This window comes from Collinsella sp. AM34-10, assembly GCF_003469185.1.
GTDB lineage: Bacteria > Actinomycetota > Coriobacteriia > Coriobacteriales > Coriobacteriaceae > Collinsella.
Window position 1 is genome coordinate 233,601 of record NZ_QSIL01000003.1, and the last position, 53,958, is coordinate 287,558.

A 53,958-nucleotide genomic window follows, 5' to 3' on the forward strand; every position below is an offset into this window, starting at 1 on the left:
CCCGTGCTCAAACATTCTCGCTGCGCTGCGAAACTGCGCGCGGGACGATATAGGCGGGCGCCCCGGGGACTACGTTGACGCTGCTTGTCTCGCCCGGGTGCCGTCGGGCCAGGGAGGGACGTCTTCGCTGATAGGTGCTTTGTTGAGAGAGCTGCTTTTATGCGGCTCTTTCTTTGTTTTTGGGTATATTTGTTCTTGTTGAATTGTTATTGCGGATGGGCTGGGTACTTGGCTTTCCGCTGTTATTTGTAGCCGTCTCGGCTTTGGTTGAGGGGAGACGTCCTTTATGCGTATTGTGTTTATGGGTACGCCTGATTTTGCTGTGCCTTCGCTGACTTCGCTTGTTGAGGCTGGGAATGAGATTGCGCTTGTCATTACTCGTCCCGATGCTGTTCGTGGGCGTGGTAAGAAGCTTGAGCCTTCTCCTGTTAAGGCCAAGGCGCTTGAGCTGGGGTTGCCGGTTGTTGAGGCCAATCGTATGACGCCCGAGGTTGTCGAGTCGCTTCAGGCTGCGCAGGCTGATATATTCTGCGTGGCTGCCTATGGCTGCATTTTGCCCGATGAGGTGCTGCATATGGCGCCGCTTGGTATTGTGAATGTTCATGCTTCGCTGCTGCCGCGTTGGCGTGGCGCCGCTCCCATTCAGCGTGCGATTCTTGCTGGTGATGAGGTTGCCGGCGTTTCCATTATGCGTATTGGGCATGGCGTGGATACCGGCGCTTATTGTGCGCAGGCCTCGACATCTGTCGCCGGCAAGCATGCCGAGGCACTGACGATGGAGCTTGGCGAGCTGGGCGGTAAGCTGCTGGCCGATACGCTGCCCTCGCTTGCCGATGACACAGCGGTGTGGACCGAGCAGGATGAGTCGCTCGTCACGCATGCTGCCAAGATTTCCAAGCAGGAGATGCGTCTGGATCCGCAGATGGCGGCGCTCGATTGTGTGCGTCACGTGCTGGCTTCGTCCGACACTGCACCCGCTCGCTGCGTGATTGCTGGCAAGTCGGTTCGCGTGCTCGATGCTGCGCCAAGCGATGCGTCGCTTGGCGAGGGCGCTGTTGCCGTTAAGAGCAAGCGTGTTTACCTGGGCCTGTCGGATGGCTCGGTTGAACTGCTCGAGGTTAAGCCTGACGGCAAGCGTGCTATGGCTGCTTCTGCCTGGGCTGCCGGCCTGCAGGGTGCCGATCTGACGTGGGGTGTTTTGTCATGAGCAAGCTTTCCCCCGCGCGTAAGCTCGCGCTCGATGTGCTGATGGAGGCCGACCGTCGCGGCATGTATGCGCGCGACGTGTTGTCTTCTCGTGCTTCTGCCAAGGCCATTGACCAGCGCGATTCTGCCTTTGCCGCTCGTTTGGCACTTGGTGTTGCAGCCACCCAGGGCATTTTGGACGAGCTGCTCGACCAGTTTCTCGATAAACCCAAAAAGGTCGCGCCGCGTGTTCGCATGGCGCTTCGCATCTCGGCCTTTGAGATGCTCTACCTGCATACGCCTGGCCGCGTTGCGGTGAGTCAGGGCGTTGAGCTGGTGCGCAGCGGAGCTAAGTCTGCCGCCGGTTTGGCCAATGCCGTGCTGCATAAGGTCGCTGACAACGTCGAGGACTTTGCCACTGCGGCGGATGCCGATGAGTCCGAGCGCCGATTGGTTCGTCTGTCGCGCCTGTTGGGTCTGCCGCGTTGGCTGTGCGCTCGTATTATGGCTTCGTTTGACACACCGGAGGGCGCGCTTAGCTTTGCCGGTAATCTGGCCCCCGCTCCGCTGGCCCTGCATGAGAACGCCTTTGCGACCAAGCCCGATCCGTATATCTCGCAGCTTGTTGCGCCTGTGTTCCCGGGTTGCCATGCGCCGGTCGATGCACAGGCTACGGTTGCGTCGGGTGTGTTTGAACGCGCGTCGGCCGTGGTCTCGGACCTTAACGCTCAGCTCATCGCTACTGCGGCTACTCGTCCCGGGCGCTGCCTAGAGATTGGCGCCGGTCGTGGTACCAAGACGTATGTGATGATGTGCCAGGCTAAGCGTGCCGGCTACGACCGTCAGCACACTGCACTCGATTTGCACGATCGCAAGTGTGATCAGAATCTTGCGCGCCTGCATAAGGCTGGTATCAAGGGCGTTCGTACCGTCTCGGGTGATGCGTGCGAGCTCGATACGGTCCTCACGTCGTTCGATGCGATGCTTGGTAAACCCGTTCTGTTCGATACGGTGTTTATCGATGCCCCGTGCTCGGGTACCGGCACCATGCGCCGTCATCCTGAGATTCCGTGGCGCTTGACCGAAAAGGACGTGACGGTTGAGCTTCCTAAACTGCAGCTGACGATGCTCAAGGAAGCCGCCGCGCGCGTTGCTGCCGGCGGTGAGCTTATCTATGCCACCTGCTCGGTTTTTGCTGAGGAGAACACTCAGGTCGTGGATGCCTTCCTGGCCTCTCCCGAGGGCGTAGGCTTTAGCGTGGCGCCGCTCTCCGAAGCCCAAATTCTGCAGCTACCCGATTTTGAACAAGCCAAGAAGCTCGTCTCCGTACGTCAAAACGACCGTGGACTTTTCCAAAGCGTCCCCGTAAACGCCGACTCCTACGACGGCCACTTCTGCGCAAGGCTGGTCCGCAACTAATACGACACCCGAGGATTGATCTGCTTGTCATGAAATGGGCCTACCTACTACATTAAACCCATTACCCCCAACCATGCCGAATTTAGCGAAATCAAAACCGCAGGTAGACGGCTCGTCGATTTTGTAAAAACGCAGGTGTGCTCGGATTATATGGGTCAAATGTAGTAGATAGGCCGTTTTCGTGGCGCAACTCCAGACCAGTTGCCGGGGCGTGGGACATTCCTGAAAAAATTCGGCCCCGCGATCGGGCTTTATCGCGGGGCCGCTTGTCACTAGTGGTTATGTGGGCAGTTGGCGCAACAGCCGCTGGTGGCGCTGGTGCTGGAACCGCCGCTGCGCTGGTCGGTGTTGTAGAAACCGCTGCCATCGAACTTGATGCCGCTGGCAGAGAACGTCCTGGATGCCGGAGCGCCGCAGCTGGGGCATATTACCTCGGGCGTCTCGGACATGGGGTGCTCAACCTCAAACACATTGCCGCAGCTCGTGCACTTGTAATCGTAGCGCGCCATAATACTTCCTTTTCAGTACAAAGCGGGCAGATCACTCTGCCCGCAAAAATTCAAACGTCTGTAACTGTACCCTATATCGGGCGTTTTATCACGGTTCGCTCCAGAATCTATGGGTGTTGCGCAGGAGCTGCGCAGTTTTGCCCTCGGCGGCCGCAACGTCGGCCTCTTGCGCCTGCCAGGTCCAGTTGCCCGTGGCCACGCCCGGTACGTTCATGCGCGCATCGTCGCCAAGCCCCAGGACATCCTGCAGCGGCATCATCACCAGGGGAGCGTCGCTTGCCAGGGCGTTGCCCATGAGCTCGCTTGCCAATGCAATGCCGCTCGGTTCGTCGCCACCCGCAAAGGAGCGCGTGCACCAGCCGGCAAGTGTCGAGGTGTCGTGCGTCGAGGTGTACAGGATCTTGCCCGGCGTGGGATACATGCCGTTGCGAACGTCGTAGTCGCTAAACTCCAGCACGTCCATGCCGGGGAAGCCGCAAGTCGAAGCCATCGCACGAACGCCAGGCGTCAGATAACCCAGATCCTCGGCAATAAAGTTGAGCGGACCCAGCTCGTCGTAGGCCGTCTGGAACAGGTCCTTGCCCGGTCCCGCCAGCCAGCGACCGTCGGCACAAGCCTTGCCTGCAGGGATACTAAAGTAGCTGTGGAAGCCCAGGAAGTGATCAAGGCGCACGCGGTCGTAGAGCGAAAACGCACGACGCAGGCGATCCATCCACCAGCTATAGCCGTTCTGCTTCATGTGATCCCAGCGGAAGGTGGGGTTTCCCCATACCTGGCCCTCGGGCGCAAAGTTATCGGGCGGCGCACCGGAGACCTCGATTGCCTTGCCGGTATCGGACAGCCAGAAGTTCTCGGGCTCGCTCCACGCATCGGCCGAATCGTCCGAGACATACATCGGGATATCGCCGATGACCTCGATGCCCTTCTTGTGCGCATAGTTCATGAGCTCGCACCAGGCAAGGTCAAAGCGATACTGCATGTACGCCTGCAGCTCGGCCTCGTCGTGGAAGCGCTTGTCATCGATCAGGTGCTCGTTGTAGCGCGCGACATCCGCCGGCCAATCGTGGCGCGACAGTCCCTCAAAGTGCTTCTTGACCGCCATGTAGACGCAGTACTTCTCGAGCCAGTCGGCGTTGCGATGTTTAAACGCCGTGTACAGCGGGTCGGCATCCTCGCCGCCGCGGGTCTTCCAGGTAGCAAAGTCGGCGGCCAGCTCCTTGTGGCTCTCGGGCAGCAGGTCGATATTGCCTGCAAAGGCCGAAGGACCGGCGTAGGGGGAGCGGAAGAAGTCCGTGGGATTGACGGGCAGAACCTGCCAGTAGCGCATGCCCATGGCGGCCAGGTGGTCGATAAAGCGACGCGTGGGCGCACCGATTGTGCCGGGCTTGCCGTCGTCGGTCGGCACCGAGGTGATATGGCACACGACGCCCGCGCCGTGATCGAGCGGCTCTTGCAGGCGCTTGTCGGCATGGTGATAGATGATCGAAGAGCCCAACGGGTACAGGTCGAGCGTAACGGTGCCATTGTGGATTTCGCACTCGTGGCCGCTGATCACGTCGCTCGCACATTCGCCGAGCGCTGGAATCGTCACGCAGTGCGAATTGCGCAGGCTGCGGTTGATGATAACCGTCGCGGCCTCGCCGTCTTTGCCCGTGCGGGTATAGGCCAAGACGTCGTCGTTGAGCGCAAAGGCCTTGATCTCGCCGTCAACCATAAAGGGCAGCGCGCGACGTACGGCAGACGCGTTCTTAACGATAGCCAGCGTATCGAAGTCGTGGAGTTGGTCCTTGGTCGGCAGGGTGCGGCGGTTGCCCGGATCGGTGAGGCCCTCCAAGCCGTACTCATCGCCATAATAGATCGAGGGCACGCCGGGGAAGGTCATCTGCATGAGCGTCGCCAACCAAAAGCGGCTCTTGGCCAGGCCCATGGAGTTTTCGTCCAGGCGCCATTTGCTACGCTCGCTCTCGGGCAGCTGCGACTCGTCGGGGCCGCCGCCGAGCACCGAGATGATGCGCGGGCGGTCGTGGCTCGAAAGCAGATTGAGTGCGCAGGACAGTGCCTCGCGCGGGTAGTTCTCGCGCAGGGTTTCGATATCCTCGGCTGCCTGATAGGCGTTCTTGTAGCCCATCAAAAAACCGATGACCATGTCGCGGAAGGGGTAGTCCATAGCGGAGTCGAGCTCAGAGCCCTGCAGGTAGCGGCGCAGGTGGCCATAGCTGATCTTGTTGGAGGCGTCTTCCCAGACCTCGCCGAGCAGCAGCGCGTCGGGCTTCTCGGCGAGCACGGCCTTTTTGATTTCGGCCAGGAAGTCGTCGGAAAGCTCGTCGGCCACGTCCAGGCGCCAACCATGGGCACCGGCGCGCAGCCATTTGCGGATCACGCCGTCCTTGCCCAGGAGCCGCTCGCGCACCAGTTCGGAGCTCTCGTTGATGGCGGGCATGTTGCCCACGCCCCACCAGCAGTCATACGAGCCGTCCTCATGGAAGTAAAACGCATCGCGCCACGGCGAGTCCTCGCTCTGCCAAGCACCGACGCCGGGATAATTGCCGTAGCGGTTAAAGTAGATCGAATCGTCGCCCGTGTGGTTGAAGACGCCGTCCAGGATGATAGAAATGCCGAGCTTCTCGGCCGCCTTGCACAGCTCCGTAAAGTCCTGCTCGGTGCCCAGAATCGGGTCGATCTTGGTATAGTCGGCCGTGTCGTAGCGGTGGTTGCTCGCGGCCTCAAAGATCGGGTTGAGGTAGATGGCCGTAAAGCCCAGCTCGGCAATGCGGGGCAGGTTATTCTGGATACCCTTGAGCGAGCCGCCGTAAAAATCCCAGGTCTTGATGGAGCCGTCTTCGGCACGCTCGTACTCGGGCGGTTCGTTCCAGTCCTCGACCATGCGGCGCTGGATTCCGTTGCGAGGCTTTTCGACTTCGGTCAGCGTGCGCTCGCGCCAGTTTTCGTCGCGTGCATAGCGATCGGGGAAGATCTGGTAAACCATGCCGCGCTCGTACCACTCGGGACGTACTTCGCGGTGCTTATAGACGGTAATCTGGAAGGACGGAACCTCGGCGTAGTCGTAGGTTACGCCCTCGCCGCCGGTGCGGCCTTGCGGCGCGCCCAAGCGGACCTCGGGCTGGCCCTCGATATTGCAGATAAAGCTGTACCAGATAAGACAGGGCTCGGTGCACTCAAGCTCTACGGTAAAGATGCCGTCGCCCTCGTGCGTCATGGGATACCGAGACTCACCGATTTCATCTACCCAGGTGCGCAGCGTAAGCGTTGCCTGGTTGGGATCGGCATCCTCCAAAATCACCGAGAGGGAAACGGAAGTTCCAGTGGTCACAGCGCCAAACGGAGTGCGAAACTGCGGCAGGCGGCTGTTGTGAATCAATCTCATAGTACGGTCCAGTTCTATACAATCATGGCCAGCGGGCCATGGGCTTAACGCACAAGGTGTAAGTATATCTGTTGTACATAGGGTGTATAAACAACATCCGTTTACCATCGGCGAACGGTTGTCCTAGAAAATCGTTTTACCACCCAAATTATCGCGGTATTCGAAAACGCCCAGACGGATACTATTTGTAGTCAAACAAAAGCACTTCGGTTTACTACGACGATTTGAATGATCTCAACCACGGTCATTATGATGATATTAAAACCGCAGGTAGAAGCGTTGTCAATTTCGTAGATTACCCGCCGTGGTCGGCTGGAGCCATTTTGTCGTAGTAAACCGGCCCTCTTTTTAATACAGAAGTTCAACCAAGATGAGGGCGCCTGGTAGGGGCGCCCTCATCTTGCGTTGGATTAAGTTTTAATCGTCCGGATTAGTGGCGCTTGCGGGTGGCCGTTGCCTTACGGACGGAGGTCTTCTTGGTCGGGGCCTTTTCCTCGGCCGGAACAGCGGGGGAGACCGGGGTCTCCTTGGCGGGCTTGGTCTTTGCCGTAGCCTTCGGAGCGGTCTTGACCTCTGCGGCCTTCGGAGCAGGCTCGGCCTTTACTGCGGGCTTGTCCTCGGCCTTAGCCTCTGCCTTGGGAGCAGCAGCCTTGGTCGTGGTCTTTTTGGCCGTCGTCGTAGCGCGCTTGCGCGTGGTGGTCTTGGCGGCCGGCTTTGCCTCGACAGCTGCCTTGGCCTTGGGCTCGGAGGGTGCCTCCTCGACCTTGACGACGGACTTTGCGGCGGCCTTCGCGGTCGTCTTTGCGGCGGCCTTCGTCGTAGCAGCCTTGCTCGTCGTCGACTTCGTAGCCGTGGCCTTCTTGGTGGTCGCGGTCTTGGACGCGGCCGTCTTCTTGGCGGCAGACTTGGCCGGAGCCTTTGCCACAGGCTTAGCCTCGGCGGTGGCGGTCTCGGCCTTTACCTCGGGAGCGATCTCGGCCTCGGCAGCTTTCTTGGCTGCGGCGGTCGTGCGCTTGCGCGTGGTCGTTGCCTTGGCGGTAGTCGTCTTTGCTGCGTCGGTCTTGGTGGCAGCGGCCATGGTTGTCGTAGCCTTCTTGGCCGTCGTCTTGCGCGTCGTGGTCTTCTTGGCGGTAGGCTTCGCAGCTGGCTTAGCCTCAGCCTCGGGAGCTGCCTCAACCTTCACCTCAGATTTAGCCTCAACCGGCTTCTCCTCAGTCTTGGGCTCCTCGGCAGCAGCGGGTGCCTCAACAACCGGCTCGGCCTCAGCCACAACCTCGGGCTCGGCCTCAGCCTTCTCGGCCGCAGCCTCCACACCCGCCGGCCTCTCAATCTCCGGGTGCATAAAGAAGTACAGGTCCAGATACTTATCGGCCGAACGCGTCCAGCTAAAGTCCTGGCTCATGGCCTGCGTGACCAGCTGGTTCCATGCCTCACGGTTATCCCAGAACAGGCGCGCTGCGCGGAAGACCGCGTCGCCCATCTCGTCGCCATTAAAGTTGCTAAACGAGAAGCCCGTACCCTCGCCGGTAAACTCGTTATACGGGATCACGGTGTCCTTCAAGCCACCGGTCTCGCGCACGATGGGCAGGGTGCCGTAGCGCATGGCGATGATCTGCGACAGACCGCAGGGCTCAAACTTCGAAGGCATCAGGAACATGTCGGCGGCGGCGTACATACGCTGCGACAGTGCCGGATCGAATTCGATGCGCGCGGCCATGGTGCCAGGGTACTTGTCCTGGAAGTAGCGCAGGCCGTCCTCGTAGTCGCGGTCGCCTGTGCCCAGCACGGCCACCTGAACGCCGCCGGACAGGATGCGGTCGAGCGCGTACATGACCAGGTCCATGCCCTTCTGGCGCGTCAGGCGAGTAACCATCACCATAAGCGGGCGGTCGTCGCGAACCTCGAGGCCTAGCTCTTCCTGCAGCTTGGCCTTGCACACGGCCTTGCCGGAACGATCGTCAATCGTGTAGTTGGCGGCAATGCGCTTGTCGGTTGCCGGGTCAAAGCCCGCCACGTCAATGCCATTCAAAATGCCCTGCAGCGCGTAGGAACGCTCGCGCAGCACGCCGTCCAGGCCCTCGCCAAACTCGGGTGTCTGGATCTCGCCCGCATAGGTGGGGCTCACCGTTGTGATGGCGTCGGCATAGTGCAGCGCGCCCAGCATGTAGTTGATGCTGCAGGCGTCGCAGCGCAGCTGCGAGGCGGCCGCCGGAATATGCGCCACACCCAGGATGTCTTCCATCACGGTGTCGCTAAACTGGCCCTGGAACGCCACGTTGTGGATCGAGAACACGGTCTTGACGCGGTCGTACAGCGGCAGGCCCTGGTAGAACTCGCGTAAGAACACTGGTGCCAGTGCCGTCTGCCAGTCGTTGCAATGCAGGATGTCGCACTCAAAGCCGGCCGGCAGGTGCTGCAGGCTCTCGGTGATGGCCTTGGAGAAGAACGCAAAACGCTCGCCGTCGTCAAAGAAGCCGTACGGATAGTCGCGCGCAAAGTAGCGCTCGTTGTCGATGAACATATAGGTGACGCCGTCGTGCTCGAGCTTCTCGAGTCCACAGTACTCATTGCGCCAGCCCAGGCTCACGTAAAAGTCGGCAAAGTGCTCCATCTGCGCTTTGTACTCGTCCTTGATGGTGGCGTACTTGGGCACCATCACGATAACCTCGGCGCCGGCGCGCACGAGCGCCGCAGGCAGCGAGCCCGCCACGTCGCCGAGGCCACCGGTCTTAACAAACGGTGCGCACTCGGCCGCGGCAAACACGATCTGCATCTTTTTGCTGGTTTCTGCCATATTGTCTCCCATGTTGTAATTCGAGAATAGCCGCCTGGCGCTAACCGGGCGGCTATTCTACATGTTACGAGCGATGTTGCGGTGCCAACGTTAACGCACGATGGTGGTGTCGGAAGTTAACGGAGCCTTGCCCAGCACCAGAATGTTCTCGGGCGTGCCGCGAAGCTCGGTATTGGTGGGGACCACGTTGTTCTTATCCAGGATGGCATTCTCAACGCGTGCGCCGCTCTTGATGATGCAGCTCTGGTTGATGATCGAGTTGGTCACCGAAGCGCCTTCCTCGACCACGACGCCGCGCGACAGGATCGAGTTGCGCACGGTGCCCTTGATGATGCAGCCGGCCGAGATGATCGAGTTGCACGCGTGGCTGCCGGTCGCATAGCGCGAAGGCGGCACGTCGTGAGCCTTGGTCAGGATCGGGCGCTCGGGGTCAAAGAGCTGATCGGCCACGGTCTGGTCGAGCAGGTCCATGCTGCGGCGGTACAGCGACTTCTCGCTAAACACGCCCACGACCTCGCCCTTGTACTCGTAGCTGCACACGTCGATGTTGCCAAAGTCGCCCTGGAGTGCCTCGAGCAGGTCCAGATAGTCGGCGGCCTGGTAGTGGTCGATAATCTCGAGCAGCGTCTCGCGGTTGACGATGCAGCAGTCCATAGAGGCGTTGTCGCCGTACACGACGCCGGCGCTCACGCCCGTCAGGCGGCCGTTCTCGTTAATCTCGAGTTTGGTCTCGTCATCGACGTTGCGCGTGGCCTTGCAGTACACCACGGTCATCTGGGCGCCGGAGTTCTCGTGTGCGTCGATGATGGTGTTGAGGTCCATGTTAAAGATGATGTTGGTGCCCATCATCACAACATAGGGATTCTCCGAGCGCTGGAACAGCGTCTTGTTGGAGATGATGTCGCGCAGCAGGAAGCGCATGCCGCCCTTGGTGGTGCCATACGCGTTGCCGGGCACCATGAACAGGCCGCCCTTCTTGCGGTCCAGGCCCCAGTCCTTGCCCGAGCCCACGTGGTCGATCAGCGAGCGGTAGTTACCCGGCATGACGACACCGACGGTCTTAATGCCGGCATTCATCATGTTGGACAGCGGGAAGTCGATCAGGCGGTAGCGGCCCAAAAACGGAACGGACGCGATGGGGCGGTCCTTGAGCAGCACGCTGCCGTAGGTCGAAGAGTAGTTAGCGGTGATGTAACCGATGGCCTTGCGATTGATCATCGGATCATTCCCCCTTCCCGATAACGACGTCATTTCCAACGACGGCCGTATCCTTGGTGGTATCGACAGAGCCGAGCTTCACGCCCTCTTCGACCGTGGAGTTCTCGCCCAAAATAGCGCGGCAGATGTGCGCACCGCTCTTGACGTGCGCGCCCGGCAGCAGCACGGAGTCCTCGACCACGGCGCGCTCCTCGATGATGACATCGGTCGAAATGATCGAGTGGCGAGCGGTGCCGTAGATCTTGCAGCCGTTGGAGACCAGGCAGTCGTCCAGGCGGCCGTCCGGGCCAATGTAGTGCGGCGGACGCGTGGTGATGTTGGACATGATGGGGAAGTGCTTGTCGAACAAATCGAACTCGGGGTTGTTGCCCAGCAGGTCCATCGAGGTCTCGTGGAAGCTGGCGATAGTGCCGACGTCCTTCCAAAAGCCGTGGAACTCGTAGCTGTACAGGCGCTTGCCCTCGCCGAGAAGCTTGGGGATGATGTCCTTGCCAAAGTCGTGGCTCGAGCGCTGGTCCAGAGCGTCCTCCTCGAGCGCCTCGATCAGCACGTCGGCCGAGAAGATGTAGATGCCCATGGACGCGAGGTTCGAATCGGGCTTATCGGGCTTCTCGGTGAACTTGGTGATGCGGCCGTCCTCGGGGTCGGTGGTCAGGATGCCAAAGCGGCTGGCCTCCTCCCACGGCACGGGCATAACGCTCACCGTGAGGTCGGCGTTATTCTCAATGTGCGTCTTGAGCATCTTGCGGTAGTCCATGCGATACAGGTGATCGCCCGAAAGAATCAGGACGTACTTGGGGTCGTTGGCCTTGATGTAGTCGAGGTTCTGCGTAATGGCGTCGGCCGTGCCCGCATACCAGGCGCCGCCGGTCTGCGTTTCGTACGGCGGCAGGATCGATACGCCGCCATCGCGGCTGTCCAGATCCCAAGCCTCGCCGGAGCCCACGTAGGCATGCAGCAGGTAGGGGCGATACTGGGTCAGAACGCCCACCGTGTCGATGCCCGAGTTGGAGCAGTTGGAGAGCGAAAAGTCGATAATGCGGAACTTGCCACCAAAGCTAACCGCCGGCTTAGCGATCTTTTGGGTGAGTGCCCCCAATCGGCTGCCCTGTCCTCCTGCGAGGAGCATCGCGATGCATTCTTTCTTACTCATCGATTTCTCCTTCTGTCATCGATGTTCCTAAACCCATTAGCGACGGGTGCGGCACAACGTCACGCCCGTCGAGTAATGCCGTGCTGGCATAGGGGAGCTTGCGCGCCTTTACGCGTGCCAGATCTCGTCGCGGTACTCGCGAATGGTGCGGTCGCTCGAGAACCAGCCCGAGGAGGCGGTGTTGAGCAGCGCCTTGCGGTTCCAGGTCTCCTGGTCGCCATAGCTGCCCGTGAGTTTCTCCCACGCATCTACGTAGCTGCGGAAATCGGCCATGACCAGGTCGGGGTCGTTGTTGTTCATGAGCTCGTTGTAGATGCTCTCGAAGTTGCCCGAAAGACCCGCAAAGGTGTTGTCCTTGAGCTCGTCCATCACGCGGCCCAGGCGCTCGCGATCGTTGTTGAGCGTATCCCACGCAAAGTAGCTGTTGGATGCCCAGAGCTGCTCGACCTCGGGGGCGGTCAGGCCAAAGATGGCCTCGTTCTCGCGGCCGGCCAGGTCGGCGATCTCGATGTTGGCGCCGTCGAGGGTGCCCAGCGTAATGGCGCCGTTCATCATGAGCTTCATGTTGGACGTGCCCGAGGCCTCCTTGCCGGCCGTGGAGATCTGCTCCGAGATCTCGGCGGCGGGGTAGATGAGCTGGGCGTTGCTCACGCGGAAGTTGGGGATAAAGCAGACCTTCATGACCTCGTTGACGCGGGCATCGTTGTTGATGACGTCGGCCACGGAGTTAATGAGGCGGATGGTCTCCTTGGCAAAGGTGTAGCTCGAGGCAGCCTTGCCGCTAAAGATGAAGGTCGTCGGCGTCACGTGGAAGTTGGGATCGGCGATACGACGGTTGTAGATGTCCATCACCTTCATGATGTTCATGAGCTGGCGCTTGTAGGCGTGGAAGCGCTTTACCTGGACATCGAAGACGGTGTTGGGGTCAATGACCAGACCGGTCTCGGCCTTGACGTAGGCGGCCAGACGCTCCTTGTTGGCGCGCTTGGAAGCGCCCACGGCCTTCAGGAACTCGGTGTCGTTCTGGAAACTTTTAAGCTTCTCCAGCTCAAAGGCGTCCTTGAGCCAGCCGTCACCAATAGCCTCGGTCACAAGCTTGGCGTAGGTGGGGTTGGCCTCGGCAAAGAAGCGACGGTGCGAGATGCCGTTGGTCTTGTTGTTGAACTTCTCGGGCGTCAGGGCATAGAAGTCCTTGAGCACGATGTTCTTGATGATGTCGGAGTGGATCTTGGCCACGCCGTTGACGCTATGGCTGCAGATCACGGACAGGTTGGCCATGCGAATCTCGCCGTCCCACAGGATGGCGGTCTGGCGCAGACGCTCCTGCCAGCCTTCCTGCGTGGTGTCGAACGACTCGTGCCAACGACGGCTGATCTCGTCGATGATCTGGTACACGCGGGGGAGGAGCTTGGAGAACGTGCCGATGGGCCACTTCTCCAGGGCCTCGGGCAGGATGGTGTGGTTGGTGTAGCTCACGACCTGCGTCACGATGTTCCAGGCGTCATCCCACTCGAGCTTCTTCTCGTCGATGAGGATGCGCATGAGCTCGGGGCCGCACATGGCGGGGTGGGTGTCGTTGGTGTGGATGGCCACAAACTGCGGCAGCAGCTCCCAGTTCTCGCCGTGCTCCTTCTCAAAGGTGTCGAGCAGACTGTAGATGCCGGCCGAGACAAACAAGTACTCCTGCTTCAGGCGCAGCAGACGGCCGTGCTCGCCGGCGTCATTGGGGTAGAGGATGGCGCTGATGGCCTCGGCCTCGGCGCGCTCGGCGTCGGCCAGGGCATAGTCGCCGCGGTTGAAGGCCTCCAGGTCAAAGTGCTCCTCGACCGGCTCGGCGGCCCAGACGCGCAGCTTGTTGACGGTCTCGCCGGCATAGCCCACCACGGGGATGTCGTAAGGGACGGCCAGGATGTCCTGCGTGTCCACCGTGCGGTAGAACGTGCGGCCGTTCTCCTCAAAGCCCTCGACGTGGCCGCCAAACTTAATGGTCACGGCCTTGTCCTGACGGCGGACCTCCCAGGGATAGCCGTGGGTGAGCCACTCGTCGGTAGCCTCGACCTGGCTGCCGTTGACGATCTCCTGCTTAAACAGGCCGTAGCGGTAGCGCATGCCGTTGCCGTAGCCGGCAATGCCCTCGGCTGCCATGGAATCCAGGAAGCATGCGGCCAGACGGCCCAGGCCACCGTTGCCCAGCGCCGGATCGGGCTCCTGGTTCTCGATGACGGACAGATCAAAGCCCATGTCGTCGAGCGCCTCGGCAACCATGTCGCGCACGCCAAAGTTGAGCAGGTAGTTGTCGAGCAGGCGGCCGATCAAAAACTCGATCGAGAAGTAGTACACGCGCTTCTTGCCCTCGGCGGTCACGCGGGCGTCACTCTTGGTGGCAACGGTGCGCGCCTTCTCAGCCACGAGCTTGGCCAGGGCGTTAAAGCGGTCCAGGTCGCTGGCGGCCTCGACGCTCTTGCCGCTGATGCTCATGACGGCATCGCGATAGAGCTCGGTAAACTCCTGCTTGTTGTCGAAGATCTTATTCATACGTTCCTTTCCCCCGGGGATGTTTCTCCCGGAACGGTTATGACTTGTATCCTACGCCCCCGCGGGGCGGGTAATTGCAGTGGTAACGCTTTTGTTACGCTTTCTTGGCAGGAGCCTTAACAGCGGCTGCCTTAGCCTTGGGAGCAGCCTTTTTAGTGGCTGCCTTTTTGGCCGTGGTGGATTTGGCCGTGGTCTTGGCGGCAGACTTGGCAGTCTTCGCCTTGGCCGGAGCCTTCTTAGCAGCCGCGGGCTTGGGCTTTACCGTGGACGTACGCTTCTTGGGCGCGGCCTTGGGCTCCTCAACCACGGGCGGCTTATAGCTGCTGGGGCCGCGGCGCTTAAGCACCACGCCAGCCAGGCCGGGCACCTTGATCTCGATGGAATCCATCTGCCCGTTCCAGGGATAGGGCTCGCTTGAGCAGGTGTAGGGTTCCTCGCCGGCATAGCCGCTGCCGCCAAACTCGGGACGGTCGGAATCGAAGATGACCTCCCAGTCGCCCTCGCGCGGCACGCCCACGCGGAAGCTCTCGTAGCTCGCCGGGTCAAAGTTGATCAGGATCACCAGGTCGTCATCGACGTCCTCGCCCTGACGCACAAAGCTCACGATGGACTGCTTGGAGTTATCCGCGTCGATCCAGGTAAAGCCGTCGTCGGTGTAGCCGCGCTCGTACAGGGCTGGCTCGGCGGTATACAGGTGGTTAAGCGCCTTGATAAACGCCTGATGATGCTTGTGAGTCTCATACTCCTCGGTCAAGAACCACTGAATGGACTCGTAGTAGCGCCACTCGATAAACTGGCCGATCTCGTTGCCCATAAAGTTGAGCTTGGCACCGGGGTGCGTCATCTGGTAGAAGGCCAGCGTGCGCAGGCCGGCAAACTGGCGCCACCAGTCGCCCGGCATGCGGCCGATGAGCGAGCACTTGCCGTGCACGACTTCGTCGTGGCTCAGCGGGCAAATAAAGTTCTCGGTAAAGGCGTACATGATGGAGAACGTGAGCAGGCCGTGGTTGCCGGGGCGCCACGGAAAATCGGTCTGCATGTAGTGCAGGGTGTCGTTCATCCAGCCCATGTCCCACTTGTAGTGGAAGCCCAGGCCGCCGTCCTGCGGCGGATAGGTCACGAGCGGCCACGCTGTGGACTCCTCGGCCATCATCATTACGTCGGGGTAGTGTGCCTCTACAGCGCAGTTGACCTGGCGGATAAACGCGCTGGCGTCCAGATCCTCCTCGGTTCCGTACTTGTTGAACTTCTTTTGGCCGGGATCGTCAATGCCAAAGTTGAGGTACAGCATGCTGGACACGCCGTCCATGCGAATGCCGTCCACGTGGAAGTTTTCGAGCCAGTACAGCACGTTAGAGACCAGGAAGGAGCGGACCTCGCCGCGGGCGAAGTCAAACTTGTGCGTGCCCCAGTTGGGGTGAATCTCGTGCTCAAATAGCATGTGGCCGTTAAAGGTGGCAAGGCCGTGGGAGTCGGCGCAAAAACCGCCGGGCACCCAGTCCATGATCACACCGATGCCCGCCTCATGGCACGCATCGATAAAGTGCATGAGCTGCTGCGGGTTGCCGTAGCGCGACGTGGCGGCGTAATAGCCGGTCGTCTGGTAACCCCAGGAGCCATCGAAAGGATGCTCCATAAGCGGCATGACCTCGATATGCGTGTAGCCCATGTCGCGCACGTAGTCCACGAGCTCAACCGACAGGTCGTCGTAGGTGTAAAACTCGCCGCGCTGCGCGGGGAAGGGGTCCATGGGGCCGGGGTAGTTGCCGTACTCGTCGGGCTCGCCCTGTGGCGCGTCGCCGTGGCGCTTCCACGAGCCAATATGTACCTCGTAGATGTTAAGGGGCTGCGACATGTGGTTATGGCTGGCGCGGCGCTTGAGCCATGCGGCGTCGTTCCACTGGTAGCCATCGAGGGTCCACAGCACGCTCGCGGTACCCGGAGGGCACTCGGCCTTAAAGGCGTACGGATCGGCCTTGTAGAGCTTTTCGCCCTCGTTGGTCTCGATGAGAAACTTATAGAGCTGACCCTGCTCGGCGCCAGGAATAAAGCCTTCCCAAATAGCGCTCGTATGCATGGGCACCAACGGGTTGGCTTGCTCATCCCAGTCGTTAAATTCGCCAATGACATGGACGCTTTTTACATCGGGCGCCCAAACGCAAAAACGCCAGCCGCGCGTACGGTTCTGCGTGTCGGGGTGCGCGCCCATCTTTTCCCAGCTGCGCTCCCACGTGCCGATGCCAAATAGGTAGACATCGTCCTTGGTGAGCTCCGGTGCATGCGGGGCGGCTTTGCGGGTAGCAGGCTTTTTGGTTGCTGGCTTTAGCTTTGTATCGCTCACGTTTGATCCCATCATGACGCGGCAGCGTGTTGCCTTGGTGACTAGATGCGAAAGGTCCAAGGCTGCACGAATCGAAGGGACGGCGATAGTTCTATGATTCGTTCCACCTCGCGTGCTCGGTGGAACTTTCGGCAAAAACTACGATAACACCTGTACGTTACTTTTATGGACGAAAGAGGATTTGCGGGCGCGTTTAATCGGTAAGCGCCATGTTTATACCACTTGCAGAATTGCTGTGGTAAAACTCTTGACAGTTTTATCAATTAGCGTTTCTAGATTGTTAGGTTGACGTTTGGTAAAACGTATTTAGCAGGTTGTTTACCTTTTGACATCGAAAGGCTCGTTTATGGACCACATCGCCGCCCCAAGTGTCGCTTTTATTTTCGATTGCGACGGCACGCTGGTTAATAGCACCCCCGTTTGGGCCTATGCCCAGCCCGAGTTGCTGCACCGCCACGGGGTTGACGTGACGGTCGATGATTTTGCCCAGTTTGAGCATTTATCGCTCGAGGACGAGTGCCAGGCCTACCACGACACCTGGGGCATTGGCGAAAATGGCGAGGAGCTCTACCGCGAGCTGAGCGACATCCTGATCGATGGTTACTCCAAGGTGCCGCCCCGTGAGGGTCTGCTTGCATTTTTGAAACAGGCACAGGAGGCCGGTATTGCCATGTGCGTGGCCACGTCCACTCCGGCCGAGCTGGTTACGTCTGCGCTTGCGGGCGCCGGGCTCGATGCCTACATGGAGTTTGTTACCACCACGGGCGAGGCGGGACGCTCCAAGCAGTTCCCTGATGTGTACGAGCTGGCGCTGCGCCGTCTGGAGGAGCGCCATGGGCACAAGTTTGAGCGTGCATGGGTGTTTGAGGACGCCGTCTTTGGCCTTAAGAGCTCTGGCACTGCCGGCTTTAAGCGCGTGGGCATTTATGATCCACACGGACGCATGGAGCGCGACGAGGTTCGCGACAACTGCGACATCTTTATCGATAGCTATGAGGACCTTGATTTGGCCCGCGTGCTTTCGTTTGAGGGATAGGCGAGAGCTGTGGCTTGCAAGGTATTGGTGGTCTGCGGCTCGCCCGTGGTAGCGAGCGCGGATCTGCTACGTCAGCTGGCGGGGAAGTGCGACCACGTTGTCGCCGTGGACCGTGGGCTCGACGCGTTGTTGAACGCCGGTCTGGGCTGCGATGTGTATGTGGGAGATGCCGACACGGTGAGCGACGCGGGTCGCGCACTGGTCGATGCCGCCACCGACTTTGAAGTTGAGCGTCACGACCCCTACAAGGACTATACCGATCTGGCGCTGGCGCTCGATTCCGTCCGTCGTCGCTGGCCGGGTGCCGAAGTGGTTGTGACCTGCGCCACCGGTGGCCGTCCCGACATGGCCCTGTCCGTGCTGGGGCTGCTCGCGGGCTACGAGGACGCCCCCGTCTGGATCGCCGAGGACATGGTGGTCGCTCGCATCCTTCACGCAGGCGAGTCGTGGACCATCGAGGACGCCGAGGGCAAGACGTTCTCCATCATCGCCATAGCCCCCAACACCGAGGTAAGCGAACATGGCCTAGAGTGGGAGCTAGATCACAGCCCCCTAGGTCTGCTAGCCGACACAGGCATTAGCAACGTCGTCAGGTCAACAGCCACGATCCAAGTCCACACCGGCACCGCCATCGCTTACCTCTACAAGTAAAGGCCATCGCATCAGGGTTTTATCCACCGTCCCAGGAAAACCCGTAAAGTGGATAATCAATCCAAAATTCCCCCTTGCATCTCAGCAAACATTCCCCTATAGTATCTCCTCGTCACGGGGGCGTAGCTCAGCTGGGAGAGCGCTTGACTGGCAGTCAAGAGGTCAGGGGTTCGATCCCCCTCGTCTCCACCATCGTGAAAGCAAGGCCACTCAATCGAGTGGCTTTTTTATTTGCAAAGTTTTGCCGGCAGCAGCAGTTGTCGCAAATTTTGCGACAACTGCTGCCCAAAAAGTTGCGCAATTACCTTCCCGGTTTTGTACAAAGTTTGTTAGCCAGACATAATAGTTTGAGCAATTCACGCCGCCAGCAATACAACTCAGACAGTGCTCACTAACCCTCACACCCCCATAAACCTGCGGCAATGCGTGCGAGGCGGCGCGATATCTCCCATAACCACGGCAAATAAACAATATGTTGCTCAACACACCCCAAAACGTATGGGCTACCTGCTGTGCTAGGATAACTAACGTTACATGGGTTCAACTGTGTTCACGGCTCCAACAAGCCGCAAAGCGCAGGGTCGATCAGCATCCGGCCGTAACGGCGGTGCCAGAAAAACCACGAGCTCCAATACAGTAGTCATGCAGCAATGCTTTGAATTGATTTGCGGTCATTTATATTTCTGCAAGATATTCTAAGTGGGTCTGTCATGGCAAAATGCAGCAAGCACTTAAGCTGTTTGCGTGTGAGACAGTCGGTTGTTAATCATCCCCTGATTGTCTCACACGCAGCCAACTGTATGTGCTTTTGTCATTAAAACGATTGGTCACATACGGGCTGCGTCATACATACCGTTCACGGTGGGGCAGAGCCACGTGCTTGTCTAACTGGGCTCAGGGTTTGAATATGGAGCGCCTTCGCGCACAAGCGCCCTGGCGTAGCCATACCCAAACCCCGTGAGCCACACGTAAGACAGCAAGGGGGTGGTGCTCGTGTGGTATGTGATCCAGGTCATTAACGGTCGCGAAGACGTAATGCGCGAGCGCATCGAGCGCGTGGTGCCGGCTGGTGCCATGCAGGAGCTCTTTTACCCCCAATTTCAAACCGAGATTAAAGTACACGGCGAATGGGTCAATACGACCAAGCCGCTCTTTCCCGGTTATCTTATCTGCGATACGGCAGACCCCCGCACCGTGCAACAGTATCTGCTGCGCATGGACGACTTTGCCCGGGTGTTATCCCAGGACGGTCAGTTTGTGCCACTGGCAAAAGAAGAGGTCCAGCTTATTGGTGGCTTTACGCATAGGGGAGACCGCGTAGTGCCCATGAGTGAGGCCTTAAAAGACGGCGACCAGGTCTTAGTGACGGCAGGTCCGCTGCTGGGCCACGAGGGCCTTATCAAAACCATTAACAGACGCAAGAGCACTGCCTATTTGGAGCTCGATCTATGCGGCCGTCGCGTTACTACGCGCGTTGGCCTCGCGGTGCTTTCAAACGAGCAGCGCGCAATGCGAAACCTTAAAAAGGCGATCGCCTAGCTGCAGGCGGCTGTCTAACGGGATAGGGAGGATCCCCGGGGGCGGGGACGTAGACAACGGGATCAATAGGGAAGAGTAGAAGAGATTTTGAATACCGAATCTAAGAGCGCAAAGCAAAAGGGGAAGCTGAGTACCTTTGAGCCGTATGCGTTGATGGCATATGACATTGCGGCAACTTATATTGCTGTGTTTGTTGCATCGTGGGGAACGCAGCATTGGGCGACGCTCAGCGGAGCAGCCGGCGCATGCCCGGCTATTCTTGTGCTTGCGCTTGTTAACGTTGTCGTCTTTTGGTTCTTCCACATGTATAGCAGCCTTTGGCGCTATGCGAGCATTTCCGAGGCTGGACGTATTGTTGCTGCTGTAACGGTAGGCTCAGTCATTGGCGATGTTATCTTTAACGTGTTATTTGGCAAGGGCATGACCCTTCGCGAGGACGTTATGGCATGGGCTGTCTTCCTCATTATTTGCGGAGGCGGACGCTTTGCGATTCGCGCCATTTATGGTAGCCAGCTCTGGCGCTTTAAAAGCAATTCCGATGCTCATCTCCCGCGTACGCTCATCGTAGGAGCAGGGGAGACCGGCTCTCTTTCCATCAAACGTATGCTCAACGGAGACCCCGATATGATCGGTGATCCGGTTGCCGTAGTTGACGATGACCCCAATAAGCAAAACCAGCGTATTCATGACGTTAAGGTCTACGGTACTTGCGCCGATATCCCTACTATTGCGCACGATTGCGAAGCAGAACAGATTGTCGTGGCAATTCCTAGCGCTACGCATGAAGAGCGTCAGCGTATCTATGACCTGTGCATGAAGACAGGTCTTAGGGTTCTCACGCTCCCCAATGTCCGCGATATTCCGCAGGATGGTGTAGGCAGGGTTGCTCTTCGTGAGGTCGAGATCAGCGACTTGCTTTCTCGTGAGGAGAAGTCTCTTGACCTTAACCAGATGGGCTATGTTACCGGTAAGCGCATTTTGGTCACGGGCGGCGGCGGATCTATTGGCTCAGAGCTTGTACGTCAGCTGCTTCCGGCAAAGCCTGCGCAAATCGTGTTGTTCGACATTTACGAGAACACTACCTATGAGCTGTATCACGACATCATCAAGACCGCTCATGATCAAGGAACTGATATTCAAGTTTATATCGGCTCCATTACGCATCTCCCTGCGATTACCAAAGTCTTTGAGAAATACCATCCGCAAGTTGTTTTCCACGCTGCAGCCCACAAGCACGTTCCTCTTATGGAACACAACGCCCGCGAGGCAATCGAGAATAACGTTTTTGGCACGCTCAACGTCGTGCGCCTTGCCGACAAGTACCAGTGCAGTCACTATGTGCAGATTTCCACCGATAAGGCCGTTAATCCCACTAACGTAATGGGTGCCACCAAGCGTATGGACGAGATGATCGTTCAGTATTACGCGGCAAACAGTAAGACCATCTTTACGGCTGTTCGCTTTGGCAATGTTCTGGGTAGTCATGGATCGGTTATTCCGCTGTTTAAGCGCCAGCTTCGTGAGGGTGGCCCTATCACCATTACGCACAAGGACATCACGCGTTACTTCATGACCATCCCCGAGGCTAGTAAGTTGGTCATTACTGCTGGTGCACTTGCTCATGGCGGCGAGATCTTTGTTCTGGACATGGGTGAGCCGGTCAAGATCTACGACCTTGCCATCAACCTTATTACGCTGAGCGGTCTTAAGCCTGGCATAGATATCCAGATCAAAGAGGTCGGCCTGCGTCCTGGCGAAAAGATGTACGAGGAGCTTCTTATGGACAACGAGCAGCTCCTGCCTACCGAGCATTCCGAGATTCGCATTTCCACAGCCGAGGCCGACAGGATGGAAGAGATCAAAGACAAGCTCGAGAAGCTTCATGACTGCCTCGACAAGGATAACGACACGGTTAAGTCCGTTCTCGCTGAGGTTGTACCTACATATCATCCGCAGTTTAACGATTAGGGATAAGGAGCCAAGATGGACATTAAACCCTTTGAGAACAAGGTTTGGCTTAGCTCGCCGACCATGCACGGCGATGAGCTCAAATACGTTACCGAGGCATATGAGACTAACTGGATGTCAACGGTAGGCGAGAATATCAACGAAATCGAACGCCAAATGGCTGAAAAGATTGGTTGCGGCTATGCCGTTGCCCTTTCTTGTGGTACTTCTGCCTTGCATCTTGCCATGAAGCTTGCTGGAATTAAGCCCGGTGATGAGGTCCTTTGCAGCGATATGACGTTCGACGCAACGGTGAACCCAGTTGTTTACGAGGGCGGTGTCCCTGTATTTATCGATACCGAGCGAGACACTTGGAATATGGATCCCGTCGCTCTTGAAAAGGCCTTCGAACTGCATCCGACTGCAAAGGTCGTTGTGGCGGCGCATCTATACGGCACGCCTGGCAAAGTTGAAGAACTTCGTTCAATTTGCGATGCGCACGGGGCCGTCCTTGTTGAGGATGCTGCTGAGTCACTTGGTGCCACGTATAAGGGTCGTCAGACCGGCACGTTTGGTGACATTAGCGCCATTAGCTTTAACGGCAATAAGATCATTACCGGTTCCGCTGGTGGCATGCTTTTAACTGATAGTAAAGAGGCAGCCGATAAAACTCGCAAATGGTCGACCCAGTCGCGCGAAGCCGCTCCCTGGTACCAGCATGAGGAGCTTGGTTATAACTATCGCATGAGCAATGTAATTGCCGGTGTCGTGCGTGGCCAGATTCCGTATCTGGAGGAGCATATTGCCCAAAAGAAGGCTATTTACATGCGTTACAAAGAGGGCTTTAAGGGTCTGCCGGTGAGCATGAACCCCTATGACCCTAACGTTTGTGAGCCTAACTTCTGGCTTTCTTGCATGCTGATTGATCCCGATGCGATGTGCAAACAGGTTCGTGGCGAGAGTGAGGCGCTTTACGTAAGCGAACCTGGAAAGAGCTGCCCCACCGAGATTCTTGAGGCTATTGCCGCCATTAACGCCGAGGGTCGTCCAATATGGAAGCCTATGCACATGCAGCCTATTTATCGCATGAATGCTTTCGTGACGCGCGAGGGCAATGGTCGAGCTAAGACCAACGCGTATATTTCCGGCGGTGCAACGGGTACAGATGGCTTGCCTTTGGATATTGGCGCCGACATCTTCCATCGTGGTTTGTGTCTGCCCTCCGACAATAAGATGACTCCCGAGCAGCAGGACGTAATCATCGAAGTGATTAGGCGTTGTTTTGAGTAGGCTTGGTAACGAAACATTCTATCAGCGCTACGGCAAGAGGATGATTGACGTCACTCTGTCCTGTCTTCTCTTGGCGCTTTTTTGGTGGGTACTTGTCATCGTGGCCGCTCTCGTACGCGTCAAACTTGGCGGGCCTGTGTTGTTCAAACAGCCACGGCCTGGTCGCGGTGAAAAGATTTTCGAACTATATAAGTTTCGAACGATGACGAACGAACGTGATGAGAATGGCAAGTTGCTTCCTGATAAAGTACGCCTTACCAAGTTTGGTAAGGCGCTTCGTGCAACAAGTCTCGATGAACTGCCTGAAGTCTTCAACATCGTGAAGGGCGATATGTCGATTATTGGCCCAAGGCCACAACTTGTTCGGGATATGGTATTTATGACACCCGAGCAGAGAAAACGCCACATAGTAAGACCAGGCCTCTCAGGCCTCGCCCAGATTAACGGACGAAACGCCATCGCATGGGACGAAAAGCTCGCATACGACTTGAAGTACATCGATCAGATTTCGTTAAGTGAAGATATTTCGATTTTCTTTAAAACGATTTTAAAGGCTTTCGTCAAACAGGAAGGAATAACCGAGGAAGGCATGGCCACGGCAGCTGATTTAGGCGATTACCTACTTTCAGTAGGAAGAGTGTCTCGTAACAAATATGATGCTCTTCAGATTCAGGCAAAACAATTGATTTCTGAAATGAGCGTGAAGTAATGACCACTGCTTGCAGCAACTTCGGTCTTGTTTCAATTGTAATGCCGGCATATAACTCTGAACCTTTCATTGATGAAAGCATCAGGAGCGTTCAGTCTCAAACTTACGGTGATTGGGAGCTCTTGATCGTTGATGACTGTTCTACCGACAAGACAATTTCAATCGCAAACGAAATCGCTCGTGGTGATTCTCGAATCCACGTTTTTCAAAATAAGCAAAACTCCGGCGCGGCTTATTCAAGAAATCGTGCACTACGAGAGGCCAAGGGTGATTGGATTGCATTTCTTGACAGCGATGACTTATGGGATAAGGAAAAGTTAGCGAAGCAGCTTTCCTTTATGAGGGATAATCGGTGCGGGTTTTCCTATACAAAGTATGAGACTGTTGACGAGAAAGGCAGGCCGCTTCAAAAGAGTTTTAGCGGGCCTGCTCGTATCGACAGGGTTGGTATGCGTTGTTACTGCTGGCCCGGGTGTTTAACGGTTATGTATGACGCGCATATCGTTGGCGTTGTGCAAATCGCAAATCTTAAGAAGCACAATGACTACGCCATGTGGTTGAATGTAATTGATGTTGCCGATTGTTTGCTTTTACCAGAAGTGCTCGGTCGTTACCGCGTGAGATCTTCTTCCATTTCGCATGGGACGTCAAAATTAATCCAGGCCAAACATTTATATAAACTTTGGAATAGCAGAGGATGCTTCAAGGCTACAGCTCTAGGTCATACAGCATTAAATATTGCTTGTTCTTTTTACAAGAAGATTAGATATGTTCATTCCTTTTGACGGGAGCCAAGATGAGCGATCGCGTTGAGGTGCTTATTGCGGCTTTGGATTGTAATCCTGAGTCGCTTATAGATAAAATGAATATTCAGACAGACGCAATTGTCGCCAATCAATGTGACGAAAATAGGATTTATGACTTTAATGCGAACGAACATTGTATTAAAGTTTTGAACTTTAATGAACGCGGCGTAGGTCTTAACCGTAATAATGCCCTGATGAGAGCTACTGCGGAGTATTGTCTCATTGCTGACGATGATATGGTCTATCTTGATGGATATGAAGAAATAGTTTTACGTGCTTTTAAAGAAAACCCTAATGCCGATGTCATTATTTTTAACTTAGAAGAGCCAATACCGCATCGTTTTATTAATAAGAAGAAATTTACGGTTGGATTTTTTAATTTTATGCGCTACGGTGCGGCGAGAATGGCTATCAGATTAGATTCGATTCGGACAAACGGCGTGTTCTTCAATCTTTGTTTTGGTGGGGGAACTGATCATTCTCATGGTGAGGACACGCTCTTCCTGGCTGATTGCCTAAAAAAGAAGCTACGCATCATTGCGGTACCAGATTACATAGCTTGTTTGACTGAAGAGCGAGAGTCAACGTGGGAACAAGGTAAGAATGAAAAATATCTTCGCGATCAATCTTTGCTCTTTTCTTTAATCGATAGCCGTAAATGGAAATTGTTGTGTTTACAAGACGTAATTAGGCACGGTAATGAATTTACTGTTTCTCGGTTAAAAGCGCTAAAAATTATGTTAAATAACGGGCGGAGCATGTAACGTGGGCGCCATTGCTAACTATCCACTCGGATCTCTTATATATTTTCTCGTATTTATTATTGGAATTGTTTTCGCCAATGAGGCTCAAGCCAGCGATAGAAAAAAATACTTGTATTCATAGCCTGTGTTTTAGCTTTGTTTTTCGGTCTAAGAACTGAAAAGGTCGGCATTGATACCGTTAACTACTTAAGATACTACACTGAGACCATACAATACGGACCAAACATAACCGCAAGTTGGTACGACACGGTATATGTTTATGGAATGTCTTTATTTCGAATGGAAAATGGGTTTTACTTATTTAATTTCATTGTTTCATTTGCAACGAACTTATTGATTCTACTTCGTCTCTGGGATTTTAAAGAACAAATCAATTTAAGCCTTTCGTTCGGACTCTTTTATTCCTTTTTTATTCCAGTTGAACTAAATATTGCGAGACAGTTATTAGCGATTGCCCTTGTCTTCTGGGGCTCTAGATATATTTTTACCCATAAAGTTTGGCTGTTTTTAGCGTTTCTATTATTCGCAGTTGGAATTCATAGATCGTCTCTGATTGCGATTTTGCTGCTATGCGCTCTCTATTTTATTAAAGACGAGATGTCCTATTCTTCTCGAACGGTGCTTTCTTGTGTCAGCCTAGTTATGCCTGTTTGCGTAATAGCAGCGCCTATTATTTTAATTAATACAGGTTATTTGACAGACTATGCGAAATACTTTGAATCGAACGATATTAAAATTGGCCTAATGACAATTCTCAAGTTACTCGTTTTGTTCATTGGTCTCTCTAAGCACAAGCTTTTTCAACGTTTTGATGTGCAAGGTAAAGCCACTGTTATCTTTACCATAGTTGGCCTAGCAATTTCGATCATTGGCTATTTATTTGATTATATGGAGAGGATCGGATATTTCTTTTCGATATTCGATGTCGTCTCCCTTTCATATCTTGCTCGAGCGCAAAAGGATATTGGTAATGCGGAGTATGAACGCATGATATGGCTGTTGAGCCTCTATGTTTTGTTTACTGCTCTATCCGGAAATGGACAGGGCATTCTCCCTTATGAATCGCTATGGTTTCACTTTACAGTTTGAGGTGTGCATGTTTTCCAGTAAATGGTCGGGAACCGTTCTTGACGACTGCTCGTGCAAAAAAGTTAAACCCCGCGTATCAATTTATTGCCTGGCTTTCAACCATGAACAGTATATAGAACGTGCAATCAATTCCTTTTTGATGCAAGAAGTTAATTTTGATTTCGAGATAATTGTTCACGATGATGCGTCGACCGATTCAACTCAAGCAATTCTTAGGGATTATCAGGCTCGATATCCCACAAAAATAAAGCTGGTTTTACAAAACGAAAATCAATACAGTAAGGGGGTTCCAATTGTCAAAGAGTATATTGAGCCTTTAATTGAGGGTGACTATATTGCCATGTGTGAAGGCGACGATTATTGGACTGATAACAGAAAGCTTCAGAAACAATTTGACGCTCTAGAAAAACACCATGAATGTTGCCTTTGCGTTCACAAGGTTATGGAGGTTACTAACGAGGGTGACAATCTAAACACATTCTTTCCTCGTTTCCATTTGGAAACTGGCCCTATTGATAGGTCAACTTTCATACCATTGAATAAAGAGTATGCATTTCAAACAAGTTCTTATTTTATTAGAGCTGATGTATGGCATGACTATATTAAATATCCTCCCGAGTTTAAACAGTTGTGCCCGGTAGGGGATGTCCCGATGCTTCTCTTTTTTGGAAATCTGGGGCCGGTTTATTATTTTGATGACATGATGTCATGTTATCGCCGGGGTACAACTTCCAGTATGAGCGATTGGCTGTTTCGACAAGGGTCTCTTGATAGGCTTTCGGTCCATGCAGAAACTATGGTTCGGGTATTTGAGGCTTTTGATGCGTATACAAGGGGGGCTTATGGTACTTTCTGCCAAGAACAGGCTGCTGGATACATGGCCCAAGTTTACTTTTGTGGGAATGGATCCATTTCATCTCTTTTGAATAACGATTGGCAGAATCTTCAAAACTTGCGATGGGAAAAAAAGGTTGCCGTTATCCTGTCTGCTATATTTCCGTACCTTGCTAAGACCCTATATTTAAATCGACTTTCTAAGAATGGAAAATAAATTGGCCTCAACTGACATTAAGCGTGGCGCAATTAAGTCTTTATTTTGGAAAATAACCGAGAGAGGCTCACGAGCGTTTGTCGAGCTTGCAGTTCAAATCGTAATGGCTCGGTTGCTTGCGCCGGAGTTGTTTGGCGCTTTGGCGATCATGCTTGTTTTTGTAAATGTAGGCAATATATTTGTACAATCTGGACTTAACACGGCTTTGGTTCAGAGTCCGAAAATGGATGACAGCGATTGTTCGACCGTCTATTGGATCAGTTTGACGGTTTCAGCAGCCCTATATTTATCCGTTTTTTTCGCGGCGCCCTCGATTGCTTCTTTCTACCAAATGGACGCTATCATATGGCCGTTACGTGCACTTGCATTGATCTTGATTATCAATGCTTATAACGCGGTCCAAATTGCCATTGTTCAGCGAGAGCTGAAGTTTCGCATTGTCTTTAACGCCGCAATTGCGTCTTCCGTGCTGTCTGGTTCAATAGGTGTAATTTCAGCAGTATTTGGGGCCGAATTATGGGCGCTTGTTTTACAGCAACTCAGTTATCAGACGTGCAATTGCTTTTTTATGGCAGCGCAAGTCGATTGGCGACCGCGTCTCGTCTTTAACTCTAAGCGGGCTCGTGAGCTCTTTTCATTTGGGTGGAAATTGCTTGTCTCTGGTGTATTAGATCAAGGTTACCAATCGCTTTCTGACTTAATTATCGGGAAACAATTTAGTGCTTCGAGTCTTGGATTGGTATCTCAGGGAAAGAAATATCCGCAGGCACTTGGATCCATGCTTGATGGTGCGATACAACCTGTGATGCTGTCGGCGGTCTCACGCGTTCAAGATGACGTAGCGTATGTTAAGCGCCTAGTGCGTAGAGCGCTAAAGACCTCAACATTTTTTATCGTCCCCTCGATGACTTTGTTTGCTGTTGCCGCAGAACCCATTGTGGGAATTCTTCTCGGAGCCAAATGGCTACCCTGTGTTCCCTTTTTGCAAATGTATTGTTTCGTCTATGCGCTTTTGCCGATTCATACAACGAATTTACAAGCGCTAAATGGCATGGGTCGCTCTGATTTATTTCTGAAATTAGAATTAATCAAAAAGGGATACGGAATCTGCTTCATTTTATTTGCCGCCTTTATTTTGCATGACATCCATCTGATGGTTGGCATGTACATGATAAGTGGCATTTTCTCTACTTTCGTCAACGCCTATCCGAACAAGAAAGTTATTGGCTACTCATATATTGAACAATTGCGTGACATTGCTCCGGCATTTGGCATCTCAGCAGTTTCAGGAATAGCCGCTTTGTTGTGTGGCTCATTCGTAACTTCATCGGCTCTGAGAATATTTATTAACATCACCGTAATGGCGTTGGTTTATCTAGGGATTGCTTGGGTTTTCAAACTCGAAACACTTGATTATCTCATTAAAACTGTAAGGGACTTTTTAGGAACAAGGCGTCGCTAACGTCACCTTGAATTAACTCTAGTTACTTTAGTCATCGTTCTTTGAAAGCTGCATAGCGAAGGGAAGGTACCTGATATGGGTAACCGCATTCTTGTCACACGATCATCCATGCCTCCTATGGAGGAATACTTTGAAGAGGTCGCACCTCTATGGGAAAGCCATTGGCTTACCAATATGGGTGTTGAGCATAAGAAGCTCGAGGCGGACCTCAAGGAGCGTTTGGGGATCGACAACCTTGCTCTGTTCACGAATGGTCACAATGCCCTAGAGTGCATCCTCGAGGCCATGGCTCTTCCGACCGGCGGAGAGGTCATCACTACACCGTTCACCTTTGCCTCGACCACTCACGCTATCGTGCGAAAGGGACTTACTCCCGTATTTGCCGACGTGAATCCCGTGAATCTAACGTTGGATCCCGAAAGCATCGAGCGATTAATCACCCCGCGCACCTGCGCCATCGTGCCTGTGCATGTATACGGCAATCTTTGCGATGTTGATGCCATCCAGGAGATCGCTGACCGTCACGGGCTTAAGGTCATCTATGATGCCGCCCATGCCTTCGGCGTCGAGCGCGTGAACGAAGACGGAAGCAGCGATAGCGCGGCGACTTTCGGCGATGCAGCCATGTTCAGCTTCCATGCGACCAAGGTATTCAACACCATCGAAGGCGGTTGCGTCTGTTTCAAGGACGAGGATCTGTATCCGCTGCTCAACCAATGGAAGAACTTCGGCATCACGGGACCCGAGGACGTCGAGTACGTCGGTGGCAACGCCAAGATGAATGAGTTCTGCGCGGCGATGGGCGTCTGCAATCTTCGTCACCTGGACGCCGAGATTGGCAAGCGCAAGGCCGTTGCTGAGCGTTATTGGGACAACCTTGAAGGCACGGCCGGCGTGACCGTTTTCCGTCCCGCCAATAACATCCGCCACAACTATGCGTACCTTCCAGTGCTGTTCGATCCGAGTGTCTTCGGCGCCACGCGCGATGACGTTTTCGATGCCCTGGACAAGGTTGGCGTCGGCGCACGCAAATACTTCTATCCGTTGGTCAACGATTACGCTTGCTACAGAAGCGTGTACTCCAGCGACCGCACCCCTGTGGCGAAGAAGGCGGCGTCCCAGGTGATCACGCTTCCCATGTACGCCGATTTGGCATTGGAAGACGTTGACCGCATCTGCAATACGGTTCTGGATGCAGGAAAGGAAAACCGATGAGTAAGACACTTCTCCTTCTTGGTGGGGCACGTTATGCACTGCCAGTTATTAAGGCAGCGCATGAGTTGGGCGCAAAGGTTGTTACTTGCGATTATTTGCCGCATAACTATGCACATGCCTTTTCGGATGACTACATCAATGCAAGCATCATCGATAACGAGGCTGTTCTTGCCGCCGCTAAAAAATGCAAGGCGGACGGAATTATGTCGTTTGCAGCAGACCCGGGTGTGGTGTCCGCGTCATATGCTGCCGAGAAACTGGGGCTGCCGTTCCAGGGAAGCTATGAGGCAGTTAGCATACTTCAAGATAAAGAGCGCTACCGCGCCTTCCTTCGTGATAATGGCTTTAATTGTCCCGAGCTTCATATCTATCGCTCTGCCGACGAGGCCATGAATGAAGCCGATTCGATTGCTTATCCCGTGATTGCCAAACCGGTTGATTCGGCTGGATCGAAGGGCTGCTCTCGCGTGGATGGTCCTGAGGATCTTAAGGCAGCGGTTGAGTACGCTCTCGAGTTTTCGCGTGATGGGCGCTGTATTGTCGAACAATTTTTGGAAAAGGAGGGAGATTCGTCCGATGCCGATGGATTCGTTAGCGGCGGAAAGTTCTCGTGTGTAAGCTTTACCTCGCAGTTGTTCGATCCCTCCGTTCCAAATCCCTACACGCCAGCTGCGTATGCAATGCCAGCATCATTGCCAGCGTGGGCACAAAAAGAGCTTGTCTCGGAATTGCAGCGATTGGCTGATCTGTTGGGCCTTCGTGACGGCGTATTTAACATAGAGACTCGCGTGGCAACCGATGGCAAAGCCTACATTATGGAGAGCTCTCCGCGCGGCGGCGGCAATCGACTGTGCGAGATGCTCAAATATGCCACCGACGGAAAGACCGATCTTGTCATGGCGGCGGTGAAGGCTGCGCTCGGCGAACCTGTTGGCAATCTTTCGATGCCCGTTTATGACGGCTTCTGGTATCAGCAAATGCTCCACTCTGATCATGACGGTGTATTTGCTGGTATGGAATATGCATCTGGTTTTGCCGCTTCGCATCTTGCCGAAGAGCAGCTGTGGATTGAGCCCGGCGCCAAAGTCAAGGCGTTCACAGCGGCAAATCACGCATTCGGATCGGTATTCCTTAGGTTCGACACGCAAGCCGAGCTTGATGCATTTCGCGCCGAGCCGAGTGAGTTCATGAGGGCGAAGGTGAGCTAGCCGTGCAAAAGAGGATTGTAGTAATCGGTGCAACCGGCAACACTGGCGCATACCTTACCGAAGATCTATTAAATCACCTGCCTGCAGATGAATATGAAGTGTTTGCCGCCGGTCATAGAGAGACGAATTTTTTCGATCGCTATAACATTAGTTATTCAAGCATAGATATGTCTGATGCTTCTACTCTGGAGCAGCTCCCCCAAGAGGGCATCCATGCGGTGATTCTTCTCGCTGGTTTACTGCCAGCATATATGAGCGGCTATAACCCTTCCGATTATATTGACGTAAACAGCCGTGGAGCCCTTAACGTACTCGAGTATTGCCGTAAGTCAGGTGCTGATCGCATTCTTTATTCTCAGACTATATCCGATGTGCTGGGTTCCGTTACTCCGGAAAACCCCGTAATTCATCCTTACGATGATCGCAATATTATTATGACTGGCGATCACACCGTCTATGCTCTTTCCAAATGCTTCGCCGTTGATTTGATCAAGCATTATCAGGCTGAGTACGGATTAAAAGGCTTTGTGTTTAGGCTTCCCACTGTCTACGCCTTTACCCCCGACAAGACATACAACGTCGATGGCGTGCGTCGGACACTTGGATATCGATTGCTGATGGATCGAGCCATGGCAGGAGAAACGCTTGAAATCTGGGGCGATCCCACTCGCGCCAAAGATGTTGTAAACGTCAAGGACTTCTGTCAGCTCTTACGTAAAGCTGTGACCGTAGAGAACGTTGACGGCGGCTTCTTTAATGTGGGTACCGGTATTGGAACTTCAAACGAGGACTGGATTCGCGGTATCGCGAAGGTATTCAATCCAGAAGGCGTTGAGTCAAAGATTGTCTATCGTCCGGAAATGCCAAGCGGTCCTTCTTATGTAATGGATATCGAAAACTGTCGTGAGCTATTAGGCTACGAGCCGAAATATGACTTCTTAGACTTTCTCGAAGACTTCAAGGCTGAAATGGCTCTCAATAGGTTTAAAGATCTGAGATAGAACCAAAGCCATCACCAAAGCTAAATCTGAACCGAACACTGAATCCAATCAAGGAAATTAGCAAGAACGGTATCAGACTCCTAAGAGATTTACGACCGATATATTATTTGTCCAAGCAGCCAAAAGTGACTTGAGCAGCAATGCGCACTTTATCTCGACTGCCGCTGAAGGGAAAACGTTGAAAGGCATAATTCTTGCAGGTGGGTCCGGCACTCGACTGCATCCGATTACTAAAGCCCTTAGTAAACAGCTTCTGCCAATTTACGATAAACCGCTTGTGTACTACCCTTTGAGCGTATTGATGCTCGCAGGAATTCGCGAGGTGCTTGTCATCTCGACGCCACGTGACCTGCCAGCGTTCGAGGAGCTTCTCGGCGACGGCGCCGAGTTGGGCATGCGATTGGAATACGCCGAACAGGCCGAGCCTCGCGGCCTAGCCGAAGCTTTTACCATCGGGCGAGACTTTCTTGCCGGCGAGCCGTGTGCGCTGGTTCTGGGTGACAACATGTTCCATGGACAGGATCTCACTCGCGTGCTCACGCGGGCAAAGGAGAAAGTGGAACACCATGGCGGGGCCGTAGTGTTCGGCTACCCCGTACAGGACGCCAGAGCCTTCGGTGTGGTTGAGTTCGATCAGAATCACCGTGTGGTTGGCATCGAGGAAAAGCCCAAGGTCCCAAAGTCTAACTACGCAGTACCGGGTCTGTATTTCTATGATGGATAAGTTTCCGACATCGCGGCCAACGTTAAACCAAGCGCGCGCGGCGAGCTGGAGATCACGAGCATCAACAATGCCTATCTAGAGCAAGGTCAACTGTCGGTCGAGCTGATGGGCCGAGGCATGGCGTGGCTGGATACGGGCACGCCCGAAGGTCTTTTGAAGGCCGCCGAGTACGTGGAGGCCGTGCAGAGCCGCCAGGGTTATTACATTGCGTGCCTGGAAGAAATCGCTTATCGCCGTGGTTTCATCGACCATGATCAGTTGCACGAACTGGGCGAAGCACTGAAGAAGACTGCGTATGGAAAGTATCTTTTGAGTGTCGCAAACGAGGTAAAGAGGGGGTAAATATGTCTGAGATTTTTGAACCCAAGAACATCATCGTCACGGGCGGCTGCGGCTTCATCGGCAGCAACTTCGTCCACTACGTGGTCAACAACCACCCCGACGTGCACGTGACCGTCCTGGACAAGCTGACCTACGCCGGCAACCCCGAGAACATCGCCGGGCTGCCCTCCGACCGCGTGGAGCTCGTCGTGGGCGACATCTGCGACGCGGAGCTGCTCGATGAGCTGGTCCCCGGCCACGACGCCATCGTCCACTACGCCGCCGAGAGCCACAACGACAACTCCATCGCAGACCCCGAGCCGTTCCTGCGCACCAACGTCGAGGGAACCTTCCGCCTGCTGGAGGCCGTCCGCAAATACGGCGTCCGCTACCACCACGTCTCCACCGACGAGGTCTACGGCGACCTTGCGCTCGACGACCCGGCGAAGTTCACCGAGGAGACGCCCTACAGGCCCTCCTCTCCGTACAGCTCGACCAAGGCTTCCTCCGACATGCTCGTCCGCGCGTGGACCCGCACCTACGGCCTGCGCACCACGATCTCCAACTGCTCCAACAACTACGGCCCCTACCAGCACGTGGAGAAGTTCATCCCGCGCCAGATCACCAACATCGTCGACGGCGTGCGCCCCAAGCTCTACGGTAAGGGCGAGAACGTCCGCGACTGGATCCACACCGAGGACCACTCATCGGCCGTCTGGGACATCCTCACCAAGGGCCGCACGGGGGAGACCTACCTCATCGGAGCGGACGGCGAGAGGGACAACATCACCGTCCTGCGCATGATCCTCGAGGCCATGGGCCGCGACCCCGAGGACTTCGACTGGGTCGCCGACCGCCCCGGCCACGACCGCCGCTACGCCATCGACAGCACGAAGCTCCAGCGCGAGCTCGGCTGGAGGCCGGCGCACACCGACTTCGCCGAGGGCCTGAAGTCCACCATTGACTGGTACGTCGCCAACGAGTCCTGGTGGCGCCCGGCTAAGGAGGCCACCGAGGCCAGGTATAGGGCACAGGGGCAGTAGCTACGCTGCACAATTTCTTTGCGCCCAGTAGCAATGGGTGCGCAACTATATTTAAGAAACTGGAGAATGACATGAAGATTGCTGTCGCCGGTACCGGCTACGTCGGCCTGTCGCTTGCCGTCCTGCTTTCGCAGCACAACGAGGTGCACGCGCTGGATATCGTGCCCGAAAAGGTCGAGAAGATCAACAACTACATATCGCCCATCCAGGATGACGAGATTGAGCGCTTCCTGACAGAAGCCAAGGCGGGGGAGCGCGAGCTCGACCTGCACGCCACCGTCGACGTGGCGGAGGCCTACACGGGCGCCGACTACGCCGTCATCGCCACGCCTACCAACTACGACAGCGATAGGAACTTCTTCGACACGAGCTCCGTCGAGGCCGCCATCGCCGCCGTTCGCTCGGTGAACCCGGACGCCTGGATCGTCATCAAGTCGACCATCCCCGTCGGCTACACCGCGGGCCTTCGCGAGAGGCTGGGCGACAGCAAGATCTTCTTCAGCCCCGAGTTCCTGCGCGAGAGCAAGGCACTCTATGACAACCTGCACCCCAGCCGCATCGTGGTGGGCGCGCCCAAGGACGACCCCGAGGCCGTCGCGGCTGCCGAGCGTTTCGCACGCCTGCTTGCCCAAGGGGCGGACCCAGCCGAGCTGGAGCGCGTGAACGCCGACGGCACCGTGGGCATCCCGGAGCTCGTGCTGGGCACCACCGAGGCCGAGGCCGTCAAGCTCTTCGCCAACACCTACTTGGCGCTGCGCGTGGCCTACTTCAACGAGCTCGACACCTACTGCGAGGTCCGCGGCCTCAACACCCGCGACGTCATCGACGGCGTGTGCCTTGAGCCGCGTATCGGCAGCCACTACAACAACCCCAGCTTCGGCTACGGCGGCTACTGCCTGCCCAAGGACACCAAGCAGCTGCTTGCCAACTACAGAGACGTGCCCCAGAACCTGATCGAGGCCATCGTGGACGCCAACCGCACCCGCAAGGACTTCGTGTCAGACGAGGTGCTGCAGATGGTGTGGGACCGCGTGTACGAGGGCAAGCCGAAGCCGGTCGTGGGCGTCTACCGCCTGACGATGAAGTCCAACTCCGACAACTTCCGCGCGAGCTCCATCCAGGGCGTCATGAAGCGCGTGAAGGCCAAGGGCGTGCCCGTGGTGGTCTACGAGCCCACGCTGGACGCGCCGGAGTTCTTCGGCTCCGAGGTGACCCACGACCTGGAGGCCTTCAAGGCCGGCTGCGACGTGATTGTCGCCAACCGCTGGAGCGACGAGCTCGCGGATGTTTCAGAAAAGGTTTATACAAGGGACCTATTTAAACGCGATTAGCTGAAAGGAGATAAAGGAAAGAAATTTTCAGTTCAAAAATGAAGGCCGCCTAAAGCTGCTCATCATCGTGGGCACCTGCCCCGAGGTCATCCGCCTGTCCGAGGTCATCAAGAAGTGCCGCCGCCACTTCGGCTGCTTGCTGGCGCACACCGGGCAGAACTACGACTACACGCTCAACGGCATCTTCTTCCGCGACCTATCGCTCGCCGACCCGGACGTCTACCTAGACGCCGTGGGCGCGGACCTGGGCGAGACCGTGGGCAACATCATCGCGGCCTCGTACAAGCTGATGGTCCCGGTCCAGCCCGACGCGCTGCTTATCTTGGGTGGCACCAACAGCTGCCTGTCCGCCATCGCGGCCAAGCGCCTGCACATCCCCAATTTCCACATGGAGGCCGGCAACCGCTGCAAGGACGAGTGCCTGCCCAAGGAGACCGCCACATCGTCGACGTGATCTCCGATGTCAACCTGGCCTACTCCGAGCACGCCCGCCGCTACCTCAAGGATACTAGCTGCGCCCCGGAGCGCACCTCCGTCACGGGCTCGCCCGTGACGGAGGTCCTGCGCGCGAACCTGGATAAGATCGAGGCCTCGGACATCCTCTCCGAGCTCGGCCTGGAGCCCAAGCGCTATATGCTGTTCACCGCACACCGCGAGGAGAACATCGACACTAAGGCCAACTTCATGAGCCTGTTCACCGCGATCAACGCGCTGGCGGAGAAGTACGACACGCCGATCCTGTACTCCTACCACCCGCGGTCCTGCAAGCGCCTGGAGGCCACCGGCTTCAAGCTGGACCCGCGCGTGCGCATGCACGAGCCCATGGGCTTCCACGACTACAACTGCCTGCAGATGAACGCCTTCGCGGTTGTCTCCGACTCGGGCACCCTGCCCGAGGAGTCGAGCTTCTTCGCAAGTGTCGGCCGTCCGTTCCCCGCGGTGTGTATCAGCACCTCCACCGAGCGCCCGGAGGCGCTGGACAAGGCCCGCTTCACACTAGCCGGCATCTCCGAGAGGGGCCTGCTCCAGGCCGTCCACACCGCCGTCGAGCTCGACGCGGAGGGGTCGCTGCCCAAGGCTCCTGTTCCCGACTACGCCGACGAGACCGTGTCCACCAAGGTGGTCGAGATCATCCAGAGCTACACCGGCATCGTGGACAAGATGGTGTGGAAGAAGTATCTGTAATCGACGAGGTTTGAACTATGGAGTCGCTGGATGGCAAAAGAATCCGATAGCTTTGCTAAGAATTTAGCAATTTCGGTTATAACCGGCCTGTTTACTATTGGCGCCGAAGTGGCTGTAGCCTATTTGGTGCCACAGGTGCAAAATCCGATAGTAGTTAACAATAATGTTGTTGTATCTACAGACGATTATGAAAAGGCAACTGACCGAATCCAAGAGCTCGAAGATGAGCTTAATGAACTAAAGCGCGTGAGCTTGAACTCGAATAATGGCGGTGGTTCTGTTTCCAGTGCTGCATCAGATGATTCTAGCCGGGCATTATTGAAAGATAAGCCCGGCTCGTCATCCAATTATTCACAGTCAGGCGATACGAACGCGAAAGATACTGCGGGAAATCGCTATGACCCCAACCGCTGGGGAATTATTGGATCTTGCTCAGCTTGCAGTGGCTTTGCCGACTACTATTTGGGCGGAAACTATTCCAAGCTGTCCATTACCATCGCCCCTTCCAGCACAAATATTGATGGAAAGGGCAACTCTACTTCATTCGAAATTCTTGTTAAATACAAAGGCGATTCCGATTTCAGATGCATTCATACTGAAAAAAACATTAGTAAATCGACCTCTCCAATTCAGCTTGAGAACTTAGATATTTCTGGTGCCGAATGGATTGAATTCAAAGCTATAGAAAATGTAGATGAGGGCCATTTAAACGGCAACGTACTAATGATTGCGGATGCCATTGTTGGTTAGTTTCTAGCCTACTTGGCGTTTGTGCTTAGAGCTTCTAGCTGCAACTGTTGTTGATATCCGGAGAAGAAAAATTACTAAGATTGGTTCATAGTCTGTGCGTTTGATAGAAACTAATCGGCCTGCGTTGACATCCGCGGAGATGCTGCGGGCGATTCGCTGTTCACGTTCACATTGCTCGCCATTCTGGCCATCGGCTACATTGCCTTCGCCGTGCTGTTTGTCTGCTTCAAGATATTTATCGACAGGCTCGTCGCCCGCTGGCGCCATAACGCTTTGACCGAGAGCGAGCGGGCTTGGGCGCAGGACGGGGAGCGGGCAGCCCTGTCGCTGTGAGGGAGGACCTGTTCTCTCGAGAGCTGTGAAAAGCCCTCGGCATCGGCAGGCGGGTCAGCTCAGAGGACATAGCTACGATTCTTCTGACGAGGGCTACGTTCGCGGTCAACGTCGCGACGATGGCGCTGGGCCTCGCTGCTTAGCTACTTCGGGCAGTGTGGCCGCACCTTTTGCCGAAACGGGCGTTCTTTTTGCCGAGTGGCCGCTGTCGTCCGCTTTCGCTAAAAGCTACAAAGTGGGAAAATGGCCGATGTACCAAAGGCTCGATTGAGGAAGCAGGAGCACTGGCATGTCGCGCAAACCTAAGCGTCTCGAACCGTTCGGCATCAAGGGGATTGAAGTCTCCAGGTTCCGTGCCATGCACGATCTCGAGATTGGGCTCGGGCAGCTCGTTACCGTGATAGCGGGACAGAATGGGACGAGCAAGTCCACCATATTGGGCATGCTGGGGCAACCGTTCGGGCTCAGGGACAGGAGGACCATCTTCGGTAGGCCGTTCAGCACCAAGTTCACGGACATATTCAACATGTCGCCCGATCACGATATCCCGGGCGAGCATCTCTATTACGTCGATTTCAGGGACGAGGCCATTTCCGGATCCCAGGGGCAGCACGTCCAGGTCAAATCGTTTAAGCGTCCCGCAAAAGACAAATCTTCCATTCGTATCGTGACCGGCTCCTCCCGAGCCAAGGGCGAGGGTAACATTGACTACCCCGTAATCTACCTCGGCCTGAAAAGGACCAACCCAGTCGGCGAGTTCCTTAACCCGCAGGCCGAGCAGACGGACTTTTCGGAAAGCGAGATCGAGCGCTTTAACCAGTGGTACGCTCGCGTTATGGTCGACCAGGATAAAACCACCGATGTTGTCAGGATGTCGAAGCACGGCCAGAAGGAGACCCTTCTCGTCAACACCGCCACCTACGACTACCTCGCCAACTCCGCCGGGCAGGACAACCTTGGACAGATATTGGGCGCCCTCATCTCCTTTGAGCGGCTCGCCGACGCCATGGGCGAGGAGTACAGGGGTGGCCTTCTCCTGATCGACGAGCTCGACGTGACCCTGTTCCCCTCCTCCCAGGTGAGACTTTTCGATTTGCTGAAGGAGCGGGCCGCTGCTCAGAGGGTGCAGGTTGTTTTCACCACCCACTCGATGACGCTCCTTGAGAAGGCCGTCAAGGAGACGCAGGGCAAAAACGATGCGGTTAAGGTCCTGTATCTCAAGAAGAGGGAGTCCGGGATCAGGCTGACGATAAATCCGCCGATAGACGAGATTCAAGCCGACCTCATGGTTGAGCCGCTGAGGCCGAAAAAGGGCCCCAAGGTCGAAATCTGGTGCGAGGACGACGAGGCGAAGTGGGTGCTCGGGCAGATAATGCCTTCGCGGCTGAAGCGGAAATGCGATATTGTCTCCGCGAAGCTCAGCTGCGGCGAGCTGGGAGAGCTCGCCGTTAGGGACATAGCCTCGCTGCGAGGCGTGTGCTTCGTTGTGGACGCCGATTCAAACAGGGATGCGGCAAAGAAGATAAAGGATTGCGCCAGAAGATTCGTGCTACCCGGAGGCGACAAGTCGCCTGAGCAGTCCATATACGATTTGCTTTGCGGCCTCTCGGACGAAGACGACTTCTGGAGCAATGGCAGGCATTACACCAAGCAGGTCATGCTCAGCCGATTTGCCGACTCAAAGCGCGACTTCGAGCACAACGGCGGGGATAAGGAGCGCAAGCACTACAAGAAATGGTTCAGGAGAGAGAAGGCCGAAGGGCTGTGGGGCGAAAACGGCTTGGCTGTCGCCGCCATCTGGAAAGAGAGGTATGAGTCGGAGATTAGGGACTTTAACGAGAAACTCGAGCGAAGAGTTGACGCAATCATAAAACGGCAGCAGTATGAACGGGAACAATAGAGAGGCCGCTTGTTCGACACATTGAGGAGGTGAGAAGATGGCGACTACGTACACGCCCATCAGGTATCCTGGCGGGAAGACGAAGCTGTACCCCGAGATCAGGGCGATCCTCGAGATGAACGACTTGCTTGGGCATCCCTACGCCGAGCTGTTCGCCGGCGGTGCGGGGCTGGCCATCAAACTTCTCCTGAAGGGCGACGTGTCCTCGATCGTGATTAATGATTACGACCGCGCCGTGTACTGCATGTGGGGTGCCATCGTCAATCACGCCGAAGAGATGTGCGAGTTCATCGACTCCGCCGTCTTGAACATCGAGACCTGGAAGAAGATGCGCGACATGTACCAGAATCATGACGGGGTGGGTGATTTTGAGCTCGGCAAAGCGGCTTTCTACCTCAACAGGACGAACGTATCGGGTATCTTGAGTGGCGGCGTCATAGGCGGGCTCGAGCAGACCGGCAACTACAAGATGGACGTTCGCTTCAACCGCAGGACCTTGAAGAAAAAGGTCATGGACATCGCGGCGCGAAGGGACGACATTGAGGTGACGAGACTCGACGCGGAGGACTTCATCGACGATAGGATGGGCGACTCTGAACTGTTTGCCTACCTCGACCCGCCGTATGTGCAGAAGGGCCCCGGTCTGTATCGCAGCGCGTTCGACGAGGCGAAGCATAGGTCGCTCGCCCGAAAGGTCGGCGATGCCAGGAGCAAGTGGGTCGTGACCTACGATGCCGACAAGCTCATCGACGACATCTACGGCAATTACGAGCGCGGGGACCTAGAGATTAGCTACACGGCCAATGTGAAGACCGTCGGCAGGGAGAAAATCATTCTCGGACCGGGCCTTGTCTGGCCTGAAGAGCTCTGACGCTTGGGGCTCACCCCCACTATGTTTCAAAAATGCTACACTTTTTGAAACATAACCCAAAAGTTGAGCCTTGATGCGCTGCCCTAAACCCTCCTTACCGTTCGCCTGCGTTTGCATTGGTGCTGAACGCAGCTAGGATATGCGCGTCGCGACAGCCCATCTTACGGCCGCGGTCGGCGGCTGGCCTTTATCGAACGGGCGTGAACGTCGAGCCCTGTGAAAGTGTTAGCATTGTTCATCGAATGCCCCTTCCATGAATGCGGCGTAGGCGCTGGTTGTTTGAACGCCATTATTGTCGGCCTAATCCGCGGATAAGCATGCAGGAGGGTTTCCCGGCTTTTCATGTCCTGCTCATAGCGTCTTGCTTTTGTTTTTCTGATGTTGCCAAGACTTATCCGGTTTCGAGCTTTTGTCCGATAAATCTCTTGCTGTTCGTCCAGATCCATTGATTTGGCAATCGTTTGGGCTTTTTAGCACGGTATCCTTCGAGTGTAACCAGAACTGTATTTCCTTGGGAGGCGAATCTATGCAGACATTGATGCCTCTTCGCACGACTGACGGACTTGATAAAAAGGACCTTGGCATAGGTAAAAAGTGACTCGCGAAAGACGGGGCTCGCCGTAAGCTGATTTGGGAATTGATACTGAAAATTGAATATAGCATTCAGGATTTCAACGCGACAATCGAAGGCAGGTTCAGCGGCAAGCCATAGGATGTCGTATACCTTGTTGTTCTCGACGATTGGATTAAGCGCTCTTATTGGCTGGTCAAGAACTGCCTGCGTGACGATGTCTCGAACGGATTTGAGTTCTCAGATCACGCAAGGCTTGAGCTTTGCCTGGACTTCTTTGAGTCTATCCGCTCTTTCGTGGTCGAGCACCCAAAAAGAACGAACAAACACCCTAAGTACGAATTCGACGGCGGACGGATTTGTGCGGATGTCCGCACCAAGTCAATCATGGATGGCTTTCCTAAGGCGAAGCTCTATCGCCTATACATAGAGGGTATCGTAGAGACCGAAAGCGTTCGGGACGATGATGTCGTCCTGGCAACAAACTCGGAAGATTGGAACGAGGACGGAGGACTCCATTTCCAAGGGCTTAGCTTTGACATTGGGGGTATTCGAGATGTCGCCTAGCTCTACATTGATGCTCTTTACGAGCTCGATCGTTACGTATCGAGATTGAGGAAGAAGGACTTCGAGTGAGGCGTTCGCCGTAATCTTGTGGCAGCTCTCGTCGAGGTTTATCCAGTTTTTGATTTTCGCCCGATGAATTATCTTGTCGCTCACGCGGATTTGCCGATTCGGCAATTGGCGAGGGGCTATCAAGGCGTCGCTTTGGGCATTATTTATAGAATAAAGACGACAGCATGAATTTGAGGATGTTCGCGGGAGATGCGAGGAGATTTTGTAATTCTCTTCTATAGCCTTTGCATCAGATTTAACATCGGTTGGTTAATTATGATTCACGCAATCAGCGAAGTTGAATAGAGGTGTTTGTGGTTAAGAACTTCTTTGTCACTTGCGGAGTATGTGGATGCGTGCATCGTTTGCGCGTCCAGGCTGGATTTGTTAATGACTACCCGGTTAGATACTTGTGTCCGCAGTGCCGGAACCGAATCGACGGAGCGGTTCGCCTTGACCCGAGCTGCGCTTTGATTGATTTTAATCTCGACCCTGGCACGGTTGCCTCCATGGATGGAAATTTAGATTGCGCCCGAGTTATGGTGGAGTTATCTGGTGAGCTTCCGTCATATAAAATATCAGTAGAACATTGTGCCTGCATGACAAGCCCCTTTATCAGAGCCTCTGGGCTGATTCCGTTTGATGAACTCAGCGAGCACGTGAGCGATATGGTTTATTGTCTTCATTATTACCGCGAAGACTGGCCTACCCTGAGGACCGCTTTTCAACTGTACTGCGATGGGCATGACGATTATGCGGATAAGGTTCTTTCGGAATTCGAACGCAAACTGCTCGACGAGGACAATCGACACTATCCCTTGCTGAGCCGAATCGCGAGAATGTCTTGGCTCGGTTTCCCCATGATTGCAGGAAGTGACGCGTATGAGCGCGCTGTTGAATGTGAAAAACTCGTTTCTGGTCTAGAGGCAGGGGCGCTTTCCGGCCTAGCAGGTTACTATCTCAAAACCGATATGAGTGCCAAGTCGCTGCTTGCTGAAATCAACGAAGTTCTGGATTCCGTAGCCGAATCTTATCCGGTTCTCCTCAACGGTTTTACTTTTCTTGTGGCGGGAGACGCCTATGACTTGGAAAAGTACGGTACGTTCTGCTGCACTCCTAGTGATATTGAGAAGCTTTATTGTCGGGAATATGAGCTTATTGGCAGCCTGCTTGTTCTGTTTATCGGGCTCGACAACATCGAATGTAACGGGGCGTTCGATGTCATGCCCAAAGGCGTAGACCTAGGTGCAAAGTCGTTCGACAAACTTTCTACAGCCCCTAAGGCAAAGCGATTCAACGCTGTCGGTACGGGCCCATTTACTGGCCTTATCAAGCAGTGTTGGAATCCGGTTCTGCGCAATGCATTTAGTCATAATCGGACAGATTTCGATTGCGCGACTCAAGTCATTCGCACTTTGCGTGAGGATGGGACCAACGATTCTCAAGGCAACACCTATTTGCTTGAAATGGTTCGCGATTGCATTTTGATGGCTCGGGAAATTATGGTAATTCGTAGTGTCATATTCCATTTCATTGGAAGAGGGCTGTGGTGACGATTGGGCTTAACGCTGATGTGTATGCACGGCGTAAATCGTGGTGCATATGTGCGTCAATCATCGTGCTAGGGGTGTGAAAGCGATATGCCATCGACGTCATCTCTGGCCATCTCCGTGTTTGCGCTCGCAAGGCAAGAATTAAGGTTTACTGCCTTAATTGGCATTGGCGCGTCGACGATCGCGTCTATAAATTTTTATGAACTGCGATATGGACTCATTGTTATAGCTAGGAGCCAAACATGGAAACACCCGCCGTTCTCTATCATTATGCAAGCCTAGATACGCTGGCCTTGATTCTACATAATCGGACTATCAGGTTCAGCCGGTTAGATAAGGTTGATGACCCACAAGAACAGCGTTCAGCAGACTCTCAAAATCTTGGAAAAATGAAGCTCGTCAGTTGTTGGACCTCTTCTGATGAGGAGAGCATCCCCATGTGGCGCGAGTATGCTGGAGCTGAATGTGGCGTAAGAATCCAGATGAAGAGTCATCCGTTTAGGCGGTACTCTGTGTCTACTGAGAGCCTCAATAAGTTATCAAGTGAAGCAGTTCTGAATGCCCTTGGTGGTTCATTTGATGGCCTTCATCTGCCTCTCGAGGAGTTTTGGGATAAAGACTATTTCTTTTTTGAAACCGCCCGTAATATCAACATGCTTCACAAGGTCGAATATACAAATGACGAGTCCCTTTTATTTCCAAAAGTGATTAGCACTTTTGGAAATGGTGGGGTTGAAGCTAAAATACTTGCCCTTGGAGTTCACAAAGCCGCTGCGTGGTCATATCAACAAGAGTGGCGTTATATCTTGTCAGCCGTTCCAATAGGTATCGCTAGTGTAAGCAATGTCCGAATAGATCGGGTTCAGAGAGCGAATGACATCATACTTGATAAGTGCAATCCTGGAATCCCGCCCTATTACGATCTCGTTATCTCTGATGAAGCTTTTTCGTCAATGAAGATCGTTTCTTCTCCAAAGATGACAAATGGCAACCGCGTAATTCTGGACGCGCTGGTAGAGAAATACGCACCAGGCATTGAGGTCGCAGAGAGCTCGATTGAGCTGGCATAGGTAGGTTCCCACCCTGACAGCTCCTCTCGAACCCTATCCATAGCTTCATGAAGCGCTTATAGGTTAAGGGCGTTCTCATAGTGGCCTCTAGGCGCCCGAGCCGGACGCTATCTCTACTTTCACCGATTGGCAAAACGATTTACACCTAATTATTGGCGCTGCTCAGGGACATTTTCTTTGTTTACGGCTTGATCTCGCTAAACTAATAACTGCTGCTACCAGGGCATTTTCTGGTGCACATTCTATTGGCTCCTGCGAAGATCGGAGCGGGTATGTTTGCTGCCGAGTCCTACACCAGCCGTCATTACATTGCGATTGTTGCCATGGCCTGCCTATGCGTTTTGCTGGGCGGGCCTTCTTATGCCGCGGGTGCGGAGAGCCTCATCATCGCGGGCGCGACGTACTACGAGCCGGGCGTGTCGGGCCCCGGCTGGGCCTGGACCGATGCCGACCACCTTGAGCTTAACGGCTACGCGGGCGAGGCCATCGGCGCCAAAGGCGACCTGGTGCTGACGCTTGCCGGGCAAAACTCCGTGACGGAGTCGCATGCGCCCGATGCGGACATCACGCTGTGCGGCATGGAGGTGTGGGGCAACCTGACGTTTCGCGGTACCGGGACTCTGACGGCGACGGGCTCGCAGTGCGGGATCCACATCTCGCAGGCGTTCGTGGTGGACGGCTGCACCGTCGATGTCCGTGCGGACGGGGCCGATATCACGGACGAGGCGGTGGCCGGCGTGATCGCCGGCGACATGGCCGTGCGCGGTGGCGGACGCGTCGTTGCCGCGGGCGCCGGGTCCGGAGCGGGCGTGCGCGCCTACGGCGTGTATCTGCAGGATGCGGGCCTTGGCGCTGGTGCGGCCGGCTGTCGGCTTTCCGTCGACGCCTCGTGGCTTGATGCGGCCGGTGCCGACGGCGGCGTTGCGTGCTTGGGCGGGTCGCTTGTGTCCGCGCGATTTGTGGCGCCTGCTGGCGGGGCTTTTGGTGCTGGTGGCGTGGTGGATGCTGCCGGTGCGGTGGCACAGCATGTGGTGATTGAACCCAAGGGCGCCACGGCGCCGGCGGGGGAGACCGGTGGGGGCGAGGTGACTGGCGATAGCGCGGAAAAGTCACCCACCGATGCTAGCCCCGCAGCCGGAGAGCCCACCACAGGCCCCACGGCAAATCCCTCTCTGAAACACGCGGCCACGCCAACCAAGACAACAAAGACAGTAACCAAGACCACGGTCGCCAAGACAACCAAGCCCAAGGCTGCCACCGCGACAACTGCGGCACTCCCCAAGACCGGCGACTGCAACTGGATCGCTGCATCTTTATCGTTATTCCTGCTGGGGTTGGTGCTTTTTGGTGCCACATATCGCTGCTGAGACTGCGCGACGCACCTAGCTGCAATACAAGACCTCTGTTGAAGCTTTAAGGGCAACATTTCCGGATAGGGAGCGTTGCCTTTTTCGTGCATGCAATGTATGACGTGCCATACCACTTAAATGACTATGTAATTACTTGCAATAACATAATCAACTATTGTATGTGCGTTATACTAAGGGTACACTCACGCGATTGGAAGGTCTAAAAATGGCAAGCTCAACATTAACCATCAGGGTTGACGACGACCTCAAACGCGAGGCGGCGGAAGTTGCTGATTACTATGGACTTGATTTGTCGTCCGTGACTCGCGCTTTCTTCAAGCAAATGGTCAACACCCATCGCATCCCGTTGACTTTTGCCCCTGAGGAGCCCAGTGCCGAAAGCCTTGAGGCCATTCGCGAGGGGGACGCTTTTCTTGCATCTGGCAAAAAAGGACGCTTTGACAATGGCGCCGATCTGATCGCTGCGGCGATGGCACAATGAGCACGTTAACCGCAGAGTTCTCTGCAGCCTTCTCCCGAGATTTAAAGAAAAAAGCAAAGCGCCGTAAATGGGATTTATCTGAGCTTCAAAAGCTAATTGACCTGGTGCTACAGAATACACCTGAGTCAATGGACATATTAAAGCGACGTCATAATATGCACCGGCTAAGCGGCAACTGGGCAGGGCGAAACGAATGTCACGTAGCAAACTCTGGCGACTGGCTTGTCATATGGTCATCAAACGAAGAGGTAGCTTTCTTTGAACGCACTGGCAGCCATGATGAGCTGTTCCGATAATTCCCTTAATATCGAAACCACCAAAACCATTCGGATTTCAACCTAATGGCATCCAATTTGTTCAATCTTGTTGGATATGTAGCTGCACAATGACGATTACCTGCCTATGCGTTTTGCTGGGCGGGCCTTCTTATGCAGCGGGCGCGGAGAGCCTCATCATCGCGGGCGCGACGTACTACGAGCCGGGCGTGTCGGGCCCCGGCTGGGCCTGGACCGATGCCGACCACCTGGAACTTAACGACTACGCGGGCGAGGCCATCGGCGCCGAGGGCGACCTGGTGCTGACGCTTGCCGGGCAAAACTCCGTGACGGAGTCGCATGCGCCCGATGCGGACATCACGCTGTGCGGCATGGAGGTGTGGGGCAACCTGACGCTTCGCGGCACCGGGACACTGAAGGCGACGGGCTCGCAGTGCGGGATCCACGTTTCGCAGGCGTTCGCGGTGGACGGCTGCACCGTCAATGCCCGGGCGGACGGGGCCGATATCACGGACGAGGCGGTGGCCGGCGTGATCGCCGGCGACATGGCCGTGCGCGCCGGCGGGCGCGTCGTTGCCGCGGGCGCAGGGACCGGAGCGGGCGTGCGCGTTTACGGTGTGTATCTGCAGGACGCGGGCCTTGGCGCTGGTGCGGCCGGCTGTCGGCTTTCCGTCGACGCCTCGTGGCTTGATGCGGCCGGCGCCGACGGCGGCGTTGCGTGCTTGAGCGGGTCGCTTGTGTCTGCGCGGTTTGTAGCACCTGTTGGTGGGGCTTTTGGTGCTAGCGGCGTGTTGGATGCCTCCGGTGCGATGGCACCGCATGTGGTGGTTGTGCCCGATGTCGCCACGCCTCCGGCGGGGGAGACGGACAGGGGCGAGGTGCCAGGTGGCGGGGCTAGTGAAACTGCTGGTGGTGCCGGTCCTGCTGCAGGGCAGCCCGGTGCTAGTTCGCCGACCGATCCCGCGGTGAAGCCTGCGGCCACGTCGCCCAAAACAAACATAACGACCAAGACGACGGTGACCGCGTCCTCCAAACCAAAAACCGCCGCTGCGACTGCAGTGACACTCCCCAAGACTGCCGACAACAGCTGGATCGCCGCTTCCTTAACGCTTTTCATTCTGGGAACAGCGCTCCTTGCTGCCGCATATCGCTGCTAAGGCCTCGTTTAAGTGAGACCAGGGGAGAAGTGAATGCAGCCATTGCAGAAGTCTTTAGCCTTCTACTAAATCAATTTATTAGAGATTGGTGCCGTATCAGCTATCGCTGCGACGGCACTATTTTATTCAGCTCAACTGCCTCTCGATCTATTACCGATGTTGAACCTTACACCCCATCTGCCAGAGCGATAAGATAATTGCAATTCAAATACTGCCGTTTATAAAGCTTCTTGTTCCGCTAAAGGATTGATATATGTCTAATGAAGCTAAAGTTGAGGTTGAAGATGTAGCCTCGTATATCAAATACATCAAAGGTCTTTCACCAACAATAAATGGTGACGCCAGAACAATTGAGTCTACATTTGTGTTTCGTGGACAAGGATCCACTAAGTTTGATCTTGTTCCGTCAATCGGAAGAGACAGTCTTTGGCGTAAACCGGGAAGTGACGCCATTTCTCCTATCATAGGCACCCTTAAGCACGAGGCGGATAATATTGAAACTGCGTGCCGCATATTGCCAAATGTTTTTAATCGAGATTTGCTTCCAATTGATCTTTTAGCCTGTCTCCAGCACTACGGAGTCCCCACCAGACTATTAGATGTCACTTCAAATGCACTTGCAGCCCTCTATTTCGCCTGCGGAAATCTGGATGACGTGGGCGAAGTATTTATCTTTAGGCGACCGGGAGGGGATAAGCAGGAATATCCCATCTGTCAGGCAATCGCGGACTCGTGGCATCTGTTTATGAACTCTAAAGTGTTATCAGACTTTGCTTCACTTGCAATATCTAGACCATACTTTGACTATCAACGTGATCTAGTGCTTTCAAATTGCCCTGAACCAACCGATCAGGCAAAATGGTTTAAGGAGTGCTGCGAAGACACGTTATTTGTCTACGGAACTAGATATCTTGATAGACAGGCCGCTCAGTCGGGGCAATATATCCTTTTCCCAAATGACATTCGTGGTGAAGATCCTTATTTTTCGTTTGAGGAATTCATAAGTCCACTACCCAAAGACAGCCCCGTAATAACCGGTCGTTGCATAGTGCCATCTGATAGGAAAGCATCAATACTGAACGAGTTGAGTAAACTTGGCATTACCGAAGCTTCGCTCTTTCCCGACAGCATTGAGAAGAGATGCGCCGGCATAGTGAGTGAGATTAAGAGACACTGTCACTGAAGATTGCTCTTAAAATCAGTGTAGAGAATTATGCTTCAGGCATTATGTCATACGTACTTATAAGGTTCATTGTCTAATATCTCAATTTAAAACCGATATTTGTTCAAAGCTAACAAATATCGGTTTTAAAACTATATAATTGTTTTTGTTATTTAAGGATGTCTGTGAATAATCGATTTATTTGAGAAGGATTCTAAAGATGATCCTCAATTTTTCATTTAAGAACTTTCAGAGCTTTCGAGATACTCAGCAGTTCTCGTTTGAACCGATTTCGAGCAAAAAGGAACTTGGACCCGTGCGAGTGGCTGCGGTTTACGGTGCAAACGCGTCAGGCAAATCAAATTTCTTAGACGCCCTAGACTTTGTCTCTTATTTTATTCGCAACGGTTACGCAACAGGTGATTCGAAATCTCATATACCTGTCATTCCTTTTTTACTTGACTCAGAGTCTCGATCAAGTGATACCGAGTTCTCGATTGAATTTACCGCCAGCAATTTGAAGTATGAGTTTTCATTTGGTGTAAACAAAAATGAGGTTACTTATGAGAACCTCACCGTATACCGGTCAAAACAGCCGTCCCTCCTCTATGACCGCACTTCGGTTAACGGGAAACAGTCGATTAAATTTGGCAGCTCCTTTACGGGCGCTAAAAAACAGCTTTGGGATATCACACGTAAAAACTCTTTGTTCTTATCTGTTGTTGCGGCGGCAGGCAATAATGTGATTCAGCCGGCATTCGCCGCTCTCGCCAACGATGTCTATCTCTACGACGCAACGCATTATCTAGCAGAACTTGCAACCATTAAAAAACTGTTTATCAACGATGACCCGCGAGCCCAAATGTTATCTCAGCTCATTAAATATGCTGACATCGGAATTGATGGCATGGACGTTCGTCAAGCTGAAGGCGTCCCTCGTTTAAAAGATTCACTCATCGGACCCGATGATATTCCAAAAGAGCCGCGCAATAAAAAAGCAGAAGACTTTAAATGGTCGTTCGCTTATGATCTGTTCTTCCACCATAAAGGCTCGGGAGATGGCTTTTGGCTGGACTCCGCCCATGAATCGGAGGGCACAAAAGCTGCGCTCGCGTTTTTCTCGGTAGCCTTACGCTCTTTAAGCAGTGGGGCCACAACAGTAATTGACGAGCTTGATTCGAGTCTTCATCCTACGCTCCTGCGCGACTTCGTCTCACTGTTCGCCGATCCCGACACAAATCCAAAGGGCGCGCAGCTAATCTTCTCAACCCATGATGTCACCTTGATGACGCGAACCAGCCCTATGGAAGAGGTACTCGAACGTGACCAAGTCTGGTTTGTGGAAAAGGACTCTGAAGGTGCTTCGCAATTAATTGCTGCGATGGAGTATTCCCCTCGTGCAAATGAGAATCTGGGGCGCAATTACTTAAACGGTGTCTATGTGCCGCTGCCCAACCCAAGTTTTCATCAACTTGTGGCCCAACTCATGAAGGAAGGCGCTGACATAAATGGCTAAGGCGGAAAGGAGAGGACTTGCTCGTGGCCGCAAAAAGCAAACAAGAGCCAAAAGAAAGCGCCACCTAATTGTGTCCAATGGCAAGGTGACCGAAACCGAATACTTTAACTTCCTTATTACTGAAATGGACGTTCGCGGAAGCGTGCGGTATCGGCATATTGACGGAGACCCTTTGAAGGTCGCCAAGCAGCTTTCGCGAGAGCTCGATTCAGATAAAAAGGCCGTTAAAGCGGGCGAAATCGAAGCATTGAGTTCCGCATGGATCGTGGTCGATTCAGATGAGTTCAGAAATCTAGCCGCAGCAGAACGAGAAGCAAAGACAAAAGGAGTTAGGCTCGCGATCTCCAATCCATGCTTTGAAGTATGGCTAATCGATCATGTCTCACCATGCCCGGAAACTTTTGCATCGACGCCACAATGTGAGAAAAGAGCGCGCGACCTTGGCGTTCTAAAATCTACTGACCCCAACAGGTCCTCCGCGTCAAAGTTCAAGTCGGTAAATCTCGAAATGATTGATGGTAACAAGGGCCTGGCTTTGACCAATGCCGCAAAGCACAATACGGACGATAAACGTCGTGCAAGAGAAATGAATCCGGACAACGTTGCCGCCTATCAAGTATGGACAGACTTGCCTGATCTTGTAGATGACGTATTTGGGTCGGGTAACTAGTGTGATTCATCCCGCGTTAGGGGCAGGCTTTTAACTCAAAAATTCGTAAACGAGGTAGCAATGCTATGGAGCTATGTTCAGCTAGAAGACGGCACTGGACGCGCTGTCTGACAGCCCCGAGCCCAAAGACAACCAGTACTTTGCATGGATCCAGGACCTTGTTTCCGGAAACCGCACGCGAGAAGAACTCGCCGACGAGCTGCGCCGCGGTTGCGTTGTGGGCATGGGCGATCCGTCGCACGTATAAAATCAAAGCATCCGCACGCCTGCCATTATCTTGATTGGACGCCACATGGAACTCCCTAGCATCCTGTGCAGCAATGTGTGCGACTTCGAATTTTGCCCCGAGCCCTGCTACGACCGCCTGGTCGACCTCGCCGACCCCGAGGACTGGGGTCCCGGCAACCGCATCCTCAAAAACTACCTGTCGTTCTCGTTTAGCCGCGCGGTGTTCCTAACCGAGCGCGACGTGGACCAGACCGCGCCGTCCAACCTGCCTTTGGTGTTCGACGACGACCGCTGCCTGTTTAACACCGGCCTGTACACGCGCCGCTACGAGACCATCTATGGCTTTTTTGAGCCCAACACCAAGCCCGACGCGCGCCAACGCTGGTTTTTGAAGGGCTTCTTTAAGGAAAGCGACCCCATGCTGGTCTCGTTTGAGTACCTGCCGTGCCGCGTGCGCTTTGCCGAGGACCCCTCCGAGCTGGTCTTTGACTATCGCCTGCCTATCCGTTCCAACATCGACCACATTCTGGGTGATGAGGAGAACCTGACGCGCATCCCCGCCAGCCTGATGGGGGAGGGCAATTCGCTGCTGCTGCGCCGCGCCTTTGAGGGCACCGTCGTCGAGGCCGCACGCCGCGCGTACCTGTCTCACGCTCGACATGGCTTACAACAACGCGCGACTTATCTGCCGTCCCGAAACCTCGTGGATTAAACGATAAATGGTGGTTAAGCTGCGGTTTTGTTGGTTGACTGGGTTGAAACAGTGCGATTTGCTCTCACGAATTTACAATCGAGGGCAAAAAGTTCTTGGTAAACCACGCGCGGCTATGATAGTATCTCTTTTGCCGAAAGGCGACGGGCGATTGGCTCAGGGGTAGAGCATATCCTTCACACGGATGGGGTCACAAGTTCGAATCTTGTATCGCCCACCATCTAAAGAACAGGTCAGAGGTGTTAAGTCTCTGGCCTTTTTCTTTTTGACACCAAGCTTGACACCAAACTCGAATCGAAAAATTTAAACGCGTTTCTAGCTGATCTCTCATGTGCTGACGTCATCGCGCGTTTTGCATAAAGCTCATGCGATCTTTCATTGAATTTGCCATGGGATTCACGCACAAATGTGGAGATAGGGACCACGACCCCAGAACGCCTGCCAGCAGATTTGTGCCACGCGGCGATCTTTAGACGAAATGCGTCGAGCTATTTGTCGGCATTTGGTCAGCTTCCAGTACTTACCCGCATGATGCGCCAGTAGATAATCGACCTTACCCGCAATCCGCACGGCCCGCGGACGAAACCAGGGGAGGCCCACATGGACGAGATCGTCTGCGCAAACACCGCGTTCCGATACTGGCGCTGCCCACCGCAAGTGCGCGACCTCTACCCGCGCTTGCCCAACTCAGAAGACGGCTGGCGGGCCCTATCCCAATCACCCTTCGTAACCGAAGTCCTCAAGACCCCGATCATTACCACGACAGCACCCGGCGGCGTTAACTACCATTCGGGATTACGGACAACAATCCACTGTGATGATGCTTCGGAGGTAGATAGCACGCTGGAAACCGCGATGAGCTTTAGGGTTACCAATCCACTTGCGACGCTATTCACCATGGCGCGCTTTCTGTCTCCAACCGATCTTGTCCTTGCCATGTACGAATTTTGCGGATGGTTCTCAGTCTTTGAGCCCACGGTAGCAGTAGAAGCGGAACTAGACAAAGCCAATGAGGCTGCCGAGAATGCAACCACCGAATCCCTCTTTGACCTTGATGAAAGCCAAGACGAACCACAATGGAAACGCGTTTATGCGCGCATAAAAGTCAAAGAACAGGTAAACACGAAGGAGCCCTACGGACAAAAGAAAACGAAGGAGGTCACAAGGCTAAAGGGCACTTCGCTCTGGATGAGAAAGCCGCTCATCGAATTACACGAGCTTCATGAGTACGCCAGTAAGATGAAAAGACGAAAGTGGGGTACAAAGTTTTACAACGCCGCGCAGCTGGTGACAGGTATAGCAGCTTCTCCGCTTGAAGTTGCAGGAATTTTATTACTATCGCTTCCTCGCTCGCGCGGCGGTGCCGGCTTTCGAAACGTATATATTAACGACCTTACACCGCTTACCGCATCGGCGCAGAGAATTGCAGGGCAAAAAGTCTGCTACGGGGATATCGTGATCGTAAATCCAACCATAATGAAAGCAGGCATCGTGGAGATTCAGGGAGAGGTTATCCACGGATCAGGCGCCGTGCTGGGCCACGATGCCAAACGCATGACGGCGCTGCAAAGTATGGGGTATGACGTCTTCCTGGTTACGCACGACATGCTTAACGATGCCGAGCAGCTTGATGCGATCGTGAGAAGTCTTTGCTCGCGCTTGGAATTACGCTATAGGTGCAAAACTAAGGCGCAAAAGACGACGGAAATGGAGTTGCGAGCCAACGTACTATGCAACTGGCTGGAAATCGGTCGTTAGACGGGTGCCTTGCTCATTTCCGGGCGCCCTCGGTCGGCTGTCTGCGATGCCGCCG

Annotated in this window: 40 protein-coding genes, 2 tRNA genes and 2 pseudogenes; 37 read left to right on the forward strand and 7 right to left on the reverse strand. The window is 54.5% G+C overall.

The window, feature by feature from the left end; all coding sequences use genetic code 11:
* Positions 1–286 precede the first annotated feature (286 nt).
* Together fmt and DW823_RS04425 are read left to right on the forward strand one after the other, a co-directional pair.
* Entirely contained in the window at positions 287–1,207 is a 921-nt protein-coding gene (gene fmt / locus DW823_RS04420) for a methionyl-tRNA formyltransferase (RefSeq protein WP_118080602.1), read from the forward strand.
* On the forward strand, positions 1,204–2,604 hold the full coding sequence (locus DW823_RS04425; protein ID WP_118080604.1) for an RsmB/NOP family class I SAM-dependent RNA methyltransferase: 1,401 nt from the start codon (positions 1,204–1,206) through the stop codon (positions 2,602–2,604). The genes fmt and DW823_RS04425 overlap by 4 nt, the downstream gene beginning before the upstream one ends.
* Positions 2,605–2,876: 272 nt before the next feature.
* Here DW823_RS04425 and DW823_RS04430 read toward each other — a convergent pair whose 3' ends face one another.
* The 7 genes from DW823_RS04430 to glgB form a co-directional block, all read right to left on the reverse strand.
* Positions 2,877–3,113 (reverse strand): FmdB family zinc ribbon protein, encoded by a 237-nt coding sequence (locus DW823_RS04430; protein ID WP_118080606.1) that lies wholly within the window; start codon positions 3,111–3,113, stop codon positions 2,877–2,879.
* An 88-nt stretch (positions 3,114–3,201) separates the two neighbouring features.
* Positions 3,202–6,498, reverse strand: a complete 3,297-nt coding sequence (locus DW823_RS04435) for a 4-alpha-glucanotransferase (protein ID WP_118080609.1) — start codon at positions 6,496–6,498, stop codon at positions 3,202–3,204.
* A 430-nt stretch (positions 6,499–6,928) separates the two neighbouring features.
* Complete coding sequence (gene glgA, locus DW823_RS04440; RefSeq protein ID WP_199574343.1) at positions 6,929–9,292, reverse strand: glycogen synthase GlgA; 2,364 nt, start codon at positions 9,290–9,292, stop codon at positions 6,929–6,931.
* Between the two features lie 90 nt (positions 9,293–9,382).
* Complete coding sequence (gene glgD / locus DW823_RS04445) at positions 9,383–10,510, reverse strand: glucose-1-phosphate adenylyltransferase subunit GlgD (RefSeq protein ID WP_118080611.1); 1,128 nt, start codon at positions 10,508–10,510, stop codon at positions 9,383–9,385.
* 4 nt (positions 10,511–10,514) lie between these two features.
* Entirely contained in the window at positions 10,515–11,663 is a 1,149-nt protein-coding gene (locus tag DW823_RS04450; RefSeq protein ID WP_118080613.1) for a glucose-1-phosphate adenylyltransferase, read from the reverse strand.
* Positions 11,664–11,771: 108 nt separating this feature from the next.
* Positions 11,772–14,198: a glycogen/starch/alpha-glucan phosphorylase gene (locus tag DW823_RS04455; RefSeq protein WP_118080615.1), complete on the reverse strand. Its 2,427-nt coding sequence runs from the start codon at positions 14,196–14,198 to the stop codon at positions 11,772–11,774.
* A gap of 94 nt (positions 14,199–14,292) precedes the next feature.
* A complete protein-coding gene (gene glgB / locus DW823_RS04460; protein ID WP_118080617.1) occupies positions 14,293–16,554 on the reverse strand; it encodes a 1,4-alpha-glucan branching protein GlgB in 2,262 nt (753 codons plus the stop codon).
* 331 nt (positions 16,555–16,885) lie between these two features.
* Here glgB and DW823_RS04465 point away from each other — a divergent pair, with 331 nt between their 5' ends.
* The 35 genes and pseudogenes from DW823_RS04465 (at position 16,886) to DW823_RS04640 (ending at position 53,903) form a co-directional block, all read left to right on the forward strand.
* The gene (locus DW823_RS04465; protein ID WP_118080619.1) at positions 16,886–17,575 is read left to right on the forward strand and encodes an HAD family phosphatase; all 690 of its coding nucleotides are present in this window, start codon (positions 16,886–16,888) and stop codon (positions 17,573–17,575) included.
* Between the two features lie 9 nt (positions 17,576–17,584).
* Entirely contained in the window at positions 17,585–18,226 is a 642-nt protein-coding gene (locus tag DW823_RS04470) for a thiamine diphosphokinase (protein WP_118080621.1), read from the forward strand.
* A gap of 116 nt (positions 18,227–18,342) precedes the next feature.
* Positions 18,343–18,418: transfer RNA gene (locus DW823_RS04475), tRNA-Ala, on the forward strand.
* A gap of 801 nt (positions 18,419–19,219) precedes the next feature.
* The gene (gene loaP / locus DW823_RS04480; RefSeq protein WP_233542984.1) at positions 19,220–19,765 is read left to right on the forward strand and encodes an antiterminator LoaP; all 546 of its coding nucleotides are present in this window, start codon (positions 19,220–19,222) and stop codon (positions 19,763–19,765) included.
* 87 nt (positions 19,766–19,852) lie between these two features.
* The gene (locus DW823_RS04485) at positions 19,853–21,733 is read left to right on the forward strand and encodes a nucleoside-diphosphate sugar epimerase/dehydratase (protein ID WP_233540526.1); all 1,881 of its coding nucleotides are present in this window, start codon (positions 19,853–19,855) and stop codon (positions 21,731–21,733) included.
* A gap of 15 nt (positions 21,734–21,748) precedes the next feature.
* A complete protein-coding gene (locus DW823_RS04490; RefSeq protein WP_117776504.1) occupies positions 21,749–23,002 on the forward strand; it encodes a DegT/DnrJ/EryC1/StrS aminotransferase family protein in 1,254 nt (417 codons plus the stop codon).
* A 40-nt stretch (positions 23,003–23,042) separates the two neighbouring features.
* Positions 23,043–23,711, forward strand: coding sequence for a sugar transferase (locus tag DW823_RS04495; protein ID WP_117776532.1), 669 nt, complete (start codon positions 23,043–23,045; stop codon positions 23,709–23,711).
* The gene (locus DW823_RS04500) at positions 23,711–24,496 is read left to right on the forward strand and encodes a glycosyltransferase family 2 protein (protein WP_118080625.1); all 786 of its coding nucleotides are present in this window, start codon (positions 23,711–23,713) and stop codon (positions 24,494–24,496) included. Before DW823_RS04495 ends, DW823_RS04500 begins: the two co-directional genes overlap by 1 nt.
* 11 nt (positions 24,497–24,507) lie before the next feature.
* Entirely contained in the window at positions 24,508–25,281 is a 774-nt protein-coding gene (locus tag DW823_RS04505) for a glycosyltransferase family A protein (RefSeq protein WP_117776506.1), read from the forward strand.
* Positions 25,282–25,416: 135 nt separating this feature from the next.
* Positions 25,417–26,370 (forward strand): EpsG family protein, encoded by a 954-nt coding sequence (locus DW823_RS04510; protein WP_158567267.1) that lies wholly within the window; start codon positions 25,417–25,419, stop codon positions 26,368–26,370.
* Complete coding sequence (locus tag DW823_RS04515; RefSeq protein ID WP_158567268.1) at positions 26,339–27,421, forward strand: glycosyltransferase; 1,083 nt, start codon at positions 26,339–26,341, stop codon at positions 27,419–27,421. The genes DW823_RS04510 and DW823_RS04515 overlap by 32 nt, the downstream gene beginning before the upstream one ends.
* Positions 27,411–28,883, forward strand: coding sequence for a lipopolysaccharide biosynthesis protein (locus DW823_RS04520; RefSeq protein WP_118080631.1), 1,473 nt, complete (start codon positions 27,411–27,413; stop codon positions 28,881–28,883). The genes DW823_RS04515 and DW823_RS04520 overlap by 11 nt, the downstream gene beginning before the upstream one ends.
* Before the next feature lie 75 nt (positions 28,884–28,958).
* On the forward strand, positions 28,959–30,098 hold the full coding sequence (locus tag DW823_RS04525; RefSeq protein WP_118080633.1) for a DegT/DnrJ/EryC1/StrS aminotransferase family protein: 1,140 nt from the start codon (positions 28,959–28,961) through the stop codon (positions 30,096–30,098).
* The gene (locus DW823_RS04530) at positions 30,095–31,306 is read left to right on the forward strand and encodes an acetyl-CoA carboxylase biotin carboxylase subunit family protein (protein ID WP_117776511.1); all 1,212 of its coding nucleotides are present in this window, start codon (positions 30,095–30,097) and stop codon (positions 31,304–31,306) included. Before DW823_RS04525 ends, DW823_RS04530 begins: the two co-directional genes overlap by 4 nt.
* Positions 31,307–31,308: 2 nt before the next feature.
* Positions 31,309–32,307: an NAD(P)-dependent oxidoreductase gene (locus DW823_RS04535; protein WP_117776512.1), complete on the forward strand. Its 999-nt coding sequence runs from the start codon at positions 31,309–31,311 to the stop codon at positions 32,305–32,307.
* Between the two features lie 178 nt (positions 32,308–32,485).
* Positions 32,486–33,373 (forward strand): annotated as a pseudogene (gene rfbA, locus DW823_RS04540) (glucose-1-phosphate thymidylyltransferase RfbA).
* Between the two features lie 2 nt (positions 33,374–33,375).
* Positions 33,376–34,395, forward strand: coding sequence for a dTDP-glucose 4,6-dehydratase (gene rfbB / locus DW823_RS04545; protein ID WP_118080635.1), 1,020 nt, complete (start codon positions 33,376–33,378; stop codon positions 34,393–34,395).
* A 71-nt stretch (positions 34,396–34,466) separates the two neighbouring features.
* Positions 34,467–35,726 carry a nucleotide sugar dehydrogenase gene (locus tag DW823_RS04550; RefSeq protein WP_118080637.1) on the forward strand — a complete coding sequence of 420 codons (1,260 nt, stop codon included), beginning with the start codon at positions 34,467–34,469 and terminating at the stop codon, positions 35,724–35,726.
* Between the two features lie 67 nt (positions 35,727–35,793).
* Positions 35,794–36,180: a UDP-N-acetylglucosamine 2-epimerase gene (locus tag DW823_RS10010; RefSeq protein WP_304465960.1), complete on the forward strand. Its 387-nt coding sequence runs from the start codon at positions 35,794–35,796 to the stop codon at positions 36,178–36,180.
* Positions 36,144–36,911 carry a UDP-N-acetyl glucosamine 2-epimerase gene (locus tag DW823_RS04555; protein WP_304999851.1) on the forward strand — a complete coding sequence of 256 codons (768 nt, stop codon included), beginning with the start codon at positions 36,144–36,146 and terminating at the stop codon, positions 36,909–36,911. The genes DW823_RS10010 and DW823_RS04555 overlap by 37 nt, the downstream gene beginning before the upstream one ends.
* 30 nt (positions 36,912–36,941) lie before the next feature.
* A complete protein-coding gene (locus tag DW823_RS04560; protein ID WP_118080639.1) occupies positions 36,942–37,661 on the forward strand; it encodes a hypothetical protein in 720 nt (239 codons plus the stop codon).
* A 622-nt stretch (positions 37,662–38,283) separates the two neighbouring features.
* Positions 38,284–39,894, forward strand: a complete 1,611-nt coding sequence (locus DW823_RS04565) for an AAA family ATPase (protein WP_118080641.1) — start codon at positions 38,284–38,286, stop codon at positions 39,892–39,894.
* 37 nt (positions 39,895–39,931) lie between these two features.
* Positions 39,932–40,765: a DNA adenine methylase gene (locus DW823_RS04570; RefSeq protein WP_117776518.1), complete on the forward strand. Its 834-nt coding sequence runs from the start codon at positions 39,932–39,934 to the stop codon at positions 40,763–40,765.
* 1,656 nt (positions 40,766–42,421) lie between these two features.
* The gene (locus tag DW823_RS04580; protein ID WP_147350651.1) at positions 42,422–43,504 is read left to right on the forward strand and encodes a hypothetical protein; all 1,083 of its coding nucleotides are present in this window, start codon (positions 42,422–42,424) and stop codon (positions 43,502–43,504) included.
* A gap of 242 nt (positions 43,505–43,746) precedes the next feature.
* Positions 43,747–44,574, forward strand: a complete 828-nt coding sequence (locus DW823_RS04585; protein ID WP_118080645.1) for a DUF2971 domain-containing protein — start codon at positions 43,747–43,749, stop codon at positions 44,572–44,574.
* Positions 44,575–44,846: 272 nt separating this feature from the next.
* Positions 44,847–45,941, forward strand: coding sequence for a hypothetical protein (locus tag DW823_RS04590; RefSeq protein ID WP_118080647.1), 1,095 nt, complete (start codon positions 44,847–44,849; stop codon positions 45,939–45,941).
* A 208-nt stretch (positions 45,942–46,149) separates the two neighbouring features.
* Entirely contained in the window at positions 46,150–46,425 is a 276-nt protein-coding gene (locus tag DW823_RS04595) for a type II toxin-antitoxin system RelB/DinJ family antitoxin (RefSeq protein WP_117641040.1), read from the forward strand.
* The gene (locus tag DW823_RS10040; RefSeq protein ID WP_117641041.1) at positions 46,422–46,721 is read left to right on the forward strand and encodes a type II toxin-antitoxin system YafQ family toxin; all 300 of its coding nucleotides are present in this window, start codon (positions 46,422–46,424) and stop codon (positions 46,719–46,721) included. Before DW823_RS04595 ends, DW823_RS10040 begins: the two co-directional genes overlap by 4 nt.
* An 89-nt stretch (positions 46,722–46,810) precedes the next feature.
* Positions 46,811–47,857 (forward strand): hypothetical protein, encoded by a 1,047-nt coding sequence (locus DW823_RS09670; protein WP_147350652.1) that lies wholly within the window; start codon positions 46,811–46,813, stop codon positions 47,855–47,857.
* A gap of 253 nt (positions 47,858–48,110) precedes the next feature.
* The gene (locus DW823_RS04610) at positions 48,111–49,040 is read left to right on the forward strand and encodes an FRG domain-containing protein (RefSeq protein ID WP_118080651.1); all 930 of its coding nucleotides are present in this window, start codon (positions 48,111–48,113) and stop codon (positions 49,038–49,040) included.
* A 199-nt stretch (positions 49,041–49,239) separates the two neighbouring features.
* Complete coding sequence (locus DW823_RS04615) at positions 49,240–50,535, forward strand: ATP/GTP-binding protein (RefSeq protein ID WP_118080653.1); 1,296 nt, start codon at positions 49,240–49,242, stop codon at positions 50,533–50,535.
* Positions 50,528–51,205 carry an RloB family protein gene (locus tag DW823_RS04620; RefSeq protein WP_117776526.1) on the forward strand — a complete coding sequence of 226 codons (678 nt, stop codon included), beginning with the start codon at positions 50,528–50,530 and terminating at the stop codon, positions 51,203–51,205. The genes DW823_RS04615 and DW823_RS04620 overlap by 8 nt, the downstream gene beginning before the upstream one ends.
* 292 nt (positions 51,206–51,497) lie before the next feature.
* Positions 51,498–52,152 (forward strand): annotated as a pseudogene (locus DW823_RS09840) (DUF3825 domain-containing protein).
* 138 nt (positions 52,153–52,290) lie between these two features.
* A tRNA-Val gene (locus DW823_RS04635) sits at positions 52,291–52,365 on the forward strand.
* Between the two features lie 380 nt (positions 52,366–52,745).
* Positions 52,746–53,903, forward strand: a complete 1,158-nt coding sequence (locus DW823_RS04640) for a hypothetical protein (protein ID WP_118080655.1) — start codon at positions 52,746–52,748, stop codon at positions 53,901–53,903.
* The last annotated feature ends 55 nt before the right edge of the window (positions 53,904–53,958 follow it).

Excerpts from the sequence above, each read along its gene's own strand:
- fmt (WP_118080602.1), top strand. The coding sequence starts at position 287 with ATGCGTATTGTGTTTATGGGTACGCCTGATTTTGCTGTGCCTTCGCTG.
- DW823_RS04425 (WP_118080604.1), top strand. The coding sequence starts at position 1,204 with ATGAGCAAGCTTTCCCCCGCGCGTAAGCTCGCGCTCGATGTGCTGATG.
- DW823_RS04430 (WP_118080606.1), bottom strand. The coding sequence starts at position 3,113 with ATGGCGCGCTACGATTACAAGTGCACGAGCTGCGGCAATGTGTTTGAG.
- DW823_RS04435 (WP_118080609.1), bottom strand. The coding sequence starts at position 6,498 with ATGAGATTGATTCACAACAGCCGCCTGCCGCAGTTTCGCACTCCGTTT.
- glgA (WP_199574343.1), bottom strand. The coding sequence starts at position 9,292 with ATGGCAGAAACCAGCAAAAAGATGCAGATCGTGTTTGCCGCGGCCGAG.
- glgD (WP_118080611.1), bottom strand. The coding sequence starts at position 10,510 with ATGATCAATCGCAAGGCCATCGGTTACATCACCGCTAACTACTCTTCG.
- DW823_RS04450 (WP_118080613.1), bottom strand. The coding sequence starts at position 11,663 with ATGAGTAAGAAAGAATGCATCGCGATGCTCCTCGCAGGAGGACAGGGC.
- DW823_RS04455 (WP_118080615.1), bottom strand. The coding sequence starts at position 14,198 with ATGAATAAGATCTTCGACAACAAGCAGGAGTTTACCGAGCTCTATCGC.
- glgB (WP_118080617.1), bottom strand. The coding sequence starts at position 16,554 with ATGATGGGATCAAACGTGAGCGATACAAAGCTAAAGCCAGCAACCAAA.
- DW823_RS04465 (WP_118080619.1), top strand. The coding sequence starts at position 16,886 with ATGGACCACATCGCCGCCCCAAGTGTCGCTTTTATTTTCGATTGCGAC.
- DW823_RS04490 (WP_117776504.1), top strand. The coding sequence starts at position 21,749 with ATGGACATTAAACCCTTTGAGAACAAGGTTTGGCTTAGCTCGCCGACC.
- DW823_RS04495 (WP_117776532.1), top strand. The coding sequence starts at position 23,043 with ATGATTGACGTCACTCTGTCCTGTCTTCTCTTGGCGCTTTTTTGGTGG.
- DW823_RS04500 (WP_118080625.1), top strand. The coding sequence starts at position 23,711 with ATGACCACTGCTTGCAGCAACTTCGGTCTTGTTTCAATTGTAATGCCG.
- DW823_RS04505 (WP_117776506.1), top strand. The coding sequence starts at position 24,508 with ATGAGCGATCGCGTTGAGGTGCTTATTGCGGCTTTGGATTGTAATCCT.
- DW823_RS04515 (WP_158567268.1), top strand. The coding sequence starts at position 26,339 with ATGAATCGCTATGGTTTCACTTTACAGTTTGAGGTGTGCATGTTTTCC.
- DW823_RS04520 (WP_118080631.1), top strand. The coding sequence starts at position 27,411 with ATGGAAAATAAATTGGCCTCAACTGACATTAAGCGTGGCGCAATTAAG.
- DW823_RS04525 (WP_118080633.1), top strand. The coding sequence starts at position 28,959 with ATGGGTAACCGCATTCTTGTCACACGATCATCCATGCCTCCTATGGAG.
- DW823_RS04530 (WP_117776511.1), top strand. The coding sequence starts at position 30,095 with ATGAGTAAGACACTTCTCCTTCTTGGTGGGGCACGTTATGCACTGCCA.
- rfbB (WP_118080635.1), top strand. The coding sequence starts at position 33,376 with ATGTCTGAGATTTTTGAACCCAAGAACATCATCGTCACGGGCGGCTGC.
- DW823_RS04550 (WP_118080637.1), top strand. The coding sequence starts at position 34,467 with ATGAAGATTGCTGTCGCCGGTACCGGCTACGTCGGCCTGTCGCTTGCC.
- DW823_RS04560 (WP_118080639.1), top strand. The coding sequence starts at position 36,942 with ATGGCAAAAGAATCCGATAGCTTTGCTAAGAATTTAGCAATTTCGGTT.
- DW823_RS04565 (WP_118080641.1), top strand. The coding sequence starts at position 38,284 with ATGTCGCGCAAACCTAAGCGTCTCGAACCGTTCGGCATCAAGGGGATT.
- DW823_RS04570 (WP_117776518.1), top strand. The coding sequence starts at position 39,932 with ATGGCGACTACGTACACGCCCATCAGGTATCCTGGCGGGAAGACGAAG.
- DW823_RS04585 (WP_118080645.1), top strand. The coding sequence starts at position 43,747 with ATGGAAACACCCGCCGTTCTCTATCATTATGCAAGCCTAGATACGCTG.
- DW823_RS04590 (WP_118080647.1), top strand. The coding sequence starts at position 44,847 with ATGTTTGCTGCCGAGTCCTACACCAGCCGTCATTACATTGCGATTGTT.
- DW823_RS04595 (WP_117641040.1), top strand. The coding sequence starts at position 46,150 with ATGGCAAGCTCAACATTAACCATCAGGGTTGACGACGACCTCAAACGC.
- DW823_RS10040 (WP_117641041.1), top strand. The coding sequence starts at position 46,422 with ATGAGCACGTTAACCGCAGAGTTCTCTGCAGCCTTCTCCCGAGATTTA.
- DW823_RS09670 (WP_147350652.1), top strand. The coding sequence starts at position 46,811 with ATGACGATTACCTGCCTATGCGTTTTGCTGGGCGGGCCTTCTTATGCA.
- DW823_RS04610 (WP_118080651.1), top strand. The coding sequence starts at position 48,111 with ATGTCTAATGAAGCTAAAGTTGAGGTTGAAGATGTAGCCTCGTATATC.
- DW823_RS04615 (WP_118080653.1), top strand. The coding sequence starts at position 49,240 with ATGATCCTCAATTTTTCATTTAAGAACTTTCAGAGCTTTCGAGATACT.
- DW823_RS04620 (WP_117776526.1), top strand. The coding sequence starts at position 50,528 with ATGGCTAAGGCGGAAAGGAGAGGACTTGCTCGTGGCCGCAAAAAGCAA.
- DW823_RS04640 (WP_118080655.1), top strand. The coding sequence starts at position 52,746 with ATGGACGAGATCGTCTGCGCAAACACCGCGTTCCGATACTGGCGCTGC.